The organism is Kitasatospora sp. NPDC029367, assembly GCF_055569135.1.
In genome coordinates this window covers 17,614-62,184 of sequence record NZ_JBVHYH010000049.1, presented here as the reverse complement: position 1 = coordinate 62,184, position 44,571 = coordinate 17,614, and the positions used below count along the sequence as shown (strand labels likewise).

At 74.4% G+C, this 44,571-nt stretch carries 38 protein-coding genes and 1 riboswitch; of the genes, 15 read left to right on the top strand and 23 right to left on the bottom strand.

All coding sequences use genetic code 11. The annotated features are described in order from the left end of the window. Window positions 1-193 precede the first annotated feature (193 nt). Genes ACZ4W5_RS24735 through ACZ4W5_RS24725 form a run of 3 tightly spaced genes read right to left on the bottom strand, consistent with a single transcriptional unit; the run spans window position 194 to window position 4,827 of the window. A complete protein-coding gene (locus ACZ4W5_RS24735; RefSeq protein WP_360237881.1) occupies window positions 194-1,006 on the bottom strand; it encodes a biotin/lipoyl-containing protein in 813 nt (270 codons plus the stop codon). Then, window positions 1,003-2,529 (bottom strand): SagB family peptide dehydrogenase, encoded by a 1,527-nt coding sequence (locus ACZ4W5_RS24730; protein WP_360237883.1) that lies wholly within the window; start codon window positions 2,527-2,529, stop codon window positions 1,003-1,005. Before ACZ4W5_RS24730 ends, ACZ4W5_RS24735 begins: the two co-directional genes overlap by 4 nt. A gap of 21 nt (window positions 2,530-2,550) precedes the next feature. Then, a complete protein-coding gene (locus tag ACZ4W5_RS24725; protein ID WP_402487312.1) occupies window positions 2,551-4,827 on the bottom strand; it encodes a TOMM precursor leader peptide-binding protein in 2,277 nt (758 codons plus the stop codon). Here ACZ4W5_RS24725 and ACZ4W5_RS24720 point away from each other — a divergent pair. Then, window positions 4,801-7,611: an AAA family ATPase gene (locus ACZ4W5_RS24720; protein ID WP_465656941.1), complete on the top strand. Its 2,811-nt coding sequence runs from the start codon at window positions 4,801-4,803 to the stop codon at window positions 7,609-7,611. The two genes, ACZ4W5_RS24725 and ACZ4W5_RS24720, sit on opposite strands and share 27 nt — an antisense overlap. Before the next feature lie 32 nt (window positions 7,612-7,643). Here the strand turns inward: ACZ4W5_RS24720 and ACZ4W5_RS24715 are convergent, their stop codons facing one another. From ACZ4W5_RS24715 to ACZ4W5_RS24705, 3 genes are all read right to left on the bottom strand, one after another. After that, a complete protein-coding gene (locus ACZ4W5_RS24715) occupies window positions 7,644-8,354 on the bottom strand; it encodes a VOC family protein (protein ID WP_360237889.1) in 711 nt (236 codons plus the stop codon). Continuing rightward, on the bottom strand, window positions 8,288-9,190 hold the full coding sequence (locus ACZ4W5_RS24710; RefSeq protein WP_402487318.1) for a hypothetical protein: 903 nt from the start codon (window positions 9,188-9,190) through the stop codon (window positions 8,288-8,290). The genes ACZ4W5_RS24715 and ACZ4W5_RS24710 overlap by 67 nt, the downstream gene beginning before the upstream one ends. Window positions 9,191-9,336: 146 nt before the next feature. Next, complete coding sequence (locus tag ACZ4W5_RS24705; RefSeq protein WP_360237893.1) at window positions 9,337-9,573, bottom strand: hypothetical protein; 237 nt, start codon at window positions 9,571-9,573, stop codon at window positions 9,337-9,339. 416 nt (window positions 9,574-9,989) lie between these two features. On the opposite strand from ACZ4W5_RS24705, the gene ACZ4W5_RS24700 reads away from it, so the two are divergent. The 10 genes from ACZ4W5_RS24700 to ACZ4W5_RS24655 all read left to right on the top strand — a co-directional run bounded on the left by ACZ4W5_RS24700 (window position 9,990) and on the right by ACZ4W5_RS24655 (window position 22,621). Beyond that, window positions 9,990-10,931, top strand: coding sequence for a helix-turn-helix transcriptional regulator (locus ACZ4W5_RS24700; protein WP_360237895.1), 942 nt, complete (start codon window positions 9,990-9,992; stop codon window positions 10,929-10,931). A gap of 180 nt (window positions 10,932-11,111) precedes the next feature. Then, the gene (locus ACZ4W5_RS24695; RefSeq protein ID WP_465656938.1) at window positions 11,112-12,845 is read left to right on the top strand and encodes an LCP family protein; all 1,734 of its coding nucleotides are present in this window, start codon (window positions 11,112-11,114) and stop codon (window positions 12,843-12,845) included. Window positions 12,846-13,148: 303 nt separating this feature from the next. Beyond that, entirely contained in the window at window positions 13,149-14,936 is a 1,788-nt protein-coding gene (locus tag ACZ4W5_RS24690) for an LCP family protein (protein WP_465656936.1), read from the top strand. A 114-nt stretch (window positions 14,937-15,050) separates the two neighbouring features. Next, window positions 15,051-15,500 carry an SRPBCC family protein gene (locus ACZ4W5_RS24685; RefSeq protein WP_465656935.1) on the top strand — a complete coding sequence of 150 codons (450 nt, stop codon included), beginning with the start codon at window positions 15,051-15,053 and terminating at the stop codon, window positions 15,498-15,500. A 206-nt stretch (window positions 15,501-15,706) separates the two neighbouring features. Further along, complete coding sequence (locus ACZ4W5_RS24680; RefSeq protein ID WP_360237903.1) at window positions 15,707-16,507, top strand: VOC family protein; 801 nt, start codon at window positions 15,707-15,709, stop codon at window positions 16,505-16,507. 101 nt (window positions 16,508-16,608) lie between these two features. Then, window positions 16,609-17,367 carry an HAD family hydrolase gene (locus ACZ4W5_RS24675; protein ID WP_360237905.1) on the top strand — a complete coding sequence of 253 codons (759 nt, stop codon included), beginning with the start codon at window positions 16,609-16,611 and terminating at the stop codon, window positions 17,365-17,367. Continuing rightward, the gene (locus ACZ4W5_RS24670; protein ID WP_360237907.1) at window positions 17,364-19,769 is read left to right on the top strand and encodes a glycoside hydrolase family 65 protein; all 2,406 of its coding nucleotides are present in this window, start codon (window positions 17,364-17,366) and stop codon (window positions 19,767-19,769) included. The genes ACZ4W5_RS24675 and ACZ4W5_RS24670 overlap by 4 nt, the downstream gene beginning before the upstream one ends. A 127-nt stretch (window positions 19,770-19,896) precedes the next feature. Next, window positions 19,897-21,630 (top strand): pyruvate dehydrogenase, encoded by a 1,734-nt coding sequence (locus tag ACZ4W5_RS24665; RefSeq protein ID WP_465656933.1) that lies wholly within the window; start codon window positions 19,897-19,899, stop codon window positions 21,628-21,630. Between the two features lie 80 nt (window positions 21,631-21,710). Continuing rightward, window positions 21,711-22,355, top strand: a complete 645-nt coding sequence (locus ACZ4W5_RS24660; protein ID WP_360237911.1) for a helix-turn-helix domain-containing protein — start codon at window positions 21,711-21,713, stop codon at window positions 22,353-22,355. A gap of 32 nt (window positions 22,356-22,387) precedes the next feature. After that, complete coding sequence (locus ACZ4W5_RS24655) at window positions 22,388-22,621, top strand: DUF6126 family protein (protein ID WP_465656931.1); 234 nt, start codon at window positions 22,388-22,390, stop codon at window positions 22,619-22,621. Here the strand turns inward: ACZ4W5_RS24655 and pdxR are convergent, their stop codons facing one another. Beyond that, entirely contained in the window at window positions 22,622-24,073 is a 1,452-nt protein-coding gene (gene pdxR, locus ACZ4W5_RS24650; RefSeq protein ID WP_465656930.1) for a MocR-like pyridoxine biosynthesis transcription factor PdxR, read from the bottom strand. 173 nt (window positions 24,074-24,246) lie between these two features. Here pdxR and ACZ4W5_RS24645 point away from each other — a divergent pair, with 173 nt between their 5' ends. Continuing rightward, window positions 24,247-25,143: a sigma-70 family RNA polymerase sigma factor gene (locus tag ACZ4W5_RS24645; protein ID WP_402487338.1), complete on the top strand. Its 897-nt coding sequence runs from the start codon at window positions 24,247-24,249 to the stop codon at window positions 25,141-25,143. Window positions 25,144-25,268: 125 nt separating this feature from the next. Here ACZ4W5_RS24645 and ACZ4W5_RS24640 read toward each other — a convergent pair whose 3' ends face one another. The 4 genes from ACZ4W5_RS24640 to ACZ4W5_RS24625 form a co-directional block, all read right to left on the bottom strand. After that, the gene (locus ACZ4W5_RS24640; RefSeq protein WP_360237919.1) at window positions 25,269-26,027 is read right to left on the bottom strand and encodes a glucose 1-dehydrogenase; all 759 of its coding nucleotides are present in this window, start codon (window positions 26,025-26,027) and stop codon (window positions 25,269-25,271) included. 145 nt (window positions 26,028-26,172) lie between these two features. Then, entirely contained in the window at window positions 26,173-27,090 is a 918-nt protein-coding gene (locus ACZ4W5_RS24635; RefSeq protein WP_465656928.1) for an undecaprenyl-diphosphate phosphatase, read from the bottom strand. 120 nt (window positions 27,091-27,210) lie between these two features. Further along, window positions 27,211-27,387, bottom strand: coding sequence for a hypothetical protein (locus ACZ4W5_RS24630; protein WP_360237923.1), 177 nt, complete (start codon window positions 27,385-27,387; stop codon window positions 27,211-27,213). A 207-nt stretch (window positions 27,388-27,594) separates the two neighbouring features. Continuing rightward, window positions 27,595-28,374, bottom strand: a complete 780-nt coding sequence (locus ACZ4W5_RS24625; protein WP_465656926.1) for an NRDE family protein — start codon at window positions 28,372-28,374, stop codon at window positions 27,595-27,597. A 187-nt stretch (window positions 28,375-28,561) separates the two neighbouring features. Between ACZ4W5_RS24625 and ACZ4W5_RS24620 the strand changes: the two genes are divergently transcribed. Next, window positions 28,562-29,083 carry a carboxymuconolactone decarboxylase family protein gene (locus ACZ4W5_RS24620; protein ID WP_465656924.1) on the top strand — a complete coding sequence of 174 codons (522 nt, stop codon included), beginning with the start codon at window positions 28,562-28,564 and terminating at the stop codon, window positions 29,081-29,083. An 11-nt stretch (window positions 29,084-29,094) separates the two neighbouring features. Next, entirely contained in the window at window positions 29,095-29,904 is an 810-nt protein-coding gene (locus ACZ4W5_RS24615; RefSeq protein ID WP_465656922.1) for an isocitrate lyase/PEP mutase family protein, read from the top strand. A gap of 156 nt (window positions 29,905-30,060) precedes the next feature. On the opposite strand, the gene ACZ4W5_RS24610 is transcribed toward ACZ4W5_RS24615, so the two are convergent. The 12 genes from ACZ4W5_RS24610 to ACZ4W5_RS24555 all read right to left on the bottom strand — a co-directional run bounded on the left by ACZ4W5_RS24610 (window position 30,061) and on the right by ACZ4W5_RS24555 (window position 43,245). Further along, the gene (locus tag ACZ4W5_RS24610; protein ID WP_360237929.1) at window positions 30,061-30,318 is read right to left on the bottom strand and encodes a hypothetical protein; all 258 of its coding nucleotides are present in this window, start codon (window positions 30,316-30,318) and stop codon (window positions 30,061-30,063) included. A gap of 122 nt (window positions 30,319-30,440) precedes the next feature. Continuing rightward, window positions 30,441-31,550: a cytochrome P450 family protein gene (locus ACZ4W5_RS24605; RefSeq protein WP_360237931.1), complete on the bottom strand. Its 1,110-nt coding sequence runs from the start codon at window positions 31,548-31,550 to the stop codon at window positions 30,441-30,443. Continuing rightward, window positions 31,535-33,091 carry a cytochrome P450 gene (locus tag ACZ4W5_RS24600; protein WP_465656920.1) on the bottom strand — a complete coding sequence of 519 codons (1,557 nt, stop codon included), beginning with the start codon at window positions 33,089-33,091 and terminating at the stop codon, window positions 31,535-31,537. The genes ACZ4W5_RS24605 and ACZ4W5_RS24600 overlap by 16 nt, the downstream gene beginning before the upstream one ends. Continuing rightward, window positions 33,088-33,714 (bottom strand): GTP-binding protein, encoded by a 627-nt coding sequence (locus ACZ4W5_RS24595; RefSeq protein WP_360237935.1) that lies wholly within the window; start codon window positions 33,712-33,714, stop codon window positions 33,088-33,090. Before ACZ4W5_RS24595 ends, ACZ4W5_RS24600 begins: the two co-directional genes overlap by 4 nt. Beyond that, window positions 33,692-34,057 (bottom strand): DUF742 domain-containing protein, encoded by a 366-nt coding sequence (locus ACZ4W5_RS24590; RefSeq protein ID WP_360237937.1) that lies wholly within the window; start codon window positions 34,055-34,057, stop codon window positions 33,692-33,694. Before ACZ4W5_RS24590 ends, ACZ4W5_RS24595 begins: the two co-directional genes overlap by 23 nt. Next, complete coding sequence (locus tag ACZ4W5_RS24585) at window positions 34,054-34,467, bottom strand: roadblock/LC7 domain-containing protein (RefSeq protein ID WP_402487351.1); 414 nt, start codon at window positions 34,465-34,467, stop codon at window positions 34,054-34,056. Before ACZ4W5_RS24585 ends, ACZ4W5_RS24590 begins: the two co-directional genes overlap by 4 nt. Window positions 34,468-34,543: 76 nt before the next feature. Next, a complete protein-coding gene (locus ACZ4W5_RS24580) occupies window positions 34,544-35,770 on the bottom strand; it encodes a sensor histidine kinase (RefSeq protein WP_402487397.1) in 1,227 nt (408 codons plus the stop codon). 308 nt (window positions 35,771-36,078) lie between these two features. Next, window positions 36,079-38,424 carry a SpoIIE family protein phosphatase gene (locus ACZ4W5_RS24575; protein WP_465656918.1) on the bottom strand — a complete coding sequence of 782 codons (2,346 nt, stop codon included), beginning with the start codon at window positions 38,422-38,424 and terminating at the stop codon, window positions 36,079-36,081. A gap of 53 nt (window positions 38,425-38,477) precedes the next feature. Continuing rightward, a complete protein-coding gene (locus ACZ4W5_RS24570) occupies window positions 38,478-39,590 on the bottom strand; it encodes a PP2C family protein-serine/threonine phosphatase (protein WP_465656916.1) in 1,113 nt (370 codons plus the stop codon). Window positions 39,591-41,419: 1,829 nt separating this feature from the next. Beyond that, window positions 41,420-41,998 carry a TetR/AcrR family transcriptional regulator gene (locus ACZ4W5_RS24565; protein ID WP_465656914.1) on the bottom strand — a complete coding sequence of 193 codons (579 nt, stop codon included), beginning with the start codon at window positions 41,996-41,998 and terminating at the stop codon, window positions 41,420-41,422. A 29-nt stretch (window positions 41,999-42,027) separates the two neighbouring features. Then, the gene (locus ACZ4W5_RS24560) at window positions 42,028-42,852 is read right to left on the bottom strand and encodes an alpha/beta fold hydrolase (RefSeq protein ID WP_465656912.1); all 825 of its coding nucleotides are present in this window, start codon (window positions 42,850-42,852) and stop codon (window positions 42,028-42,030) included. A 102-nt stretch (window positions 42,853-42,954) separates the two neighbouring features. Continuing rightward, the gene (locus ACZ4W5_RS24555) at window positions 42,955-43,245 is read right to left on the bottom strand and encodes a YiaA/YiaB family inner membrane protein (RefSeq protein ID WP_465656910.1); all 291 of its coding nucleotides are present in this window, start codon (window positions 43,243-43,245) and stop codon (window positions 42,955-42,957) included. A gap of 196 nt (window positions 43,246-43,441) precedes the next feature. Next, window positions 43,442-43,600, top strand: a riboswitch (cyclic di-AMP (ydaO/yuaA leader). A gap of 12 nt (window positions 43,601-43,612) precedes the next feature. Here ACZ4W5_RS24555 and ACZ4W5_RS24550 point away from each other — a divergent pair. Then, window positions 43,613-44,479, top strand: coding sequence for a M23 family metallopeptidase (locus ACZ4W5_RS24550; protein WP_360237951.1), 867 nt, complete (start codon window positions 43,613-43,615; stop codon window positions 44,477-44,479). Window positions 44,480-44,571: the final 92 nt, after the last annotated feature.

Below are 44,571 nucleotides of genomic sequence, written 5' to 3'. Positions count from 1 at the left end.
CCGACCACAAGGTCCGCCGGGCGCTGCTGCGCAAGCTCTGAACGGACGTGGCGCCCGGGGGAGGGGACCCACCCCCCGGGGGGGGCCCCCCCCGGCGGCGCTTCGACTTCTCCGGCTTGTTCGGGTCCGGCTCCGGCACGGGGGCGGAGGCCCGGGTGCTCTCCGGGACGGTGGCGGTCATCGGTGCCTCCTCTCAGCGGCCGAGGATCAGGTTGAACGGGGTCTGCTTGCCGACGTTGATGGTGGCGGTGACGGCGACCTGGGTGCCCAGCGGGTTCGGCGGGCCGCTCTGGGAGGTCCAGGCGAAGCCGCTCGGGGTGTTCGGGTCGGGCGTGAGGTCGACGACGACCAGCCGGGGCGCGTCCTTGCCGAGGTAGCGCTGGGCGGCGAGGTCGCCGCCGACCAGGCCGGAGACGGCCTCCCGGGTGAGCGCGTACGGGCTGACCGAGCTGACGGTGCCGCGCAGCAGGCCGAAGGCGCCGGCCGGGGTGGTGGACACGTTGAGGTCGACCTGGTCACCGGGCTCCAGCCCGACGGCGCGGGTGGCCGGCACGAAGACCATCGCGACCGTCCGCTCCTGCGGGTCGTCGACCCGTTCGACCGAGGCGACCGGCGAGCCGGGGGCGACGACCTGGCCGTCGGTGACCGACAGGCCGACCACCCGCCCGCCGAACGGGCTGGTGATCTCCCGGCTGTGGCCCTCGGTGTCCTCGACCCGGGCCACGGACTGGCCCTGCCGGACCTGGTCGGAGGGCTTGGCGAGGACGGTGCGGACCATCCCGCCGTACGGGCTCTGGATCATCGCGGTGCCGTGCGGATGGGTGAGCAGGCCGGGGGCGTCGACGGTGATCGGGATCGTCCCGGCGAAGGTCCACAGCAGCGCGGCGGCCATGGTGATCATCACGACGAACAGGGCGATCCAGCCCCGCGGTGCGGCGAGCAGCGTCGGCGAGTCGAGCTCGTCCGGCTCGCGCATCCGCTGCAGCGCCTTGAAACGGAACTTCATCTTCTGGCTTCTCTCCGTGGGACGCCGACGTCCTGGCGCAGCGTCGGCGGTCGGCTGCCGATCACCAGCTCACCGACGGTGCCCTCGGTGAAGTAGTCGAGGCCGCTGGCCGCGGCGAAGTCGGCCGCGTCGCCGCCGCCGAGGCCGCAGACCGCGAGGTCCATCGCGGTGCCGACCAGGTAGAGGGTCTGGTAGAGCGCGCCGACGTGCTTGAGGATAAGCGGGTAGGCGACCGTCTCGTACTTCCACATCACCCGGCCGAACCGCGCGGTGACCAGCAGCACCACCTGCGGGTCGGTCTGCATCAGGCAGGACTCGCGGGCGCTCCTGACCAGTTGGGCGGTGGCCGGGCTCGGCGCGCTGACCAGCTCCAGCTCGTGCCGGTCCGTCGCGTAGTGCCACAGCCCGGGCTCCAGGCCCGCGCAGGAGGTCACCAGCGGGTACAGCTCCAGCTCGTGCACCGCGCCGCCGCTCGGGTACGGCCGGTCGGCCAGCTCCTGGCCGTCCCCGCCGGTGAAGGTCTGCCGCCGGCGGGCGCTGCGGTAGAGCAGCCCGCCGAGCTGCTCCAGGGTGATCGGCGCCTGCTCGTCGTGGTCGCGCACCGAGCGGCGCTGCTCCAGCACCTCGGTGAACGGCCGGTCGGTGCGGGCGAGTTCGTCCAGGTCGGGGACGGGCAGGGCGACCTTCTCGCCCGCGAACGGCGCGGGCGAGGCGGGCTCGGGGGCGAAGCGGTCGCCGAACCGGTAGGTGCCGCCGTAGCCGGCCACGCTGGTGGGCCGCCGGGTGCGGGAGTGGAAGGCCAGGTCGGCGGCGGTCCACTGGGCGAACCGCTGCTCCTCGGCCTCGGGCTCGGCGCCGGGCGCGCCGTAGGCCAGCAGCCCGGCGGCGGCGAACAGCCGCAGGGTCTGCCGGACGGCGTCCAGCGGCAGGGCGCCCGGGAGTTGGGCGAGTGCGGCGGGGCTGGTCCAGCCGGCCAGGGCGGCCAGCAGGCCGGCCGCCCGGGTGGTCAGCTGGACGGCCAGCGGGCTGCCCGGGGAGCGCACCAGCAGGGCGCCGTCCTCGACCGCGGCGGTGGCGAAGCGGGACAGCTTCACCTGCCCGGTCGGGTCCGGGGTGGGGCCGGGCTCGGCCGCGCCCCGGCCGACCGGGCGCAGCCGGGCCAGCGGCTCGTCGGTGCCGGCGGTGCCGTCCGGGCCGTCCACGGCCAGGTGGACGGAGTGCTCCAGCATCCCGGCCGTGCCGAGCCGGCGGCGGGTCAGCTGCCAGCGCAGCAGGCCGGCGTCGCCGTCCCGGGCCGCGACCAGGGCGGCCAGTTCCTCCTCGGTGTGCTCCCCGGCGGCCAGCGCGGCCACCGCCTCCCGGGCGCCGGGCGCCAGGTCGGGCAGGTTGAGCGCACCGACCGGCGCGGTCAGCCGGACGGCCTTCGGGCCGAGCGGGGCGAACGCGCCGTCGGGGCGCAGCCGCAGCCGGCGCACCGTACGGGCGGCGGCGGGCAGGTGGATCCGGTCAAGGGCGGTGGTCATCGCGTCGGTACCCGGCCGTTCCTAGAAGAAGACGTTCTTCGGGTTGAGCTGCTCCTCGGTCCGCGGAGCGGCCAGTCGGCCCTGGCGGACCGGCACGTCGTAGAGCCGGCCGGGGGCGAGGCGGCGCCAGAAGTGGCGCATGCCGGGGGCGATCACCTTGACCACGGCGAGGTCGAGGTCGGGGCGGCTCTGGTCGAGCACGATCACCTCGACGCCGGCGGCGCGGGCGCGCTCGACGCAGTCCCGGACGTGTCCGGCGAGGTCGTCACCTTCGAGCGGGGCGAAGTCGGCGAGGGTGGTGGCGGCGAGCTCGCGGCCCGGCAGCAGCCAGGGCTCGTCCGCGACGGTCGCCGTCCTGCACCACTCCAGGGTCTCCAGGTCGTCGGTGCGGTAGAGGGTGTTGCCGTTCTCGTCCCGCCGGTCGATGAACGGGAGGAACTGGTTGACCTCGGTGAGTGCGCGGATCGCGGCGATCCGCGGGTCCGGGTGGGCGCCGAAGCCGACCATGATGTCCTCGACCTCGTGGAGGCGCCGGGAGACGGCGGCGAACACCGGCACGCCGAGGTCGGAGGTGAGGTCGAGCACCCACAGCTCGCGGTCCACCGAGGCGTAGAAGGCGCGCATGGTGTCCACGTACGGGTCGTTCAGCGAGTCGAGGTCGAACTCGGGCTGGGAGGTGCGGTTGTACCACCACAGGGCGACCGCGTCGCGCTCGACGACCTCGCAGAAGCCCTGGAGGATCGCCTCCTCCAGGGTGTTGCCGCTGGCGCAGCCGTTGGAGTCGCCGACGCAGTAGAAGTGCTGCTGGAGGTCGGGGTGGCCGTACCAGGCGTAGCCGGAGGGGATGAGCCGCTCCTCGTCGTGGGTGAGCGACCAGGCGCGGGTCCAGTCCAGTTCGGCGTCGACCGGGAACGGGTCGGGCACCAGGTGCAGCCGGTGCTTGGGGTCGGCGTTCCACTCGGCGCGGTTCGCGAACTGGGCGTCGGAGAACTGGAGCAGGGCGTCCATGTGGACGGCGACGGCCGGGTCGAGGTCGCGGTAGGCGGCGCGCACCACCGGCTCCTCGCCGCGCCAGACCGCCGAGTAGCGCTCGATCGCCTCGCAGATCGCGCTGACCTTGGCCTGGATCTCGGAGCGGCCCTTGCCGCCGCTCTGGCCGCGCATGTTGCGGCGCAGCAGGTCCATGTTGTCGTTCACCATGGCGAAGTTGTGGCCGGCGGTGAAGCTGTAGGTGATGCCGTTGCCGGTGTCGTCGTGCGCGCCGAGCCGGGTGATCGCGCCCAGGTGCGGGCTGATGTGGTGCTTGAGCCGGTCGTAGGTGAACTGCGGGGCCTGGACGCGGTAGCCGCCGTCGGTGGTGTGCCGGGCCGGGCTGGGCTGGAGGACGACCTTGGGGCTGCGCTCGGTGAGCAGCGCCGGGTCGCCGCAGCTGGGGCACTGGGGCTGGCGGACCAGGGTGTGCTCGGTGGTCTGCAGGGTGTTGAGGTCGAGGCTGACCATGGTGCCGGAGAGGGCGGAGCAGCACTCGTCGGCGAGGATGCGCGCGGTCTCGGTGGCGAGCAGCTGGGCGGTCATCGCCGGGCCGGCCGGGATGGCGGCGCGGGTGGGGTGCAGCGGCACGGTCTCGCCGCGCTTGCCGGCCAGGTAGCGCTCGACCTGGCGGTTGCCGCTGATCCGCTGGGCGAGGCAGGTCCAGCAGCCGGTCTCGTCGGGGCGCAGCAGCGGGCCGAGCCAGGGGGAGGTGCCGGTGGGCTTGGCGAGCAGCCAGGGGCGCCGGTCGGCCAGCCGGGCGGTGTTCAGCCGCTCCAGGGCGGGGGCCAGGTAGTCGTCGGTGAGGACGACGACCATGGTGTCCGGGCCGCCCTCGACGGCCTGGTCCTCGGTGACGGCGCGGGCGCGCAGGCCGGTGGCGGTGAGCGCCTCGACCAGCGGGGCGGCCTCGGCGGCGCCGAGGGCGAGCACCAGCAGCTCGGTGGCCCGGGCGGCCTCCAGGGCGACGGCCGGGTCGACGCCCTGGGCGTCCCAGTAGGCGAGCACGTGGTCCGGCAGTTCGGGCCGGCCCTCGGCGAGGTGCCCGGCGGCCTCGTAGCGGCGCAGTGCGGTCAGCGCCTGGCCGAGCGGGACCTCGCCGCCCAGTTCCTGGAGGATCTCGGCGACGGTGCGCCGTCCGTCCAGGTAGGGCAGGAGGCGCACCGCGGCGGCCCCCGGGACGAGGTAGTCCTGACCCTCTCCGAGCAGGAAGACCTTCTCGCCCACCGTCTCGGTGAGGAAATGGGCCTTGAGCCGCGGTCGCTCCATAAGTCATCCCCCTGTGTTCACAAGTTCGTCGCGAGTATTCGAGCACGGCGCCAATTGGGCTGTACATACTGCATATCCGTGGGCGCCGTCGAGTTACGCATCGCCTGGAATTGCGTATTCCGCTCGGCCGGTACGTATCCCCGTACGTATTCGCCCGGTGCGTTGACAGGGGGGTGCGACAGGCGATACTGGTGTGTCCGCACGCGGGTACGACGGGGGGTTGCGGTGCCGACTGGAGTTTTGCTGCACCGGGAAACGGAGCTGGCGGAGCTGGCGCGCGCGGTGGCCGGGGCGGCCGCCGGCCGTTCCGCTGTCGTGCTGGTCAGGGGCGCGCGCGGGACGGGGAAGAGTGCGCTGCTGCGGGCCGCGCTGGCCCGGCTGCCGGAGGGCGCGGTGGTGCTGCGGGCCCGATGTCACGACAACGAGCGGGACTTTCCGTACGGCGTGGTGCGCCAGCTCTTCGACCCCTTCATGCGCATGACAACAGATCTGGCGCCGGCTCCGCAATTCCCGGGCGAAACACCCCGGGAATTCCCTGTGACGGCCCTCGGCGGAGATCTGCCGGACGCCCTCGGAAGAGCCCTTCCGGCAGGTTCCGAAAACACCGGCAACGGGCGCGAAAGGGTGCTGAACGACCTTTTCCACGCGGCCCGTTCACTCACCGCCCGGACCCCCGTCGTGATGGCCGTGGACGACCTCCACCTGGCCGACGAGGAGTCCCGGCAGTGGTTCTCCTACCTCGCCCGCCGGCTCGACGGCCTGCCCGTCGCCCTGCTCGCCAGCACCGCCGACGAGGCCGCCGACCCGCTCGCCGCCGAACTCGCCGCCCTGCGCCACGCCCGCACCCTCACCCCCGGCCCGCTCTGCGACAGCTGCGTGGCCGAGCGGGTCGCCGAGGAGTTCGACGCCCCGGTCGACCCGGAACTCGCCGCCGTCTGCCACGACCTCTCCCGCGGCAACCCGCTGGTGGTCGAGGAGCTCACCGCCCGGCTGGCCGCCGCCCGGATCAACCCCGGCTCGCCCGACCTCGACACGGTCCTGCGGATCGGCGCCGGCACCCTCGCCGACACCACCCTCAGCTGGCTGCGGCAGAGCCACCCCCGGGCCGCCGAACTGCTCACCGGCCTCGCCGTCCTGGGCACCGGCGCCGACCTCGCCACCGCCGCCCTGCTGACCGGCCAGGGCGAACTCCTCGCCGACGAGGCCCGGGAGGCGCTGCACCGCACCGACCTGATCGAACCCGGCCCGCCGGAGACCTTCCGGCACGAGCTGGTCCGCACCGCCGTGCTGGCCCGCACCGACCCGCGCGTCCTGGTCGCCCTGCACGAGCGGGCCGCCGCCCTGCTCGCCCGGCTCGGCGCCCCCGCCGCCCGCACCGCCGAACACCTGATGTCCTCCGGCACCACCGGGCTGGACTGGGCCGTCCCCGTCCTGCGCACCGCCGCCCGGGACGCCGCCGCCGACGGCCACTGGGACGACGCCGCCCGCTACCTCCAGCGCGCCCTCGCCGACGCCGCCGACCCGGAGCTGGTCCGCTCGCTCACCGGGCAGCTCGGCACCGTCGAACTCCACCGCGACGTGGCCGCCGCCGCCCGCTGCGCCGCCGGCCTCGCCGCCACCCCCGACCCGGTCGAACGGGCCCGGCTGCTACGGCCGTTCGCCGGGCCGGTGCTCGCCCTCAGCGCGGCCGGCGCCGCCGCCGTCCCGTTCGCCGAGGCCGCCGCGGCGCTCGCCGCCACCCCCGGCCCCCCGGCCGAACTGCTGCTGCCGCTCGCCGCCCAGGCCGCCCTCACCGGCCGGCGCACCGCCCTGCGGCCCGCCCTGGCGGCCCTGCGCGCCGAACCGGCCGAGCCCGCCGGCACCGCCCTGCTCGGGGCGCTGGCCGCGCTGGCCGCCGCCGGGGGCCAGCCCCGTACGGCGGTGCGGCTGGCCGGGCGCTGCGTGCGCCGGGTCTCGCCCGCCGAAGCCGGTACGGAGGTGCTGGGCGCCGCGATGGCCTACGCCTGGACCGGGCGGCTGGACGAGGCGGCGGCCTGGGCCGGGCGGGCGGTCCGCTCCGCCCAGCGCTGGAACCACCGCGGCGAACTCGCCCTCGCCCTGCTGGCCCGCTCCGACATCGCCCACCGGCAGGGCCGGCCCGACGCCGCGCTCGCCGACGCCGAGCAGGCCGCCGAGCTGGCCCGGCAGATCCGGGCCGAGGACCTCGCGGGCGCCGCGCAGGCGCTGGCCGTACGGGCCCGGCTGCGCCGCGGCCTGCCGGTGGACGCCGCCGCACTGGCCGGGGTCGAGCTGCCCGCCGAGGCGCACCCGCTGCTGCGCGCGGTGCTGTTGGAGGCCCGCGGCCTGGTCGCCGCGCACCGCGGCGACCACCAGCAGGCGCTGCGGCTCTTCCTGGAGTGCGGGCACCAGTTGGCCGCCCGCGGCGTGGCCGACCCGGCCTGCGTGCCGTGGCGCGCCCACGCGGCCCAGGCCTACCAGGCGCTCGGCGAGCACGCCGCCGCCCGGACCATCGCGGCCGACCCGCTGCCCGGCGGTGACGCCCGGCCGCGCCCGGTCGAGGAGCGCGGCGGCCCGGCGATCGGCACCCGGGACGCCGGGCCGGTCCGGCTGACCCCGAGCGAACGCAGGGTCACCGAGCTGGTGCTGCAGGGCCTGAGCAACCTGGAGGTCGCCGAGCGGCTCTGCCTCAGCAAGCGCACGGTGGACACCCACCTGGGCCGGATCTACCGCAAGCTGGCGATCAAGGGCCGGCCCGAACTGGGGGCCGCGGTCAAGGCGTTGTGACACGCGCGTCCGTCTTGGGAGGCGCGTGCGGCTCAGACCGCCGCCACGAGTCCGAACTCCGCGCCCCACGGGTCGCGCAGCACCGGCGGCTCGTCCGTGCCGGGCCGCATCAACCGGGCTCCCAGCCGGACCGCCCGGTGGACGGCGTCCGCCGGGTCGACCGCGCCGAAGTGCGGCAGCCAGCACGGACGGCCCTGGTCGCTCTCCACCACGCGGGCGTGCACGAAGCCGTCCAGCGTGAACTCCCCCTCCGCGCCGAGCCGGTAGCCGAACAGCGGCCCGTAGAAGGCCTCGGCCTGGGTCGCGGACGGCACCCGCAGCTCGTGGCCGCAGATCGCGCCCGGCTCGTCGGCGAGCACCACGCCCTCGGCCCGGGCCCCCTCCCAGAAGCCGACCGTGACCCCGGAGGAGTCGACGGCGAGCAGCAGCCGGCCGTTCTCCCCGGCGGGCACCGGGGGCATCACCACGCGTCCGCCCAGCCGGCCGACCTGCACGCAGCAGTGCTCCGCGTCCTTGGTCGCCAGGTAGACGTTCCACGCGGCCTGCGGCGGCAGCCCGACCGGTGCGGCGCCGAAGCCGCCGATGACCTCCCCGCCCAGCACGGCCAGTTGGTAGTCCGGCGACTCGGTGACGAACTCCCAGCCCAGCAGCGCCGAGTAGAACTCCCGGCTGCCGCTCAGATCGGGAGTGATGCAGTCAGCCCAGCACGGTGCGCCGATGGCATAGCTGGTACGTCGAGGCACGAGTCGTCCTTCTCCTTGGTCATGGCGTGGGTCATGGCGTGATCGATCAGTCCGGCGGCCTCCTCCGCCCCGCTCACGCCGGGCAGGTGCAGGCAGTGGGTCGGTGCGTCGGCGAGCAGTCCCGAGGACCCGGCCGGCCAGGTCCTGGTGGTGAACTCCCATGGTGCCAGCCGTACTTCCTCGTCGACGCTGCGACACAGCCGGACCAGCGCGGGCGGGGCCAGCCGGGCCCGGACCGGGACGACCGGGCCGAGGCTCTCCGGCCGCACCAGCAGCACCTCGCCGCCGACCGGCGAGGTGACGGTGCGCCAGGTGCCGTCCGGCAGCCCGGCGCCGCGCAGCCGGGCCGCGGCCGGCCCGCGCGCCTCCAGCGGCGCGAGGTAGGGCAGGACGTGCCCGGTGCGGCGGTCCAGCACCAGCAGTCGTCCGGAGACGAACGCCCAGGAGCGCTGCGCCAGCGCGGCGCCGACGTTGGCCTGCTCCGAGTACGGTCCGCCGACCAGTGCCACGGTGGCGTCGCCCTTGGCCAACACCACGGCGGGGGTCAGGCAGAACCGGTCCTGGAGGGCCGCGAACGGCGGCACCGCGCCGGGGAGGTTCCCCCAGCCCCGGAAGGTGCGGCGCAGCAATGGCGTTCCGTCACTGCGGCGCACCAGGAAATCGCCGGGCGCGTCCTTCCCCGGGGTGCGGGAGAATTCCACCCGCAGTTGGTCGGGGTCCCGGGAAATCCCGGTGAGGTGCGGCCCGAAATGGAACGAGATCTCGTCACGGTCGGCCCGGACGAGGGCGATCTCCGAGCCGAAGAAGTCCAGCACGATCGGTTCGATAACCGGCACTGTCGCTCCTGGCGGATTGTTGCACATTCAATTTATGCGGCGGTCCGGAGTTCCGCCGACGGGCCTTCCCCGCCGCCCGGCCGTACTGCCCGTCGGTCGGTCGTGGCGGGGGTGGCGTCAGCTGTCGTGGCCTGCGGAAGCGGCCGTCAGTTCCAGTGCCAGTCGGCCGGGGTCGCGGCACCGTGCAGCATCTCCAGCTGGGACGCGCGGAGGTGGGTGGTCAGGCCGTTCGTGAACTGCTGCACCGAGGCGGTGGCCGGGCCGACGGCCGGGGCGGAGCCCGGCGTGGCGTACGCGGCGCCGGTCAGCACACCACTCGCGAAGGCGGCGGCGACGGCGGCGACGGCGGCGGTACAGGCGAGCTTGCGGTACGAAAGCAGCATGAGGGTCCCCCAGGACAAAGTGCGATTCGGAAGCGGGTGCCGGCCAATTCACCGACCTGATCGGTCGGCCGTCGGTGATGACGGTCCGTAATCATCGGCGGGCCCGGCCGGGGAGCTCGCGGCTCCCCGACAACCGAAAGTCTGGAGGATGTCGAGGGCTGCCGGAAGGTGTTCGGGGCGGCAGGAAGATCGCGGTGGCACCTTGGTGCCATTACCTTCTCATTACCTTTATCCCGGCCGGTCGATGCGGGGGCCCGAAAGAAACGCTTCCGCAGTTGTCCCTGACCTGTCCGTCCTGGCATGATCGGGCAGCGGACTTGTCCGGCCAAGTGCCGGAAATCGGTAACCGGCTGCGGGGGAGTGGTGCGCCGATGACGCGGGGGATCGACGATGCCGCGCAAGCGGTCTATCGATTGATGCTGACGGATCCTCAACTGGATGTCGAGGGGTTGGCCGGCAAGCTCGGCCTCACCGGGGCGCAGGTCCGCGCCGCCCTCGACCAGCTCGCCGACCTGCGCCTGCTCCGCCCCTCCGAGGTCGAGGCCCCGGGCACGCCCTCCGGCGCCCTGCGGCCGGTCGACCCGCGGGTCGGACTCCCGGCCCTGCTGCGGTACTACGAATCCGTGCAGCAGCGCGCCCAGCTGGAGTTCGAGCGGCGCCAGGCCGAGATCTCCGGCATGCTCGCCCAGTTCCGCGACGAGTCGGCCGAGGACAGCCAGCTGGAGCGACTGCTCGGCATGGCCACCGTGCAGGCCCGGATGGAGGAACTGGTCAGCTCCGTCCGCGACGAACTGCTCACCTTCGCCCCCGGCCGCGCCCGGCCCGCCGCCTCCCTCCAGGCCAGCCGCCCCGACAACGAGGAGCTGCTCGCCCGCGGGGTGTCGATGCGCACCGTCTACCTGGACGCGGTGCGCAAGGACCGGGCCACCGTCCAGCACGCCGAGTGGCTCACCGGCCTCGGCTGCGAGGTGCGCACCGTGCCCGCGCTGCCGCTGCGGATGCTGGTCATCGACCGGCGGGTCGCCCTCGTCCCGATCGACCCCGCCAACACCCTCAAGGGCGCCGTCCAGATCTCGTCACCCGGCGTGCTCGCCGCCCTGGTCTCGCTCTTCGACCAGACCTGGTCCGACGCCACCCCCTTCGGCACCCCGACCGAGCGCGACGAGGAGGGCCTCACCCGCCAGGAGCAGGAACTGCTGCGCCTGCTCGGCCAGGGCTACACCGACGAGGCGGCCGGCAAGCACCTCGGCATCTCGCTGCGCACCACCCGACGGATGATGGCCGACCTGATGGACCGCCTCGGCGCCCGCAGCCGCTTCGAGGCCGGCCTGCTCGCCGGCCGGCGCGGCTGGCTCTGAGCCCGTCGCGTCCCGACCGCCACCCGCCTGCGGCCCAAGTCCGGGCATTCGACGTCAAACCGCCTGCGCTGCCGCCGGTTTGACGTCGAATCGTTTTGGCCTGATCCGATTCTGTGTTTCGCTGGCCGCTCCATGCCTGTCGAACACCGACCGAACGGTCCGGGAGCCGGGGGACACACCATGGCCGAACACGGCGAGCACACCGAAGACACCGAGTACACCGAACACGCCGGGCCGGCCGGTCACGCCGAACCGGCCGGGCGGCCGCGGGAGCCTGGACAGTCGCCCCGGCCCGGCCGGGCGGCCGCCCGCAGGGGAGGCGGCGGGCGCTCCGCGCTGCTGATCGCGGGCCGGGTGGTGGCCTGCACGGTGGGCTTCGCGGTGTTCGCGGCCAGCGGGGTGGTCTGGTACGAGTACACGTCCCTCACCGACGGGATGACCGTCTCCAAGGCCCTGGACGAGACCAAGAAGGACGCCCCCAAGCACCTCGACAACTCGATCAACCTGCTGCTGATCGGCCTGGACAGCCGCAAGGCCATGGACGGTTCGGACCTCGACCCGGCGATCGTCGAGAACGACCTGCACGCCGGCCACGACTCCGAGATCGGCGGCTACAACACCAACTCGCTGATCCTGCTGCACATACCGGCCGGCGGCGGCAAGGTGCAGGCGGTGTCGATCCCGCGCGACGACTACGTCATGACGTACAAGGGCGACGGCACCAAGCTGGGCATGGCCAAGATCAAGCAGGCCTACGGCAACGCCAAGGACCAGTTCGACAACAGCCCGAAGGCCAAGGGCCTCAAGGGCCCCGACCTGGAGAAGGCCGGCCGGGACGTCGGCCGGGCGGCCACCATCCGCACCGTCCAGACCTTCCTCGACCAGCCGATCGACCACGTCGCCGAGGTCAACCTCAAGGGCTTCTTCGACATCGCCAAGGCCCTCCAGCCGATCGAGGTCTGCCTGACCCACCCGGTGGACGACCCGATCATCGCCCGGACGGCCACCAAGGCCGGCGGCGGCACCGGCCTCAAGCTCCCCGCCGGACACAGCAGGCTCGACGCCGCCCAGGCGCTCTCCTTCGTCCGCCAGCGGCACAACCTGGACGACGGCCACGGCAACGCCGACGACTTCGCCCGCACCCACCGCCAGCAGGCCTTCATCTCCTACGTCGTCCACAACCTCAAGCAGAAGGGCATCCTCGGCGACCTCGGCAAGATGCGGGAGCTGATGGGCGTGGTGCAGGAGGACCTGGTCATCGACAACCAGTGGAACGTCCTGGACTTCGCCCAGCAGGCCCCCAACCTGACCGGTGGCAACGCCGAGTTCCGCACCCTCCCGGTGGCCGAGCTCAAGCAGGTCAACGGCGAGGACGTCAACGGCGTCAACCCCGCCCAGATCCAGAAGATCGTCAAGCAGCTCTTCGGCTACGCGGACGCCGCCCCCGGCCCCGCCCCGGCCGATCCGACCCCCGGGGCCACCGCCACCACTCCGGCCCCCGCCCAGTCGACCGCGAGTGCGGCGCCGACGGCCGCCAAGGCCGTCACCGTGGATGTGCTGAACGCCTCCTCCGCCGCCGGGGTGTCCTCCGCCAACGAGGCCAAGGTGCTGGTCGGGATGGGCTTCAAGGAGGGCCGGACCGGCCCGGCCGGCACCAGGCCGAAGACCACCACGGTGACCTACGGCAAGGGCGCCAAGGAGGCCGCCGACCAGATCGCCGCCCGTTACGGCGTCACCGCCACCGAGTCCGCTTCGGCCGGCCCGGACAAGGTGGTCGTCACCCTCGGTACCGGGTTCACCGGCGTGGCCTCCGACCGCCCCACCAGTGCCCCGACCGACCCCGGCACCAACGTGGCCCAGCAGGGCCCGATGGTCGACGCCCAGGCCGACGGCGGCATTCCCTGCGTGTTCTGACCCGGCTCCCGGCCCCCTTCCGGTCCCCTTCCGGCGCCCGTCCCGCCCCCTCCCGGGCGGGCGCCGCGGTCCGCCGGAATCAGCCCTTTTCGGATGGTCTGTGACGGGATCGTCCCGTGGCCGCCGGGGTGGGTGGTGCACCGGGGGTCGGTGATCACCTTCGATCTCCATATGATCGGAAGCCACGATGGTCGGTCTGTACTGACCTTCGTACGTACAACCAGGGAGCGGTTCGGGTCGTCTCCCTGGGTGCGGTGCGCCAGATCGTCCGGGGCGTCGCTTCCGTCGGTGAAAGGTACGCGCATGGCAGGTCGCAGGGGCGAGAGCCCGGCTCGGGGCGAGGACGCGCCCGGGGCACTCCCGGCGGACGGTGCGGCGGGCGGCGTGCCCGGACCGCGCTCCGGCGGCCGGGCCGAGGCCCGCCGCGCCGCCCAGGGCAAGGGCGGCGGCCGGGCGGACAGCGGCTCCGCCGGCTCCGGCGCCCCCGGCGGCGCCCCCGGCGGCGGCACCGGCGGCGGCACCGGCGGACGGGCGGCGGCGCGGCGCGGCGCCAAGCCCAAGAAGAACGTGAAGAAGATCGTCGCCTGGTCCGCGGCCGGCGTGCTGGTGCTGATCGCGGGCGCCGGCGGCGCGATCTACTACAAGCTGAACGCCAACATCAAGTCCTTCGACGCCGACGCGATAGCCACCGACCGCCCGCCCGAGGCCAAGGCCGACGCGGACGGCAACAAGCCGGTGAACGTGCTGCTGATCGGCTCCGACAGCCGCGGCAAGAACAACGCCGACCTCGGCGGCGGCGAGGACGGCGGCGCCCGCTCGGACACCACGATCCTGCTGCACGTCTACGCCGACCACAAGCACGCCGTGGGCATCTCGATCCCGCGCAACACGATCGTGCCGATCCCGTCCTGCAAGCTCCCCAACGGCAAGTGGACCAAGGGCGGCAACGACCTGTTCAACGCCGCCTTCTCGGTCGGCGGCAGCGACGACGGCAACCCGGCCTGCACCCAGAACACGGTGGAGAAGGTCACCGGCATCCGGGTCGACCACACCATCGTGGTCGACTTCAACGGCTTCTCCGCGATGACCAAGGCCGTCAACGGCGTGGACGTCTGCCTGCCGAAGCCGATCTACGAGGGGGACATCAACCCCAACCTGCACAAGAAGGGCAATCTCGTCCTCCCGCAGGGCAAGCAGACCGTCCAGGGGCAGCAGGCGCTCGACTACGTCCGCCTGCGGCACGGCATCGGCGACGGCTCCGACATCGGCCGGATGAAGCGCCAGCAGGCCTTCATGAGCTCGCTCGCCACCAAGATGAAGAAGGACGGGCTCAGCCCCACCAACCTGCTGCCGCTGGCCGACGCGGCCACCAAGTCGCTGACCGTCGACCCGGGGCTGGACTCCGCGGACAAGCTGCTCTCCTTCGGCCTGTCGTTGAAGAACATCGACATGCACGACCTCAAGTTCGTGACCGCGCCCTGGCGCTACCGCACCCAGGACGCCAACATCGACCTGGTCCAGCCGGACGCCAACAAGCTCTGGGAGACCCTCAAGGCCGACCAGACCATCGACGGCCAGAACGCCACCGGCCAGCAGCCGGACGCCGCCGCCAGCCCGAGCGCCGCCCCCCAGCCGACCACCCCCAGCACGCCCGCCGCGGCGGCCGCGGACGCCTCCAACGCCTCGGTCAAGGTCGCGGTCTACAACGGCACGCTGGTCAACGGCCTGGCCGGCAAGGCGACCGACCTGCTCAAGGGCGCCAAGTACACGGCCAGCACCGCGGGCCAGGCGGCGAACACCAAGTACCGGACGACCACCATCGAGTACAGCTCCAGCCAGAAGGCGAACGCCGAGAAGCTCGCCGCGCTGTTCCCGGGCGCCAGCCTGGAGCCCGGCAGCTCGCGCGGCATCTCGTTGATCGTCGGCCAGGACTTCGCCGCGGCCAACGGCATGGGGGCCGGCGCGTCCAGCGCGCCCGCCACCGCCGGTGCCCAGACGCCCGCGCAGCCGCTGCCCACCACCGTCACCAACGACGCCCGCTCGGCGGACGACGACATCTGCGCCAACACCACCTACGGCAGCGGCGGCTGATCCCGCCCGCCGACCGACCGCACGCACGACCCCCGGAGCGCGTGGCTCCGGGGGTCGTGCCATGGTGGCGGTAGCGGGGGACCCACCGGCCACGGCACCGAAAGGGCGGACCCCATGCCCGAGATCGCCATGCAGTTCGACATCGCCGCGTCCCGGGACGCCGTCCTCGCCGCGCTCAACACCCACGACGGCCTGACCGGCTGGTGGACCACCGGGGTGGACCGCGAGGGCGAGGTGCTGCTGCTCGACTTCCCCGGGGTCCCCGAGCCGTTCCGGCTGCGCCGCGAGCGGGCCGACCGGGACCGGGTGCTGTGGGCCAACGCCGGGGCCTTCCCGCCGCACTGGGCCGGCACCTGGATCAGCTGGAACCTCGCCGACCAGCCCGACGCCCCCGGCCGCACCCGGCTGCTGTTCCGGCACGGCGGCTGGCAGCCGGGCAGCGAGGAGGGCGTCCCGATGGTGGCGGGCACCTGGGCCGAACTGCTGGTCCGGCTCAAGGACTACGCGCAGAGCGGCAAGGCGCAGCCGCTCTTCGTCACCGCCCTGCGCCACGACCAGGAGTGACCGCCCGGCCACGGCCCGGGCACCGGTCGCCCACCATCCCGCCACCGCCCCGCCACCGGTCGCCCACCAGGGCGCCGTCCGGTGGCGGGAAGCCGGTGCCGGGCCGAGGGTGGGCGGTGTACCGCCGTCGTACCGCCGTTGTACGGGCCGTCCGCCCGCCCGTCCGACGACCCAGCCGCCCACCACCGCCTCCGGGAGGCCCCGCGATGCCCCTAGTGACCGATCCGTACCAGCCAGGCACCCCGTGCTGGATCGACCTGATGGCGAGCGACCAGCAGGCCGCGCTCACCTTCTACCGCGACCTGTTCGGCTGGCAGGGCGAGCTCGGTCCGGCCGAGTTCGGCGGTTACTCCGTGTGCACCCTCAACGACCGCCCGGTCGCCGGGATCATGCAGCAGTCCGCGCCCGAGGGCGAGCCGCTGCCGCCGGTCGGCTGGACCACCTACCTGGCCTCGGACGACGTCGAGGCGGCCGGCGCCGCCATCACCGGGGCCGGCGGCACGATGGTCTACTCGCCGATGGACGTCGGCACGATGGGCCGGATGCTGGTCGCCGCCGACCCGGTCGGCGCGAGGTTCGGGGTCTGGCAGGCGATGGACTTCATCGGCGCGGGCGTCGTCAACGAGCCCGGCGCGCTGCTCTGGAACGAGCTGAACACCGCCGACACCGAGGCGGCCGGCCGCTTCTACCGGTCGGCCCTCGGACTGCGCCCGGCCACCGTCCAGGGCATGGACGGCTACTACTCGCTGAACGTCGGCGACCGCACGGTGGGCGGCATGCAGGCGATCCCCGGGTACCTGGAGCCCAGCACCCCCTCGCACTGGATGACGTACTTCTCGGTGGACGACACCGACTCCACGGTGGACGCCCTGGTCAAGGCCGGCGGTTCGGTGCTCCAGCCGCCGTTCGACATGCAGTCCGGCCGGATGGCCGTGGTCAGGGACCCGCAGGGCGCGCTGTTCGTCGTTGTCCAGCTGCCCGAGGCGCAGCTGCCGGACTCGCCGTAACCGCCGCCCCCGGACGCGGCGGGTGACCGGATGCCGCCCTTCCGGCGACGCGCCGCCGGGAATGGGCGGCATCCCCCGCGTTCCCGGGGCAGACTGCACCCATGCTGGGGCTACCGGACGACATCCGCGCTTTCCTCTTCGACCTCGACGGGGTGCTCACCCGGACCGCAACCGTGCACGCCGCGGCCTGGAAGGACACCTTCGACGCCTTCCTGCGCGCCGAAGCCGCCCGCACCGGCGGGCCGTTCGTCCCCTTCGACGCCGTCACCGACTACGACACCTACGTGGACGGCCGCCCGCGGCTGGACGGCACCCGGGCCTTCCTGCGGAGCCGGGGCATCGACCTGCCCGAGGGCACCGAGGACGACCCGCCGAACACCCGCACCCTGCAGGGCGTCAGCCGGGCCAAGAACGACACCGTGCTGCGGCTGATCCGCGAGCAGGGCGTCGCCCCGTACGAGGGCTCGGTCGCGTACGTGCACCGGCTGCGCGAGCTGGGACTGCCCCGCGCGGTGGTCTCCTCCAGCGCCAACTGCCGGGACGTGCTGCGCTCGGCGGGCATCCTGGACCTGTTCGACGTGATCGTGGACGGCGTGGTCGCCAAGCAGCGGGCCCTGCCCGGCAAGCCCGCCCCGGACACCTACCTGTACGCGGCCCGCGAGCTGGGCGTCGAGCCCGCGCACGCCGCCGTCTTCGAGGACGCGCTGGCCGGGGTCGCCTCCGGCCGGGCCGGCGGCTTCGGCGCGGTGGTCGGCGTCAACCGCACCGGGCAGGCCGCCGAACTGCGCCGCGACGGTGCCACCGTGGTCGTCGACGACCTCGCCGAACTGCTGTCGGAGGACGAGGGGGAGCAGGCATGAGCCCGGCGGACAACTTCACCATCGATCCCTGGCAGATCACCGAACACGGCCTGGAACCGGCCTCCTTGGCCCGCGCCGAGTCCGTCTTCGCGCTCTCCAACGGCCACATCGGCCTGCGCGCCAACCTGGACGAGGGCGAGCCGCACGGCCTGCCCGGCACCTACCTCAACGGCGTCTTCGAACTGCGCCCGCTGCCCTACGGCGAGGGCGGCTACGGCTACCCGGAGTCCAGCCAGAGCGTCATCAACATCACCAACGGCAAGATCATCCGGCTGCTGGTGGACGACGAGCCCTTCGACCTGCGCTACGGCGAACTGGTCAGCCACACCCGCTGGTTGGACTTCCGCGAGGGCGTGCTGCACCGGGAGTGCGAATGGACCTCCCCGGCCGGGCGGACCATCCGGGTGCGCTCCTCCCGGCTGGTCTCGCTGACCCAACGGGCCATCGCCGCCGTGGAGTACACCGTCGAGGCGGTGGACGGGCCGGTGCGGATCGTGCTCCAGTCCGAACTGGTCGCCAACGAGCAGCTGCCCGGCGGTCCCGAGGGCGACCCGCGGGCCTCCGCCGTGCTGGAGGCGCCGCTGCAGGCCGAGGCGCACCACGCGAGCGGCACCAAGGCCGTGCTGGTGCACCGCACCAGGTTCAGCGGCATCCGGGTCGCCGCCGGGATGGACCACGTGATCGAGGGCCCGGAGCGGCTGGACACCGTCGCCGAGGCCGAGGCCGACCACTGCCGGATCAGCGTCACCACCGTGCTGGCGCCCGGACAGCGGCTGCGGCTGGTCAAGTTCATGTCCTACGGCTGGTCCGGCACCCGCTCGCTGCCCGCCGTCCGGGACCAGGTCGAGGCCGCGCTGAACGCCGCCCGGTACACCGGCTGGGACGGCCTGGTCGCCGAACAGGCCGACTACCTCATGGAGTTCTGGGAGACCAGCGACATCGAGATCGAGGGCGACGTCGAACTCCAGCAGGCCGTCCGGTTCGCCGTCTTCCACGTCCTCCAGGCCGGTGCCCGCAGCGAGGAACGCGCCATCCCCGCCAAGGGGTTGACCGGCCCGGGCTACGACGGGCACAGCTTCTGGGACACCGAGACCTTCGTCCTGCCGGTGCTCACCTACTGCCTGCCCGGCGCCGTCAACCAGGCGCTGCGCTGGCGGCACACCACGCTCCCGCTGGCCCGCGAACGCGCCGCCCAACTCGGCCTGGCCGGTGCGGTGTTCCCCTGGCGGACGATCCGCGGCGAGGAGTGCTCCGGGTACTGGCCGGCCGGCACCGCGGCCTTCCACATCGGCGCCGACATCGCCGCCGCCGTCGCCCGGTACGTCCGGGCCACCGGGGACGCGGAGTTCGAGCGCGAGTACGGCCTCGAACTCCTGGTGGAGACCGCCCGGATGTGGCGCTCGCTCGGCCACCACGACAGCGCCGGCCGGTTCCGGATCGAGGGCGTCACCGGCCCCGACGAGTACAGCGCCGTCGCCGACAACAACGTCTACACCAACCTGATGGCGCAGACGAACCTGCGCGCCGCCGCCGAGGCCGCCGTCCGCCACCCGCGCGAGGCCGACGCGCTCGGCGTGGACACCGAGGAGACCGCCGCCTGGCGCGACGCCGCCGCCGCGATGTACGTCCCGTACGACGCGGACCTCGGCGTCCACCCCCAGGCCGACGGCTTCACCCACCACCAGGTCTGGGACTTCGAGGGCACCCCGCCGGAGAAGTACCCGCTGCTGCTGCACTACCCGTACTTCGACCTGTACCGCAAGCAGGTGGTCAAGCAGGCCGACCTGGTGCTCGCCATGCAGACCCGCGGCGACGCCTTCACCGACGAGCAGAAGGCCCGCAACTTCGCCTACTACGAGCGGCTCACCGTCCGGGACTCCTCGCTCTCCGCCTGCACCCAGGCCGTGATCGCCGCCGAGGTCGGGCAGCTCGACCTCGCCTACGACTACACCGCCGAAGCCGCCCTGATGGACCTCCACGACCTCGGCGGCAACACCCGCGACGGCCTGCACATGGCCTCGCTCGCCGGGGCCTGCATCGCCCTGGTGGCCGGCTTCGGCGGGCTGCGCGACCACGGCGAGACGCTGGACTTCCGGCCCCGGCTGCCCTCCGGGCTGATGCGGCTGAGCTTCTCGCTGCTGGTCCGCGGCCACCTGCTCGGCGTCCGGATCACCCACGAGGGCACCACCTACACCCTGCGCCGCGGCGAGGTGATCCACCTGCGGCACGACGGCGAGACGGTCCAGGTCAAGGCCGGCTCCCCGGTCACCGTGCCCACCACCGTCCCGCCCGCCCAGGAGCGCTGCGTCCAGCCGCCGGGCCGCGAGCCGGCCCGCCGCCAGCCCCAGGCGGGCCTGGTGACCGGCAAGCTCGGCCAGCAGGACCACCTGGCGGCGGAGTAGCCGCGCCGCTCGCTCGCCTGTTCGGGCCCGCTCCGGATGCGGGGCGGGCCCCCACCCCGGAGGGTGGGCACGTCCGGTGACAACCGGCGCCCGGCCGACGCCCGGCGCCCGGCGAAGGGGTGCGCCCGTGGCGACCGTGGCCGAACAGATGGTGGAGGTGCTCCGGCAGGCCGGGGTGGAGCGGGTCTACGGCGTGGTCGGGGACAGTCTCAACCCGGTGGTCGACGCGATCCGCCGGGCGGACGGCATCGGCTGGGTGCACGTGCGCAACGAGGAGGCCGGCGCCTTCGCGGCCGCCGCCGAGGCCGAGCTCAGCGGCCGGCTCGCGGTCTGCGCCGGTTCCTGCGGCCCCGGCAACACCCACCTCGTCCAGGGCCTGTACGACGCCCAGCGCAGCGGCCTGCCGGTGCTCGCGCTGGCCTCGCACATCCCGTCCGAGCAGATCGGCACCGGCTTCTTCCAGGAGACCCACCCCGAGCGGGTGTTCACCGACTGCAGCAACTGGTGCGAGATGCTCTCCACCCCCGCCCAGCTGCCCCGGCTGCTGCGGGTCGGCATCCAGCACGCGCTGGGTTCGCACGGTGTCTCGGTGCTCGCCTTCCCCGGGGACGTCGCCGCGCTGCCCGCCGCCGGGCCGACCGGCAGCAGCCACTTCCTCACCGAGCAGGCGGTGGCCGCGCCGCCCTGGTCCCAGGTGCAGGAGCTGGCCCGGCTGCTGAACGAGGCCCGCCGGGTCGCCCTGTTCTGCGGTGCCGGGGTGCGCGGGGCGCACGCCGAGGTGATGGCGGTCGCGGAGGCCCTGCACGCGCCGGTCGGGCACTCGCTGCGCGGCAAGGAGTGGATCCAGTACGACAACCCGTACGACGTCGGGATGAGCGGCCTGCTCGGCTACGGCGCCTGCCACGAGGCGCTGCACTCCGCCGACCTGCTGCTGCTGCTCGGCACCGACTTCCCGTACGACTCCTTCCTGCCGCAGGCGCACACCGTCCAGGTCGACCACGACGCGACCAGGCTGGGCCGGCGCACCGCCCTGGAGCTGGCCGTGCACGGGGACGTCGCGGCCACCCTGCGGGCCGTCCTGCCGCTGCTGGAGGCGAAGTCGGACCGCTCCTTCCTGGACGGCCTGCTGCGCAAGCACTGCAAGTCGCTGGAGGACGTGATCGGCGCCTACACCCGGGACATCGAGAAGCACCTGCCGATCCACCCGGAGTACGTCGCCTCGGTGCTGGACGACGTCGCCGCCGAGGACGCGGTGTTCACCGTGGACACCGGCATGAACAACGTCTGGGCCGCCCGCTACCTCCAGCCGAACGGCAGCCGCCGGGTGATCGGCTCCTTCCTGCACGGCTCGATGGCGAACGCCCTCCCGCACGCGATCGGCGCCCAACTCGCCTGCCCCGGGCGGCAGGTGATCGCGATGGCGGGCGACGGCGGGATCGGCATGCTGCTCGGCGAACTGCTCACGGTGGCCAAGCACCGGCTGCCGGTGAAGACGGTGGTCTTCAACAACGGCGCGCTCGGCATGATCAAGCTGGAGATGCTGGTCTCCGGCTACCCGGAGTACGAGATCGACAACGGGGACGTGGACTACGCGGGCATCGCCCGGGCGATGGGCATCCCGGCCAAGCGGGTCACCGAGCCGGCCAGGGTCCGGGAGGTGCTGGCGGAGGCGCTGGAACGGCCCGGGCCGGCCCTGGTGGACGTGGTCACCGACCCCAACGCGCTGTCCATCCCGCCGCGGATCACCGCCGCCCAGGTCAAGGGCTTCGCGCTGGCGGCCGGGCGGACGGTGCTGTCCGGCGGGGTCGGGCGGATGGTCGACCTGGCGCGCAGCAACCTGCGGAACATCCCCCGGCCGTGAGTCTCCCGTACCAGCGGTAGCGGTTTGCCCCTGAGGCAAATTTCTTGCCGCTGCGGCAGGGCGGGTGTCCACTGGTTCACATGACCAGCAGCACCACCGGTGCCACCGGCACTCCCGCCGACGACGGCCGGATCGACGACCAGGAGGTCGCCGGCCTCGCCGCCCGCCTCCGCGAGCACCGGCTCAGCAGCCGGCTCACCCTGGAGGTCGCCGCGGGCCGGATCGGCCTCTCCCCAGCGTATCTGTCCCGGCTGGAGACCGGTCGCCGGCAGCCCTCGCTGCCCGTCCTGCTCGGCCTGGCCCGCGCCTACGGCACCTCGGTCTCCGGGCTGCTCGGCGAGGCCCTGGTCGAACCGGACCCGGTGGTCCGCGGCGGTGCCATCGAGCCCGGCCGGGCCGGCGGTTGGGGCTACCGCCGGGCCGGTGCCCCCGGCCGCGCCATGCAGGCCCTGCGGGTGCACGTCCCGCCGGGCGTCCAGGACGCGGTGGTCCGGGTCCACCCCGGCGAGGAGTGGCTGTACGTCCTGCGCGGGGAGTTGCGGGTCACCCTCGGCGACCGCGTCCACCACCTCGCTCCCGGCGACTCGGCCCACTACGACTCGCTGACCCCGCACTGCATCGCCGCCGAATCCGGCACCGGCGTCGAACTGCTCTTCGTCCACACCCTGCTGCAGAGCCCCGGCGGCGAACTCTGCCTCGGCGGCGGCCCCGCCGCGAGCCACTGACCCGCCGTCGGACCACCTCGGAGGAGATCACCATGGCCGATCCCACCACCGCTGCCAACAGCGCCACTGCCGGTAGCAGCACCGCCGACAGCGCCACTGCCACCAGCACCGCGGCCCCCGACACCGCCGCCGGCCCGAAGACCATCGACGCCGGCAAGTGGGCGAACAAGCGGGTCTACCACCGCCTGGTGATCTACACCGTGGGCTGCCACCTCTTCGCCGGGTTCATCATCCTGCTGTTCGAACTGGGCACCCGCAACAAGTAGTCAGGCGTCGCGGAGCACCCGGCAGAGGGCCTCCAGGGCCGCCGGGAAGGCGTGCTCCGGCGGGGACGCGTAACCGATCACCAGCGCGGGCCCGGCCTCCTCCTCCGCCCCCTCCGCCCCCTCCGCCCCCGGCGTCGTCGGGTCGGCGCGGTGCGATGCGAGGCCGCTGAGGGCCAGCCCGGCGGCCTCGGCGCGGGCCAGCAGTTCCGCCTCCGGCGTTGCACCGGGCGGGAGTTGCAGGACGGCGTGCAGTCCGGCCGCGATGCCGGTGACCTCGACCCGCGGGGCGTGCTCGGCGAGCGCGGCGACCAGCCGGTCCCGTCGGCGCCGGTAGTGCAGCCGACAGCGCCGCACGTGCCGGTCGTACGTCCCCGAGGTGATCAGCTCGGCCAGGGCCAGCTGGTCCAGCACCGGGGACATGATGTCCGCCAGCGCCTTCAACCGGGTGACCGGTTCCACCAGCGCGTCCGGCAGGGCCAGCCAGGCCAGCCGCAGGCCCGGGGCCAGGCTCTTGGCGGCGGTGCCCGCGTACACCACCCGTTCCGGGTCGAGCGCCTGCATCGCGCCGAGCGGCTGCCGGTCGTAGCGGAACTCGCCGTCGTAGTCGTCCTCGATCACGTACCGGTCCTGCTCGCGCGCCCACCGCACCGCGGCCGCCCGCCGGTCGGCGGACAGCGGCGCGCCGGTCGGGTACTGGTGGGCCGGGGTGAGCAGGACGGCGGCGGGGCCGGCGTCCAGCCGGTCGACCAGCGCGCCCTCGCAGTCCAGCGGCAGCGGGACGGTCGCCAGCCCGGCGGCCCGCACCACGGCGTGCTGCGGCGGCAGCCCGTACGCCTCCACTGCGAGCGACCGGGCCCCGCGCTCCTTCAACGCCGCGCACAGCAGGCCCAGGCCCTGCTGGAAGCCGCCGCAGACGAGCAGGTGGTCCGGGTCGGTGCGGACCCCGCGGACCCGGGCCAGGTAGTCGGTCAGCGCCTCGCGCAGTTCGATCCGGCCCAGCGGGCTGCCGTAGCCGAACGCGTCGTGCGGCGCGGTGGCGAGGGCCCGGCGGGCGGCTGCCAGCCAGGCGGTGCGGGGGAACAGCGAGAGGTCGGGCCGCCCGGACATCAGGTCGTGCCGGACGCTCCGCGGCCGCCCCCCGGCCGGTGCGGACCGCGCGCCCCGCACCGGCACGGCCCGCCGCGCGACGGTGGTCCCCGACCCCTGCCGCGAGCTGAGCCACCCCTCGGCGGCGAGCTGCCCGTACGCCTCGACCACCGTGTTGCGGGCGATCCCGAGGTCCTCCCCGAGCGCCCGCGAGGACGGCAGGCGCGTTCCGGGCGCCAGCCGTCCGTCCTGCACCGCCTCGCGCAGCGCGTCCTCCAGCGCCGCCCGCAGGCCGGCACCGGCAGCGCGCCGCTCGGTGAGGTCCAGGTGCAGATCGCCGCCGAAGGAGGTCCAGGAGCCGTTCACGGGCCCCATTCTGACCTGTCGCGGCGGGTGCCGATGTGCTCGAAGCGGTGGCCGCCCTCCTTCGGGTTCGGCAGAATCGGGTGGGGTCGTCGGGGTTGGTGGGACCAGTGGGATGGTCGGGACGGTCGGTTCCCGTCAGCGATCCGACGGATTCCGAGGCGAGGATGTGACAGATGGGCGAGGAAGACTCCGAAGCGGAGCTGCTGGCCGCACGGTTCGAGGCGGAGCGCCCCCAACTGCGCTCCGTGGCCTACCGGATGCTGGGGTCGGTCGCCGAGGCGGAGGACGCCGTCCAGGAGGCGTGGCTCAAGCTGAGCCGCAGTGACGCGGGCGAGCTGCGCAACCTCGGGGCCTGGCTGACCACGGTGGTCGGCCGGATCTGCCTGGACCAGCTGCGTTCCCGGGTCTCCCGGCGGGAGGATCCGCTGCCCGAGCAGGAGGGGCGGGTGCGGCTGCCGGACCCGGTGGTGACCGGGTCGGCGGCGCTGGACCCGGTGCACGGGATCCTGGTCGCGGACTCGGTGGGGATTGCGCTGATGGTGGTGCTGGAGACGCTCTCCCCGGCGGAGCGGTTGGCCTTCGTGCTGCACGACATGTTCGACGTGCCCTTCGACGGGATCGCCGAGGTGCTCGGCCGGACCGCCGCCTCGACCCGCCAACTGGCCAGCCGCGCCCGCCGCCGGGTGCAGGGCGCCACCCCGGCCGGCGACACCGACGAAGGGCTCAAGCGGGCGGTGGTGGAGGCCTTCCTGGCCGCCGCCCGGGGCGGCGACTTCGACGCCCTGCTCGCGGTGCTGGACCCGGAGGTGGTGGCCCGGTCCGACGGCGGCACGCTGGTGCCGAGCGCGCTGCGCCGGGGCGCGGCCGAGGTCGCCGCCCAGGCGATCGCCTTCGCCCGGTTCGCCGCCGACGGACACCTGGTGCTGGTCAACGGCTCGCCCGGCGTGGTGTCCTTCGCCGAGGGCCGTCCGCTCTCGGTCATGTCCTTCACGATCCACCGCGGCCGGATCACCGGACTGGACATCCTCACCGACCCGGCCCGGCTGGGCGCCCTGGGGCTCGGCGCCTGAGTCGCGTCCGGCAACTCCCCCGGGCCGTACGGCAGTTCGCCGGACGGCCCGGGGGCATCGGGTACGGCCGTCGGTCAGCCCAGGCTGCTGGTCAGCCCAGACCGTCGATCAGCCCAGGCCGCCGGTCAGCCGAGGCCGCCGGTCGCGCGGAGGTTCTGCCCGGTGATCCAGCGGGCGTCCGGCCCGGCCAGGAAGGCGACCACGTCGGCGATGTCCTCGGGCTGTCCGAGCCGGCGCAGCGGGGTCATCCCCGCGACCCGGTCGAGCGCCTCGGGCGGGTTGGTGGCGCGCAGCAGGTCGGTGTCGGTGGCGCCGGGGGAGACGGTGTTGACGGTGATGCCGCGCGGGCCGAGCTCGGCCGCGGCGACGGCGGTGAGCTGCTCGACGGCGCCCTTGCTGGCGGCGTACGCGGCGATGCCGGGGACGGGGCGGGCGGTGTTCACGCTGGAGATGTTGACGATCCGTCCGCCGTCGCGCATCCGGCGGGCCGCGTAGCGGACGGTGGCGAACACGGCACGGGTGTTGACGGCCAGCACGGCGTCGAAGGCCGTGTCGTCGAGGTCCGCCAGCGGGGTGGGGGTGAAGGAGCGCGCGGCGTTGTTCACCAGGATGTCCAGCCCGCCGAGCCGCTCCTCGGCCGCGGCCATCAGCCGCTCGGCGGCGCCCGGCTCGCCGAGGTCGGCCGGTACGGCCCAGGCGCGTCCGCCGCCCGCCGCGACCGCGTCGACCACCGCCTCGGCGGCCGCCCGGTCGGTGGCGTAGCCGAGGACGACGTCCGCGCCCTCGCGCGCCAGCCGCTCGACGATCGCCCGTCCGATGCCCCGCGAGCCGCCGGTGACGACCGCCGCCCTGCCCTCGGCCACCCCGCGCACCTGTCCTGCCACCGTTCCTCCACTGTGAAGTCGCCTGTCCTGCCGGTGACATGGTCGCCGAGGCGACCGTTCGGCGCGCGGGTTTTCCTGCGGGACGGGCGGGACGGGCGGGACAGGACAGGCGGGACGGGCGGGCGCCGGAGCTGCGTTGGGGGCCTCAGACCGAGAGGTAGACCGCGCTGCCGAGGCCGGCCAGGAAGCAGTACACCGCGAACGGGGTCAGACTGCGGGTCTCGAAGTACTTGGTGAGGAAGCGCACCGAGATGTAGCCGGCCACGAAGGCGGCGACGCTGCCGGCCGCGACCGGGCCGAGCACGGAGGAGTTCTCCGGCTTGAACAGCTCGGGCACCTTCAGCGCCGAGGCGGCCAGGATGACCGGGGTGGCGAGCAGGAAGGAGAACCGGGCGGCGTCCTCGTGGTGCAGTCCGCGCAGGATGCCGGCGCTCATGGTGACGCCGGAGCGGCTGATGCCGGGGAACAGCGCGAGGATCTGGGCGGCGCCGATCCAGGCGCCCTGGCCGTAACCGAGCCTGGTCAGCCGGATGTCGGAGGCGATCGCGGGGTCGAGGCCGGGTTCGTCGACGGGAGCGGCGAACCCGGCCCGGCGGCGGCCGCTGCCGCCGCGCTTGAGCCGTTCGGCGCCGAGCAGCACCAGGCCGTTGAGGGCGAGGAAGACGGCGGCGGGCAGCGGCTTGCCGAGGGCGTGCCGCAGGGCCTTCTCCAGGACGAGTCCGGCCACGCCGACCGGGATGGTGGAGATGATGAGCAGCCAGGTGAGCTTCTCGTCCCGGGTCTGCACCCGGCGGTACCGGATCGAACTGACCAGGCCGCTGACCACCCGGACCCAGTCCCGCCGGAAGAACACCACCAGGGCGAGCGCGGTGGCGAGGTGCAGGGCGACCAGCGCGGCGAGGTAGGGGGAGCCGTCGGCGGTCATGTCGAGGTCCTGCTGGATCTTCCCGCCGAGCACGGCCGGGAGCAGGATGCTGTGGCCCAGGCTGGAGACCGGGAAGAGTTCCGTCACACCCTGCAGCAGGCCGACGCCTATCGCTTCCGGGTAGGTCAGGGTGGACATCGCGCACCTTCGCTCGGGGTCTGCGGCCGCCCGATCCCGGTGGCCACCGCGAAGCTACTACGGGCATGTAGACGCCTGGCAGGCCCGCTCCCAGAAGTTCATCGAGCGTATGTCCGGGCGTCACCGGGGCCCGTCCCACCCGAACAGCGCGCCGACCACGGTGCCCAGCAGACTGCCGAACGGCACGCTCCGGTGCACGGCGGCGCCGAGCAGCAGACCGGCGGTCGCGGCGAGCGGGACGCCCAGCAGCGGCAGGGCGACGGCCAGCAGGGCGGACAGGCGGGGCGGGCGGCCCATCGGGCGCCTCCTTCTGGGGCGAGGGGTCGACGGAGCCCTACGATGCAGCCTCCCGCAGCGTCAGCTTCAAGTCCTTTTCCGGGACTTGGCGCGGACGATCGTCCGACTCGGACGTCGGTCTGACACGGACGTCCGTATCGGCCAGGCGTCCGGACGATCGGACGGTCGATCAAGACGTACGTCCGACCAAGACGCACGTCCGTCCCGTCAGACCTCCACCCGCCGCCACCCCGACCCGTCGGCGGGCACCGGGGCGGTCGCGAAGTCGTAGCGCAGCAGGTCCGGCCCGAGCGCCAGCAGGGAGATCGAGGAGGAGCCCCAGATCCGCCCGTCGCCGAAGTCCCGGCGCTGGATCAGTGCGGCGTCCTCGTCCGGTGCCAGCCCGTCGCCGGTGATGACCGGCAGCCAGCCGCCCCAGGCCCGTTCGGTCGGGCCGTCGGCGGTGGGGTTGGGCCGGCGTTCGGCGCGGAACCGGGCCCGGAAGTGGTCGGCGCGGGCGGCCATCAGCGAGCGGATCCGCTCGGAGGCGGTGCGGTTGGCGGCCATCCCCTCCAGCCCGTCGTTGAGCACCACGCTGAGCCCGGTGGGCAGTTCGTGCTCGGCGAGCCGGCCGCCGCCCCAACTGGTGACCCGGGCGCCGTCGGGGCGGACCTGGACGAGGTGGAAGGGGTCGTACGGGGTGAGGTCGAGGTGGCCGATCCCGCCCTCGCGGACCGCGGTGAGCGGGAGTTCGCCGCGGCTGAGCCGGCTGTCGGCGGGGGCGAGCGGGCCGAAGCCGTTCAGCAGGCAGGCGGCGGTGCGCAGGGTCGGGTCGACGGCCAGCCAGGTGCCGCCGGCCGCGAGGTCCAGTCCGCCGAGCAGTTCGGGCCGCTGCGGCCAGTGGTGGTCCGGCGGCAGCCAGGCGCGGCCGAGGTACTCGTCCCGGACGGAGAGCAGCAGCACCGGTACCGCTGCCTCCGGCTCGATGCTGATGAACGCCGTGCACACGGTCCCGTCCCCCTGGTCCGATCCGCCGGTCCGATCCGCTGGTCCGATCCGCTGGTCCGATCCGCTCCGAAGATGCGAAGATCCACCAGAGATCCTCGCACGCCCGTTCGCGTGCCGGAAGTGGCCCAAGGATCCGGGCGGCAAATGCACCAGTGGCGCGGGCCAGTCGGCCCCTAGGCTGGCGACCGTGACGACGAACGAGACCGAGACGCACCAGACCGAGACGCACCAGACCGAGACGCACCGGACCGACTCCGCCGTGCCCGCCCCCGAGCTGCGCCTGCAGCTGGGGCGACTCGCCCCCGAGTTCTACCAGGCCATGATCGCCGTGGACCGGGCCTCCCGGCAGGGCCTGGACCCGGTCCTCGCCGAGCTGGTCAAGGTGCACGCCTCGATGATCAACGGCTGCGCCTTCTGCATCGACATGCACGCCACCGACGCCCGCAAGAACGGCGAGCAGGACCACCGCCTGGTCTCCCTCCCCGCCTGGCGCGAGACCCCCTGGTTCACCGCCCGTGAGCGCGCCGCCCTCGCCCTCACCGAGTCGGTCACCCTGCTCACCCAGGGGCACGTGCCGGACGCCGTGTACGCCGAGGCCGCCGCGCACTTCGAGCAGGCCGAACTGGCCCAGCTGATCGCGCTGATCGCCACCATCAACGCCTGGAACCGGATCGGCGTGTCCACCCGCATGAGCCCGGCCGCGAAGTGAGCGGGGCCGCCATGACCACCCAGCAGGAGAAGGCCCGGCTGCTCCGGGAGCTGCACCGCCCGGGCGAGCCGCTGGTGCTGGCCAACGTGTGGGACGCGGCGAGCGCCCGGCTGGTGGCCGGCGCCGGGGCGCGGGCCTTGGCGACGGCCAGCGCCAGCGTGTCCTGGTCGCTCGGCAGCCCGGACGGCGGCGGCGCCGACCGCGAGCAGGTGCTGGCGCGTACCGCCAAGGTGGTCCGCTCGGTCGACCTGCCGGTCACCGCGGACCTGGAGAGCGGCTACGCGGACACCGCGGCCGGGGTCGGCGCGACCGTCACCGCGCTGCTCGCCACCGGCGCGGTCGGGGTGAACCTGGAGGACGCGGACCACACCCCGGAGCAGGCCGCGGAACGGGTCGCGGCGGCCCGGGCGGCGGCCGACGCGGCCGGCGTCCCGCTGTTCCTGAACGCCCGGACCGACGTCTTCCTGCACGGCCTGGGCGAGCCGGAGGGCCGGCTGGACGAGGCGGTCCGCCGGCTGCGGGCGTACGTCGAGGCGGGCGCGGACGGCGTGTTCGTCCCCGGCGTCACCGACCCGGAGACCGTCGCCGCCCTGGTCGCGGCCGTCCCGGCCCCGCTGAACGTGCTGGCGGCGCCGGGCGCACCCACGGTCGCCGAGCTGGCGAAGCTGGGCGTGGCCCGGATCAGCCTGGGCCCGGGCCTGGCCAAGGTGGCCTACGCGGCGGTGCGCCGGGCGGCCGAAGAGGTGTACGCGAGTGGCACGTACGCCTCCCTGGACGGCGGGCTGACCTACCCGGAGCTCAACGGCCTGTTCACGGGCTGAGCCCCGGCCCGGGCGTCGGACGGGAGCAGGCGACAGACAGGAGCGGGCGGCGGACCGCACGGGGGTCGGTCGGCCGCCCGCTCCACCGTGCGCCCGGGCGGCCCCGGAGCGGCGGGCCGCCCCGGGGCGACGGACGGGTCAGGGGCGACGGACGGGTCAGCCGATCTGCCCGCTGATCCCCGGGTGGGACATCTGGTTGGTGCCGATGGCCTCCACCTCGTCGGCCGTGTGCCCGACCACCGGGAGCTTGCCCGCGGTCTGCAGGGCGAGGTCGGCGGGGGAGAGGTTGAGACCGTCGGTGAGGCCGCCGGTGGCGTCCGGCGAGCTGGCGACCTGGCTGGTGGCGGAGGCCGCCGGGGCGGCGAGGGCGAGGCCCGCCATGGTGAGGGCGGCGAGGGTGGCGAGTTTCTTCATGCCCTGCCGAACGACCGGGCCGCCCTCAGGTAACCGGCTGGCGGCGACCGTCACCCCCGCCGCCGGGTCCGCCCCCGGATCGCGCACCCGTCCTGCCGGTCACACTTCCGCCCCTCGGGCCGTCACCCTGCTGCCGCTCCCGCCCCTCCGGCCGTCACCCGCAGCGTCCGCACGCTGTTGCTCACGAACGAGCCGATCGGCTCCGGCCGTTCGCCCTCCGCCAGGGCCAGCGCCGGGAACCGCGCGAACAGGTGCCGCAGCGCCGTCTCCGCCTCCAGCCGGGCCAGCCCCGAGCCGAGGCAGAAGTGCGGGCCGTGCCCGAGCGAGAGGTGCCGGGCGGGCTGCCGGGTGAGGTCGAAGCGGTCGGCGTCCGGGTAGTGCCCGGCGTCGCGCCCGGCCGCGGCGTACGAGGCGAGCAGGGCCTCGCCGCGGCGGATCACCACGTCGCCGACCTCGATGTCCTCGCTCGCGTAGCGCAGCGGGAACTGGCCGACCGGCGAGTCGTACCGCAGCGTCTCCTCCACCACCGCGGACCACGGCTGCGCGCCGTCCAGCACCAGTCGCAGCTGGTCGGGGTGGGCGAGCAGGGCCCGGACCGCGTTGGTGATCAGGTTGAGCGTGGTCTCGTGCCCGGCCACCAGCATCAGCAGCAGGGTGCCGACGAGTTCGGCCTCGCTGAGCCCGTCCCCGGCCTCGCGGACGGCGATCAGGTCGGTGGTGAGGTCGTCCCCGGGCCGGGCCCGCTTGGCGGCGACCACCGAGGCCAGCAGCGCGTTGAGGTCCCGCTGGGCGGCGAGCGCCGCCTCGGGGGTGGCCGAGCTGGAGACCAGGGTGTCGGAGAGGTGGTGCAGTTCGTCCTGCTGCTCCGCCGCGAGACCGAGGAGTTCGCCGATCACCTGCATCGGCAGCGGGTAGGCGAAGTGCTCGCGCAGGTCGAACTCGCCCTCCAGCTCGGCGACCCGGTCGAGCAGTGCGACGGTCCGGGCCTCGATCGCGGGGGCCAAGGCGGCTATTCGGCGCGGGGTGAAGGCCTGGCTGACCAGTCCGCGCAGCCGCTTGTGGTCCTCGCCGTCGGCGGTGATCATGCCGGGCACCGCGACGAAGTTGAGCAGCGGCCAGCCGTAGGGCAGCCGGCCCTCCCGGAAGAGGGTCCACAGCCGGGGGTTCTTGCCGACCCGGGGGTCGGCGAGCAGCGCCTGGAGGGTGTCGTGGTGGGTTACCGCCCAGACCACCACCCCGCCAGGGAGCTCCACCAGGACGGCCGGGCCGGCTGCCCGGAGCCGGGCGTTCTCGCCGTGCTGGTCGCGTCCGTAGGGGTCGAGCCGGACGGGCTCGGGGCGGGGGCCGCGGGGGTCGTCGGCGGTGTCCATGCGGGCCTCTCGGGGGCTGGCGGGCGGGGCGGGGTGAAGGCGCTGTAGAGCACCGGAAGGGCGACCAGGGCCCGTGACCAGGGGGACGGACGCCAGGACAACTCGCCCGGCGGTACGGCCAGTTGGAGGTCCGGAAGGCGGTGCAGCAGGGTCTCGATCGCGGTCTCGACGATGATCCGGGCCGGGTGCTGGGCCGGGCAGACGTGCCGGCCCGCACCCCAGGCGAGGTGGGCTCGGTTGCCGCCGAGCGAGCCCTGGGCGGCGGAGGAGGCGCCCTGGGCGGCCGGGTCGGCGTTGGCCGCGGCCAGGCCGAGCACCAGCATGTCGCCCTTGCTGATGTACTGGCCGCCGAGGACGGTGTCGCCGGTGGCCCACCGGCCGGGGAAGTTCTGGGTCGGCGGGTCGCGCCAGAGCACCTCCTCCAGCGCGTCGGAGACGGTCAGCCGCCCGCCGGTCAGGGTGGCCCGGAAACGGCGGTCGGTGAGCAGCAGCCGCAGCGTGTTGCCGATCCAGTTGATGCAGGTCTCGTTGCCCGCGACCATCAGCACCACCAGGTGGTGCACCGCCTCCTCGTCGGTCAGCGCGGCCGGGTGGGCGAGCAGCCAGGAGGTGAGGTCGGCGCTCGGGGCGGTACGGCGATGCCGGACCAGTTCGGTCAGGGTGTTCTGGAACTCCCCGGCGGCGCGCACCGATTCGGGCCCGCTGTCGACGAAGTGGCTGATCAGCTCGATCATCCGGGGCCCGCTGCCGGGGGGCAGGCCGACCAGCTGGGTGGAGACCAGCAGCGGCAGGGCGCGGGCGTACTGGCCGATCAGGTCGGCGGTGCCGTCCGGGCCCCAGCTGTCGATCAGCCCGTCGGCGGCGGCCTCGGTGGTCTCCCGCAGCTGCCGGTGGTCGATCTGGGCCAGGGTGTCCGAGACGGCGGCGCGCAGCCGCTGGTGCTCGGCGCCGTCCAGGTTGAGCAGGGTGGGCCGCCAGGCGGTCATCGGCTGCAGCCGGGAGTCGGCGGCCAGCCGGCCCTCGGCGGGCACCCGCCACTGCCGCGAGTCCTTGGAGAACAGCGCCTCGTTGCGGGTGAGTTCGAGCAGTTCGGCGTAGCCGAGGACGAGCCAGGCCTCCACCCCGGGCTCCAGCTCGATCGGCGCGACCGGGCCGTGGCGCTCGCGCAGCCGGGCGTACAGGCCGTGCGGGTCGTCGGCGACGGCCTGCCCGTGCAGCGGGGTGAGCGGGACGCCGACCGGCAGCCCGGCACCGGGCGGGGCACCGTACGGGGCTCCGGTCCCGTACCCGCCGGCGACGCCGTACGCGCCACCGGCACCGTACGGGCCGCCGGTGCCCTGCGGCCCGCCGGCGCCGTGCGCGACCGGGCAGCCCGAGGACCGCGGGGGCTCGGGGGCGGTCACGGCTGGAGCTCCAGCAGCGAGCTGCGGTGCAGGTGGTCGACGAAGTCGATCAGCAGGTCGTAGGACTGCCGCCGGTCCCGGGCGTCGCAGTACAGGATCGGCACCTCGGGCAGCACGTCCAGCGCGGAGCGCAGCTCCTCCTCCGGGTAACTCGGCGTGTCCGGGAAGGTGTTGACGGCCACCGCGAAGGGGATGCGCTGTTCCTCCAGCCGGCCGAGCACGTCGAAGGCCTCGTCCGGCCGGCGCAGGTCGACCATCGCGATGGCGCCGAGCGCGCCGCGCGACAGGTCGTCCCACAGCGGCCAGAAGCGCTGCTGCCCCGGCGTACCGAACAGGTACAGCGCGAGCCGGGAGTTGAGCGTGATCCGGCCGAAGTCCAGCGCGACCGTGGTGGTGGTCTTGCCGCTGCGCCCGGTGAGGTCGTCCACGCCGCTGCTGGCGGCGGTCATGGTCTCCTCGGTGCGCAGCGGGGTGATCTCGCTGAGCGAGCCGACCAGGGTGGTCTTGCCGACCCCGAACGGGCCGGTGACCAGGATCTTCACCGCGCCCTGCACCGTGGACGGCAGGTACTGCGGTCCGGCCGGCGCGTCGGTGGGGGCTTCAGCGGAGTTGGCGGAGGCCAACGAGCACCTCTTCCAGGAGGGTTGTGGGCAGGCGTTCGGCCTGCGGGACGGGCGGGAGCACCTGCACGGCGCCGAGGTCCCAGAGGTCGCCGACCAGCACCTTGACGACGCCGAGCGGCAGCCCCAGGTGGGCCGCCACCTCGGCGACGGACAGCAGGCTGTGGCAGAGCCCGAGGATGCGCCGGTGCTCCCGGTTGAGCAGGGCGTGCTCGGGCAGTTCCGGGGGATCGGCCGGCCCTAACGGTCCGGGCAGGGCGCTGACCAGGCTCTCGATCGCCAGGTCGGCGCGGGTGGGGCGGCTGCGCCCACCGGTGATGACGTAGGGCCGGACCGGCCCGTTCACCGGTGGCCCCCCGCCGCGTGATCAACGCGCGGCGGGCTGGTGAGGTGGGCGCCGATCCGCTCGACCAGGACCTGCATCTGGTACGCGACCAGCCCGGCGTCGACCGCCTCGCTGGTGACCACGGCCAGGTGGGCGCCGGCCCCGGCGGCGACGATGAACAGGTAGCCGCCGCCGTACTCGATGATGATCTGGCGGGTGGCGCTGCCGGGGCCGCCGAAGCCCGTCGCGACGCCGCGGGCCAGCGACTGGAGCCCGGAGCAGGCGGCGGCGAGCCGTTCGGCGTCCTCCCGGGCGATGTCGGCGCTGCGGCCGATCTCCAGGCCGTCGTTGGAGACGACGACGGCGTGTTGGACCTGGGGGACGGCGATGATGTCGGCGAGCAGCCAGCCGAGATCGGGGGTGGTGGTCATGGAACTCTCCGGGGCGATGGGGAAGTCGGGGGAGCGGGGCGGGTTCAGTGCGGGGCGGGTCCAGAGCGGGCCGGGTTCAGTGCGGGCCGGGCGGGCCCTGGGCCCGGGTGCGGGCCGCCGACCGGCCGCTGGCCGTCCCGGCCTGGAACATCGCCATGAACGCCTGGGCGTCCCGGGCCGAGCGGTACGGCGGCTCGGGCGGGGGCGGGGGAGCGGCGTGCTGGGCGGGTCGGTTCGCGCGGTCGCGCCGGTGGCTCCGGCGGGGCAGCGGCGGAGGGGAGTCGGGCGCCGGGGCCCGGCCGGCGGGCGGGGTCTCCACCAGCGGGTGGGCGGCGCCGGGGTGGTCGGGGCCGACGGCCGGGCGGGGGTCGGGGGTGAACGCCCGGTCGTCCGGCCCGAGTCCGGGCACGGTGGGCGGCAGCGGCTCGGTGAGCAGGGCGTTCGGCAGCAGTACGACCACCCGCACGCCGCCGTACGGGGAGGGCGCCGAGCTGAGGGTGACCCGGAACCCGTAGCTCTCGGCGAGCCGGCCGACGGCGGCCAGCCCCAGCTGCGGTACCTCGCCGAGCCGGGAGACCTCCAGGCTGCTGCCCCCGGCGAGGGCGGCGGCGGCCTTGGCGACGGCCTGTTCCGGCATGCCGACGCCGCCGTCGTCGATCTCGATGACCGCGCCGTTGTGCACCGGCATCAGGGTGACGAACACCTGGGTGCTGGGCGGGGAGTAGCGGGTCGCGTTGTCCAGCAGTTCGGCGATGGCGTGGATCAGCGCCTCGGCGGCGGCGCCGACCACCGCGGTCTCGATCCGGCTGCGGACGACCACCCGCTGGAACGGCAGGATCCGCGACTGGGCGCCGCGCACCACGTCCTCCAGCGACACCGGCTCCGGCCAGTGCCGCCCGGCCCGGGCGCCGCACAGCACGGCCAGGGTCTGGGCCAGCCGGGCCTGTTGGGCGGCGGCGTGGTCGGCCTTGAGCAGGCCCTCCAGCAGCGCCGGGTCGTCGTGGGTGCGCTCCATCTCGTCGAGCAGGGCCTGCTGGTCGTGGGCCATGACGAGGATCCGGCGGGCGACGCTGAGGAAGGCCCGCTGGCTGGAGGCGGTGAGTTCCTGCTCCTGCTGGACGGCGGCCAGGTCGGCGCCCCGGCGGGAGAGTTCGGCGGTCAGCTGCTCCTCGAGCCGGGCGAGTTCGCCCGCCAGCCGGTCGGCCCGGCCGCGCTGGGTGACGGACACGGCGCGGTACCGCGCGGCGGCCACGAGGGCGAGGACGGCGAGCACGCCGGTAGCCGTTGCGCACCACTGAGTCATCGTCACGCCGCGAATTCTAGGGCGATGATCCTACGAAGGTGTGAACGGATCTCGCCATGTGACCGGATCTCGTCAATATCGAGTCAATACGCCGCCGTTCCGGCGTCGTTCGACCCCGACCGCGGGGCCCTGACAAGCCGTCTGATCGTTCGTCCAGGGTCTTTTGACCTCCCTCGACGTGACGCGTGGTGGCCGGTTCGGGTCCCGGGATGTGTGGGGCCGGTGTGCACGGTGTCGCCGAACCGGCGGCATCCGGTGCAGGAGCGCGCGGTCGGGCGTCGGGCGGCATCCGGTGCAGGAGCGCGCGGTCAGGCGTCGGGCGGCATCCGGTGCAGGAGCAGCAGCGCCACGTCGTCCGGCCGGGAGCGGCGCTCGGTCACGTTCAGGGTGAGCAGGTCGGCCAGCTGCTCCAGCGCGGGGGCCGCGCCGATCCGCTCCGGGCCGGTCCGCCGGGCCCACAGCTCCAGCCCGCCGATCATCCGGTGCACCGACTCGTCGTAGTCCTCCTCGCGGTCCTCGACCAGCCCGTCCGTGTAGGCCAGCAGGGTCTCGCCGCCCGCCAGCCGGGCGGTGGCCAGCGGGTACGGCTGCCCCGGGTCCACGCCCAGCGGCGGGCCGCCCGGCAGCTCCAGCTCGACGGCCGTGCCGTCGGCGGCGATCCGCACCGGCGCCGGGTGCCCGGCCCGGGCCGCGGTCAGGCCGCCGTCGGCCGGGTCCAGGGTCAGGTAGAGGCAGGTCGCGAACAGCTCGGTGTCCAGCTCGGACAGCAGCCGGCTGGTCCGGGCCAGGGTCGCCGCCGGGTCGTGCCCGTCCGTGGCGTACGCCCGCAGGCCGCTGCGCAGCTGGCCCATCACGGCGGTCGCCTCGGCGTTGTGGCCCTGCACGTCGCCGATCACCAGCCCGATCCGGCCGTCCGGCAGTTTCAGCAGGTCGTACCAGTCGCCGCCGATCTGCATGCCCTCGGTGCTGGGCAGGTAGCGGGCGGCGCTGGCGATCCCCGGCAGCCGGGGCAGGGTGCGCGGGAGCATCGCGCGCTGCAGCTCGCCGGCCCGGTGGTGGTGGGTGTCGTACAGCCGGGCCCGCTCCAGGGACTGCGCGAGGATGCCGGCGAAGGTCGAGTACAGGGTGCGGTCCGCGCGGCTGAACACGCGCTCGGTGGCGAAGGTGATCAGGCAGGAGCCGACCTGCCGGCCGGAGGCGACCAGCGGCAGCACCGCCCAGGCCGCCGGGGCGTCGGCCCCCACCGGCCCGGCGCCGGGTTCGCTGAACAGCGGGGCCGAGCGGGCCGGCGGCGAGGGCTGCCTCACCTGCTCGGAGACGGTCTGCTCGGAGATCGCGTGCTCTGAGCGGACCTGGCCGGGGCGGACCTGGTCGGAGCTGACCTGCTCGGAGCGGACCTGCTCGGAGAGGTCCGCCAGCCGGGTCAGCTCGGCCCGGCGTGGTCCGCCGTACCCGGTGTGCGAGACCGGCAGCAGCCGGCCCTCGTCCACCAGGTCCAGCACGATGCCGGCGGCGCCGAGGGCCGGACGGGCCACGTCGGTGACGGCGGCGGTGACGTCCCGGACGGTCACCGCCCGGGACAGCGCCCGGGTCAGCGACAGCAGCAGCGCCGTCCTGGCCCCGGCCGGGTCGTGCGGCGGCTCGGCGTCCCGGGCCCGGCGGTGCTCCACGTCGGCGAGCAGCCCGGCCATCCGCACCGGACGGCCGTGCACGTCCAGCATCACCTCGCCGGACTCCTCGACCCGCGCGACCTTCCCGCCACGGCGCAGCAGCCGGTAGCCGATCCGGTAGCGGCCGCCGCTCGCCAGCGCCTCCGCCAGGGCCGCCTGCACGTCCGGAAGGTCCTCGGGGTGGACGATCCGCTCCAGCTCCGGGGCGGCCCCGTCCGGCTCGACGGGCCGGCCGGCCACCGCGAAGGCGGCCGCGTCCCAGTAGCTCTCCCCGGTGACCAGGTCGCGCTCGAAGGCGCCGTGCCCGGCGGCCCGCACCGCCAGCGACAGCAGCGGGCGGGCCGGGGCGGCGTCCGGCGCGGGCGGGAGCACCTGCGCGGTGCGGTCGCCGGTGCGGTCGCCGGGGTGGTTTCCGGCGCGGTCGCCGGTGTGGTCGAGGGTGTGGTCCAGCAGGTGGTGCAGCCGGTGGGCGCAGGCCCCGGCGATCGTCTCCAGCACGTCCAGATCGCGCCCCGGGACGGTGCCCCGGTGCGCCAGGGCGAGGGCCAGCACGCCGATCGACCGCTCGTCCACCACCAGCGGCAGGCTGACCACGGCGACCAGCCCGGTGCCCAGCCCGGCGTTCCGGTTCGGGTAGTCGACGCTGGTGTGCTCCGGGCCGAGCAGGTACGGGCGGCGCAGCCGCAGCGCCATCGCGGCGGGCAGCTCGCCGGCCGGGTCGACCAGGCCGTAGCGCTCGTGCGCCCAGTCCGGCAGCCCGTGCGAGGCGGTCAGCCGGAGCATCCCGGCGGGGTCCAGCAGGTACAGCGCGGAGCCTTCGCCGGTGATCCAGTTCGGGCCCTCGGCGAGGACGGTGCCGAGCAGCTCGGCGGCGCTGGTGCAGCCGAGCAGCAGGCGCACGCAGCGCATCGGGCTGCGGGTGGCCGGGCTGCGGGCGGCCGGGCTGCCGGCCGGCGTCCGGCTCTCGTCCTCGGGGGTGGGCACTAAATCTTCATACCCCATTTCCATAGCCGCGGGCGGAGTCCGGCCCGGGAGCCTCATCCGGTCGCGGCCGTGCCCAGCCGTCGCACCAGCACCAGCGTCCGGTCGTCCGCCACGTCCTGCGCCACCGTGCGCACCAGTCGCCCCGCCGCACCCCGTACCAGCTGCTGCTGCGTCCGGTGGGTGCGCACCTCCGGCTCGGCCGCCGCCAGCAGCCGGCCCACCCCCTCGTCCAGGTCCCGGCCCGGCACCTCCACCAGGCCGTCGCTGAACAGCAGCAGCGAATCCCCGTGCGCCAGCCGCCCCGGCACCCCCGGGTACGGCGCCCCCGGCACCAGCCCCAGCGCCGGACCGCCGTGCTCCGACGGCACCCAGCCCGACCGGCGGCAGAACCGCACCGGCGGCGGATGGCCCGCGTTGAACAGGCGGTAGCGGCCCGTCGCCGGGTGCAGCGCCAGGTGCACGGCCGTGGCGAAGTCGTCCTCCCAGCCCATCCGCACCAGGTGGTCGTTGGCCGCCGGCAGGAACGCCTCCGGCGGTACCCGGCCCAGCAGCATCGCGAACGCCCCCGACAGGTGCGTCGACCGGGCCGCCGCCCGGGTGCCCTTGCCCGACACGTCCACCAGCACCAGTTCCAGCAGGTCCTCCTCCGGCCGGTGGGCGCACAGCAGGAAGTCCCCGGAGAACGACGCGCCGCCCGCCGGGGCCAGCGCACTGTCGAAGTGCCAGTCCAGCAGCCGCTCCGGCAGCCGGGCCAGGGCCCGGTTGTGCTCCGCCAGCTCCAGCAGCATCGAATCGCCCTGGGTGCCGCGCAGCCCCAGCCGGTCCCGGAAGCGGTTCGCGGTCAGCACCGTCGCGCCTGTTGCCGCCACCACCACCGTCACCCCCAGCCGCACCCCGTGCGGGTCCTGCACCACCGCCCCCAGCAGAGCGCCCGTCAGCGCCGCGCCCACCAGCACCCGCAACTGCCCGCGCCGCAGCACCAACCCGCCACCCACCACCGGCAGCACCAGCGCCGACGGCGGCCACCCGTACGGCAACAGGACCGGCAACACCCCCAGCACCGCCGTCACCCCGAGCAGCACCCCCAGCGCCACCCGCCCGGCCCGGACGTCCCCGTCCAGCAACCGGCCGTACCACCGCCGCACCCTCGCTATCAGTGCGGGCACCCGGGACCTCCGCGAAGGCGTGGGCGGTCCCCTGTCATGACCACCAGTCAGCCCGGCCACACTAACCCCTCCCACCTCCCGCCCCGCAGCCCCTTCTCCCCCGCCCGGTCCGCCTGCCGCTGCGCCCCGCCCGTCCCCGCCAAGCCCGTTCCGGGCCCACGGTCACCAGAAGTCACCTCGCCCGACCTCTGGCGCGCGCCCGAGCCCCGGCCCCCCGCCGAAGCCCCGTGCTCCCCCCGCCGCTCCCGCGTAACAGGAAGTCGGCCCGCCCGACTTCCCGCGCACTTCCCGGCTTGCCCGCCCCCTCAGCACAGTGGCCGCCCGCCCGCGCCTGCCGCCCCGCAGCCCCTTCTTCTCCCCTGCCCGGTCTCCTTGCTGCTGCGCCCCGCCCGTCTCCGCCAAGCCCGTTCCGGACCTGCGGTCACCAAAAGTCGGCCCGCTCGACTTTTGGTGCGCGCCCGCGCCCCGTTCGCCGATGCTGCTGCGTTTCCTTGCTGCGTGTCCTCGCCCCGACGGTTCGGGGCAGGTGGCCCGCTGACGCCAGAAGTCGGCCCGCCCGACTTCTGGTGCGCGCCTGAGCCCCGTTCGCCCGCGCCGAGTAGGCGCCGCCCTCCGTCGTAGCCCCGTGCTCCCTCCGCCGTTTCCGCGTAACAGGAAGTCGGCCGGCCCGACTTCCTGGGCACTTCCCGGCTTGCCCGCCCGCCGACACCTGCCGCCCCGCAGCCCGTTCTCCTGTGCCCGGTCTGCGTGCTGCTGCGTTCCGGCCGTCTCCGGCAGGCCTGTTCTGGGCCTGCGGTCACCAGAAGTCGGCCCGCTCGACTTTTGGTGCGCGCCCGAGCCCCGTTCGCCGATGCTGCTGCGTTTCCTTGCTGCGTGTCCTCGCCCCGACGGTTCGGGGCAGGTGGCCCGCTGACGCCAGAAGTCGGCCCGCTCGACTTCTGGTGCGCGCCCGAGCCCCGGCCGTCCGCGCCGAGTAGGCGCCGCCCTCCGCCGTAGCCCCGTGCTTCCCTCCGCCGTTTCTGCGTAACAGGAAGTCGGCCGGGCCGACTTCTCGCGCGCAGCCCCCGCCCGTGGGAGGAGTCGGCCTCCTCGCGGAGGGGCCCGCCTGATCTCGTCGATCGGTGGGGCCGCACTCTTTCAATGGCCCGGCTACCTCTGCCGGAAGGTTTCTTCTCGGTCTGCCTCGCGCGAGAGGTCGATGGGGTCGACTTCTGGCGCGCTCACTGCCGCCGCCGCGTTTCTCTGCGGCCAGAGAGTCGCGGCCGGTCGCCTGGTGGCCTCTTTCCCACGGGGTGCTGCGCGAGAAGTCGGCCGGGCCGACTTCCTGGGCACTTCCCGGCTTGCCCGCCCGCCGACACCTGCCGCCCCGCAGCCCGTTCTCCTCTGCCTGGTCTGCGTGCTGCTGCGTTCCGGTCGTCACCGCCGGGCCCGTTCTGGCCTGCGGTCACCAGAAGTCGGTCCGCCCGACTTCTGACGCGCGCCCGAGCCCAGTAGGCGCCGCCACCCGCCGAGGCCCCGTAGCTCCGTGCTCCCTCCGCCGTTTCTGCGTATCAGGAAGTCGGCTGGGCCGACTTCCCTTGCAGAGGCGCCCGCCTGGTGGGGCCGCGCTTTTCCAGCGCCCCGGTTGCCCGCGCCGGAAGGCCCCTTCTCGGCCTGCCTCGCGCCAGAAGTCGATGGGGCCGACTTCTGGCGCACCCACCGGGCGCCCGGTGGCCCCTTTCTCACGGGGTGCTGCCCGGGTTTCGGCCGGGGGTCTCTGCGGTGGGGGCACCTCCCGGCCGAAGGCTGGGGGAGCGTCGCAGGCCCCGGCCTGAGCCGCGGGGCGCGTTCTAGGCGGTGGCCGTCCCGGGCCAGGTGTGGAGGGCGGTGGTGAGGGTGGTGATGAGGCGGTCGTGGGTGGTGGTGGGGTCCTCGGCGAGTTGGAAGGCGCCGGCGATGGAGAGGGAGGCGAAGCCGTGGGCGAGGGAGCGGACGGTGCGGGCGGCGTGGACGGCTTCGGGGCCGTCGAGGCCGTAGCCGCGGAGGACGGCGACGATGACGCCGACGAGCCGGGTGGCGGCGCGGGTGAGGTCGTCGTCGGGCTGAGGGGCCTGGGGGAGGGCGGCGTAGCGGTGGGGGTGTGCGGTGGCGTAGGCCTGGTAGGCGCGGAGGACGGCGGTGACGGCGTCGTCCCCGCTGCGGCCGACGGCGGCTTCCGCCAGCCGGTCGGCGAGCTCCTCGGTGACCCGGACAGCGATGAGGCGCCGCAACTCGCCGAGTCCGCCGCTGACGTGCTTGTACAGCGAGGGGGTGGCGACGCCGGCCCGGGTGGCGACGGAGGCGAGGGTGAGGGCTTCACCGCCCTGGTCGTCGATGAGGGCGAGGGCGTGCTCGACGACCTGGTCGGGGGTCAGTCCTACGCGGGGCATGGCTTCGTTCTCTCCGTACGGGCGGGGGTTCAGGCGAGTTCGGCGAGGAAGGGCAGCAGGGCGTCGGCGACGGCCTGCGGGTTGTCGGCCATCGGGTAGTGCCCGGACCCTTCGATCATCACCTTGCGGGCGCCGAGCTTCTCGGCCTGGAGGTCGGCGACGGCCTCGGGCTTCGGGAAGTCGGGGTCCTTGCTGCCCATGAGGACGAGGGCCGGGCAGCGGACGGCCGCGCACCAGCCGACGGGTGCGGAGTCGCCGGTGACGTGGCCGCGGGTGGCGGTCCGCCGGCCGGGGGTGCGCAGGGCGGCGACGAGCCCGTCGACGTAGCCGTCGAGGTCGGCGGGGCGGGGGCCGGGGTAGGCCATCTTGCGCAGGTAGAAGCCCCAGATGCCGGGCCACCGGACCATGGCGGCGCCCATGACGACCATGACGCCCCGCATGAGGGCGTTGGCCCGGTGTTCAACGAAGGCGTCGATCAGGGCGATCCCGGCGACCCGCTGGGGTGCGTCGCCGGCGACCTTGACGACCGTCGCCCCGGTGTAGGACTGCCCGACCAGGACGGCCCGTTCGATGCCGAGGTGGTCGAGCAGGGCGAGGACGTCGGTGGCGATGGCGGCGGGCCCGTAGTCGTCCCAGACGATCGAGGAGTCGCCGAAGCCGCGCAGGTCCATGGTGACGACCCGGTGGCCGGCGGCGGTGAGCAGCGGGTGCAGGTGCCGGTAGGCGTGGCGGGAGTCGAGCATCCCGGGGAGGAGGACGACGGGGGTGCCGTCGCCCTGCCGGGTGTCGTCGTACGCGAGGCGGCCGCCGGGGACGTCGAGGAACTGGGTGCTCGGGGTGCTGGTGCCGTTCATGGTGGGCCTCCGCCGGCTCGCTCGTTTCTGCCTGTAGCCAAAAAGCTAAGGCTAATAGCCTTAGCCGTCAAGCGTCCGGCCGACGACGAGGGCGCTTCCGGTTCACGCCCCCTCGACCCGGAAGGGGTCGTGCTCGCTGAGCAGCTTCTCCAGCCGGGCCTGGTCGACCCGGGCGACGGTGTCCAAGGACTCCTGCCGGTCCCGGATCACCTTGGCCAGCGTGAACGAGGAGGTGACGGTGTAGAGGAGGCCGATCGCGAGGAAGGCCCGGGTCCAGCCGCCCACCGGCAGGTAGGCGATCCCGGCGGCGAGGGCGGTGCCGGAGAGGGCGAAGGAGAGGACGGCCTGGACGTAGTACGCGGCCGTGGTCCGTGACTGCATCGGTGCGCTCATGGCGCCAGGATGCGATGGGGCGGCCGGGTCGCACATGAGTAGGAGTACTCAGATGGGCCCGGTGGCTGAGGGGTCGTTCGTTGACGTCCGATCACCTGTTCCACAGTGGCCCCGGGCGGATGGCTTGGAATCAGGGCGTCCTAGGATTAACGTTTGATAACGCAGCGCGGTCGTCAACGCCGTACCCAGACGGCACCGTGCGCCGTCGCCTAATCCCGCCGACCGGCCTCCGGGCAGGTCAGGGAGCCGGGGAACCACGTTCCTTGGGGTGAATCGGCGGGGCTCCGGCCCGGCCGTAGGAGACCTTCCTGCTCCGAACCCGTCAGCTAACCCGGTAGGCGCGAAGGAAGGAAAGGAGCGCGCCTCCGTGGCGTCGACGCACACCCCGGCACACCCGGCCGGCCCCGCAGCCGGTACCCAGCTCCTCGACCACCCCGGCCCGCACGGCGCCGAGCCCCGCGACGGCGGGTCCGCCGGACCGGCCGAGCCGTTCGCCCCGGAGGCCGAGGCCAACCGCCACCGGATGCCGCGTCAGACCCGCGGGGCCTCCCCGCTGCTCGGCGTCACCGCCGTCGCCGCGACCCTGGGCGCCACCGGCTTCGCCTCCGCGACCCCGGCCGCCGCACCCGCCGTCGAGGCCCCGGACGAGACGCCCGTCGCCCTGGCCGCCGACCCCGGCCTCGCGCTCGCCGCCCGGATCCAGCAGCAGGCCGACAGCCAGCGCACCGCCGCCGAGGAGGGCGCCCGGGTCCAGGCCGCCCAGGAGGCCGAGGCCAAGGCCGCCGCCAAGGAGGCGGAGGCCAAGCGCGCCGCCGAGGAGGCCGAGCGGGCCAAGGCCGCCGCCCTCACCCTGCCGGTGAAGGACTACAACCTCTCCGCCCACTACGGCCAGAGCGCCCGCTACTGGGCCCATCTGCACACCGGCCTGGACTTCGCCGCCGACACCGGCACCGCGGTCTACGCCGTCGGCCAGGGCACCGTCACCTCGGCCGGCTGGTCCGGCTCGTACGGCTACCGGATCGTCGAGACCCTGCCCGACGGCACCGAGATCTGGTACTGCCACCTCTCCTCGATCATCAAGGGCTCCGGCAAGGTCACCGCCGGCCAGCAGATCGGCAAGGTCGGCGCGACCGGCAACGTCACCGGCCCGCACCTGCACCTGGAGGTCCGCCCCGGCGGCGGCGCCCCGGTCGACCCGGAGACCTGGCTCCAGCAGCGCGGCCTCACCCCGTAGGACCGATGACGTGGGGGGGGGGGGGGGGGGGGGGGGGGGGGGGGGGGGGGGGGCGGTGGGCGGTTGTTTCTGTGCTGTTTTTTTCTTTTTTT

Excerpts from the sequence above, each read along its gene's own strand:
- ACZ4W5_RS24645 (WP_402487338.1), top strand. The coding sequence starts at position 24,247 with ATGGGCGAGGAAGACTCCGAAGCGGAGCTGCTGGCCGCACGGTTCGAG.
- ACZ4W5_RS24680 (WP_360237903.1), top strand. The coding sequence starts at position 15,707 with ATGCCCCTAGTGACCGATCCGTACCAGCCAGGCACCCCGTGCTGGATC.
- ACZ4W5_RS24615 (WP_465656922.1), top strand. The coding sequence starts at position 29,095 with ATGACCACCCAGCAGGAGAAGGCCCGGCTGCTCCGGGAGCTGCACCGC.
- ACZ4W5_RS24735 (WP_360237881.1), bottom strand. The coding sequence starts at position 1,006 with ATGAAGTTCCGTTTCAAGGCGCTGCAGCGGATGCGCGAGCCGGACGAG.
- ACZ4W5_RS24610 (WP_360237929.1), bottom strand. The coding sequence starts at position 30,318 with ATGAAGAAACTCGCCACCCTCGCCGCCCTCACCATGGCGGGCCTCGCC.
- ACZ4W5_RS24660 (WP_360237911.1), top strand. The coding sequence starts at position 21,711 with ATGACCAGCAGCACCACCGGTGCCACCGGCACTCCCGCCGACGACGGC.
- ACZ4W5_RS24690 (WP_465656936.1), top strand. The coding sequence starts at position 13,149 with ATGGCAGGTCGCAGGGGCGAGAGCCCGGCTCGGGGCGAGGACGCGCCC.
- ACZ4W5_RS24670 (WP_360237907.1), top strand. The coding sequence starts at position 17,364 with ATGAGCCCGGCGGACAACTTCACCATCGATCCCTGGCAGATCACCGAA.
- ACZ4W5_RS24700 (WP_360237895.1), top strand. The coding sequence starts at position 9,990 with ATGCTGACGGATCCTCAACTGGATGTCGAGGGGTTGGCCGGCAAGCTC.
- ACZ4W5_RS24580 (WP_402487397.1), bottom strand. The coding sequence starts at position 35,770 with ATGACTCAGTGGTGCGCAACGGCTACCGGCGTGCTCGCCGTCCTCGCC.
- ACZ4W5_RS24655 (WP_465656931.1), top strand. The coding sequence starts at position 22,388 with ATGGCCGATCCCACCACCGCTGCCAACAGCGCCACTGCCGGTAGCAGC.
- ACZ4W5_RS24630 (WP_360237923.1), bottom strand. The coding sequence starts at position 27,387 with ATGGGCCGCCCGCCCCGCCTGTCCGCCCTGCTGGCCGTCGCCCTGCCG.
- ACZ4W5_RS24565 (WP_465656914.1), bottom strand. The coding sequence starts at position 41,998 with ATGCCCCGCGTAGGACTGACCCCCGACCAGGTCGTCGAGCACGCCCTC.
- ACZ4W5_RS24720 (WP_465656941.1), top strand. The coding sequence starts at position 4,801 with ATGGGCCTTGAGCCGCGGTCGCTCCATAAGTCATCCCCCTGTGTTCAC.
- ACZ4W5_RS24635 (WP_465656928.1), bottom strand. The coding sequence starts at position 27,090 with ATGTCCACCCTGACCTACCCGGAAGCGATAGGCGTCGGCCTGCTGCAG.
- ACZ4W5_RS24725 (WP_402487312.1), bottom strand. The coding sequence starts at position 4,827 with ATGGAGCGACCGCGGCTCAAGGCCCATTTCCTCACCGAGACGGTGGGC.
- ACZ4W5_RS24555 (WP_465656910.1), bottom strand. The coding sequence starts at position 43,245 with ATGAGCGCACCGATGCAGTCACGGACCACGGCCGCGTACTACGTCCAG.
- ACZ4W5_RS24705 (WP_360237893.1), bottom strand. The coding sequence starts at position 9,573 with ATGCTGCTTTCGTACCGCAAGCTCGCCTGTACCGCCGCCGTCGCCGCC.
- ACZ4W5_RS24685 (WP_465656935.1), top strand. The coding sequence starts at position 15,051 with ATGCCCGAGATCGCCATGCAGTTCGACATCGCCGCGTCCCGGGACGCC.
- ACZ4W5_RS24695 (WP_465656938.1), top strand. The coding sequence starts at position 11,112 with ATGGCCGAACACGGCGAGCACACCGAAGACACCGAGTACACCGAACAC.
- ACZ4W5_RS24560 (WP_465656912.1), bottom strand. The coding sequence starts at position 42,852 with ATGAACGGCACCAGCACCCCGAGCACCCAGTTCCTCGACGTCCCCGGC.
- ACZ4W5_RS24730 (WP_360237883.1), bottom strand. The coding sequence starts at position 2,529 with ATGACCACCGCCCTTGACCGGATCCACCTGCCCGCCGCCGCCCGTACG.
- ACZ4W5_RS24585 (WP_402487351.1), bottom strand. The coding sequence starts at position 34,467 with ATGACCACCACCCCCGATCTCGGCTGGCTGCTCGCCGACATCATCGCC.
- ACZ4W5_RS24675 (WP_360237905.1), top strand. The coding sequence starts at position 16,609 with ATGCTGGGGCTACCGGACGACATCCGCGCTTTCCTCTTCGACCTCGAC.